The organism is Microbulbifer sp. ABM4_008 (assembly GCF_056311705.1).
In genome coordinates this window covers 3,040,487-3,098,157 of the sequence record NZ_CM149970.1, presented here as the reverse complement: position 1 = coordinate 3,098,157, position 57,671 = coordinate 3,040,487, and the positions used below count along the sequence as shown (strand labels likewise).

Here is a 57,671-nt window from a genome sequence, read left to right as displayed (position 1 = left end):
ATTACCCGCTTGTTCGTAGTGGATAGTGAGAGAGTTGTCGATCTTGATTCTCTCTGCTGCCACATAAGTAGAAAAAATAGACAGGATGCTAAATATAATTACCAGATGAAGAGTCTTCATGACGCAAATTAACCCAATAAAATTTCTATAACGTTTTCAGAGGAGGTTTGTAGGCGAAGGGGCTTCGGCTACCAATATTCGCTTATGCCCACATTGTACCGTGGAATTACTGCTATTAGTTGTTGCTGCAATATTGCCGGCCATATAAGCTGCACAAACGTCCGTTTTATAGGGTTGATTGCTTAAAGCCAAAGCAGGTGGGAGCTTACGGTAGTTGGTTATTATTTTTCCCGTTTGGATTGTTATAAAAATCTATATTGGGTGTGATTGCTCGGTATTTATCCAGAATTATCATAATGAAGAATAAAGGAATAAGTAACAGTACTGAGAAGTGTAGTGCAATGAATTTGGTCTCCTCTTGTATGGGCGTGGAGGAAAATATAATTACTTCGATAATAAGTAAGAAAATAAATAAAAAACATTTATTTAATTCTGATATTGAGTCAAATATTTTGGGACCCAATATCCAATACTTCCAGGATTTGTGCGCAATAGCATCTAGTAAGTAATAGAGACCGCAGGTAAAGCTAACCAATGTTGTAAGCAGTAGTTCAAATACCCAGGCGGGAGGCTTGCCTGGAGCGGGAGGCCAAGCATTCGTAACTCCAAATTCTGTAAAAGAGAGGATGGCAAAGAGACCGGTCGTCAGCAGTACAACTGGAAATCGAAACACTAAAATTACCATACAGATTGCAGCAAAGGTCTCGAATATTCTCTGGATTGGCATAAATATCTCGGCGTGATCTGCTACCCAGGCCAAGGCTCCCCGATACCAATACGGTGTATTCCCGTATTCGACATAGGAGTTAATGAGACCTCGGTACCCTTCTACAGTAAACCAATTTAATAGCCCATCCTCAAAAACCTGAAAGACTAACATTACCCCGATGGTGAGGGTAAAAAGATCAATCCATCGCCCTACTATCGGAGTCGAATCCTGTTTGGGGGGAGTATTTCGATACTTGTCTAAATACTTTGAAGCTATTGATAAAATGGCAATGGTAGTGCTGGATAGGGCGCTTACAGTGAATACGTAATCGCCACCATTGCGTGACATAACAAAGACCCCAAATAAGAGAGCTGATGCTATAACAATCGAACAGCTCCAGGTTAATAGGCTTACTCTCGGCGCTATCACCGCACCTAAAAGCCGAGAACGAAAATTGTATTGAGAGTCTTTGTGGAGCTTGTAAATACTAACTGCCAGGATTAAGGCAAATAACGCAGGTGACAAAAACTCGAAGTACCAGCTGTTTTCTCCCATGTAGGTCAACCCCCACAGCAAGATAAAGCCGAAAAACATCAGTGTCGCGCCCAAAACAATAAAAAGACGTAATATCAAGAGGGTTCCAGCAAGTAATAGTGCCAGGTGGAGCGTATAGGTCACAAAAACTGAGTGGGGGATAAGGTAGCTGGCCAGTGATTTGACAAGTGCAGGTGTGCCCTTAATCTGTACAAGCTGATGTAATGAACTTGCGAAGACATCCGGCGCCATTTGCCCATTAAAATAGCGCATAATAACTAACTGGATACAGGCTGCGCCCAAGAAGAGGCTGATAATGGCTAGCCAAGTAGTTTGATGTGTGGCGCTTCTTGCTTGCTCAGTACTTAAGTGTAGGCTGGATATAAGCATGTATCTTATCCGAGGCCCTTTAAGATTGATTGCCTTATTAGTGATTATGGCAAATTAGGTAAATAACTTACAAATTTTCGCCGTGTTGATGCTGTAGTAACTACAAGGCTGGCTACAGCCAACCTTGTAATCGATGAGTTGATAAGAAAGTTCTAAAGCGACATTTGGTGACAGCTTTAATTAGGGTTTCTCCACTCTGCAGCCAGGTCAATTGCTTGCTGCAAGATTGGCCATTCCAACAGACTTTGCTGGTATTTGGTAGCTCTCTCGCTTAATGAGATATTATAAACATATAGTCTATAAGCAAGTATTGCGTAAAATGCGTCTACAGCCCCAGCAGAGCCGAACATGAAGGGCAGTTTTGCTTTCGAGAAAATATCTTCAATCCTTTTTAACTCAGCCTGAATTCCAGGGTTCATATCCGGGGAGGAGTTGCTTTTATCTAAAGTGAAAGGGCAGTTGCTTCTTAAGGCGATGAAACCGGAGTGAAGTTCAGCACATAGGCTTCTTGATTGTGCTCGCTCAATATTTGATGAAGGGTACAAGATGCCTTTGGAGAGCTCATTAAAATACTCAGCGATTGCCAGTGAATCATGAATGTAAGTATCTTCAAGCAACAATACAGGTACAAGTCCAGCTTGGGAATATTTAAGTACCTCGTTTTTGTAGTTAGGGCTGGAGAGGTCTATGGCTTTGATCTCAATGTCAAGGCCTGCGATTTGGGCGCATATCCAGACTCTTAAGGACCAGGTGGAATCAGTGCCTGTGATTAATTTCAAAACATGTACTCCTTTTTGGTGTTGCTGAAGAAAGTGGCAGGGTATTCAAGAGTATCCGAGAAGCTATATGTTACCTCCCTTCGCGATATTTAGAATAGAGTATACAGAATCTAGTGTTTAAATATTATACCGAGACTTTCATGCTGACTGAAAATTTAAGGGTGAATTTAGAGGTAGCATTAATTAGTCAGATAGCTTTTTCAGTAGTTCAATAATATTAGGTTTTTCATCTGTTTTTCTCATAAAATACTGAAGGTATACCTTGTTTAAGTTTGGACCTCTCAGCAGAAAGATAAATTCTTCGCCTAATGATGACTCTTGAATATTGCCGAGTTGATAGTGCCACATTTCCCAAAGTTCTACGTAAAAATCCGGGGGGCATGATCAAGGTTGCTTTTAATTACACCATTTGGCATCAATTTAACATGGAGTCTAATCTTATTTCCTGCGAAAGGACTGGTTCTCTCATCTGGGTTGAAGGTGATTTCTCCGCTTGAGGTGGTCATGTCTACCTTTTGAACCAGAACCTGCAGAACGTGATCGGTGCTTTCTAGAAGCTGTTCTAGTGTTGCAGGCTCTATAGATGTTCCATTTGCATAGCTAGAAAATAGTAGAAAGAAAATCAGCTTTTTCATGAGTATTATCTATTTTTGTAGGTTATACCAGGCGCAATATTGATTGCCTAGGGTAGAGCTTTTTAATAGCTGTTTTCGTCAGTAATGTTAGTATTTTTGTCTGGTTTCGATGGTTTTTCTATTCTAGTCAGAATATAGAGAGTCAATTCACAGGCCGCTACTTACTTGTGCCTTATTACTCAGCGGTAGTTCAATAATGGCCAATCACACCATTGTTTACAAGGACGTATCTCTATATTTTGGTGTTAAATCCTTTTTGAATCGAATTTCGGTGTTTGCTAAATTTAAGCTGGTCCACTAGTTGTTAATAGGGTCTTACTATGTGTCCGTATGGGTTGATAATTATTCTGGCTTATTCTATTTAAGGATCTGAGGTGTGGTTTTTTTAAAATTAATTTTCAGAATTGTTTATTTTAATATATTTAAAGGTGGGCGACTTTCTTTAATGCGGCTGCTATTTTTCACAAAATATGGACGTCTATAGGAGGAGAGAGTGAGAAACTGCTGCGGACCTGAATAATCAAGCCCGCTTGCTCCAATGGATCACTCAAATGGTTTCAAACGTTTTGTAAGGTGCTTGCGGATATCTTTCATCGACTTTTCCGCAGTCTTGTGCCCTGCATTTATAGCAATTAGAAAAATTGTGTCACGCTTGGGCATGATGCGCACATCAGTAAACCAATATCCATTACTGCCAGTATGCGCAAGAAGTGATAACTCAGAGTCGTACACTGCGCCCCACCCGAGAGCGTAATTGCCTGTCACCGGTGAATGTAACTTACGATAGGTTTCAGTCTTTAGCAATTTACCGCGACCATGTACGCCATTGAGTTGATCTTCTAAAAAAAGAGTCCAATCCTGGAGTGATATATTGATAGTTCCTGCGGGACCCATTACTTGTGGGTTATCACTATTTTTGTCGGCAGGATCTAGCGGGGTGAGCTTGCCCAGCCAGGATTTTTTATGGCCACGTGGTTGATCTAATGTGGTCGAAGAGCCGGGAGCTGCAAAACCCGCATTCTTGATACCAAGTGGAGCAAAGATCTGCTCCTTGATGAGATCTTCCCAGGTCTTGTCTGTTCGAGCTTCGGCGATAGCCCCAGCGATGATAAAGCCGAGATTGGAATATTCAGCTGAGCCAGCCTCGGAGTTGGGAGGTATAGTGAGGTAATGGCGTGCTACTGCCATGCGTTGCGCTCGAATACTGTGTTCCGGCTCGATTACTTTCATTAATGTAGGAAGCTCATACCAGCTGGATAAAGGGGGTAGGCCGGCAGTGTGACTGAGCAATTGTGTGATCGTAATATTACGGTAAGCGGGGTCTATATCTTTTGCAAAAGAGGGAAATGAGTTAGCTAGTGTATCCTCAAATTGTAATATACCCTGCTCGACTAAGCGCGCTACCATTGTTGCTGTAATCGCTTTGGTGTTAGAACCTATGTGCCAGCGATCATTGATAGTTACTATTTCATTATGGCCCTGTGCGCGAACTCCGTCTACCGCCATAGCAGCGATTTCGCCATCGATTTGAACTAGTACACCGACTGCTGGAAGGTTGTTGCTATCTCGGGCATTAGTAAGTATTTGTTCGAGAAACTCTTGTAACGAATCGTCGGCATGTGCAATAAAGGGTGACATTAGAAGCGTGACTGCCAGGAGAATTCTTGGTAGAGTTTTATTATATCCTATATGCATTTTAATAAGCCCGAATGATTTTATAAAGCAAGTGCTGGATCTGTGTTTATACAGATATTTTATGTCGATTGGTATACTCTGAGGCTTCGATGCAATGAAGGGTTTCGGTACATTGTTGCCAAATGGTTGTTTTAAATATTGTTCGTAATGATTTTCAGGTAAGTGCTAGAGAAGGGTGTTTTGTGAGGTCTTTCTGCTCGAAGAATTATAGGCTATAACAGCCACCTGATAATCGTATTGATCTGGGCATCCTTTGTTCAATTTCAAGTCAACTTTGATATCCCTTAGTAATGATCTTTCCTTACTTTAGGGTGTTGACTGGAATATATGCTAACAGTATTTTCTCAATAATCTTTCTTTTGGAGTTTGATTCTTTAGTATATGCGACCTAGGAAGGCTATATTTATTATCTATTAGAAATGGCGCCATTATGAGAGAAGCCCGTCAGCAATTTGTGTAGGTGGTGATTGCTGACGGAAAATGAAAGTTTGGATTATGGCTGAGTTTATCATCTGGGATCAGATGCATGTTAAACATTACAAAAGCAAGAGCTTTTGGGATTTCTAGATAGCAAGATTTCGAGCTCGAAAAATTCTGTCGCGAGGAACAAACTGAATGTGTAGGTCTCGAGAAACATTCGGTGCACTGATATGGGAATAATCTCCGGTAGCTGTAAATTTATACATTTGTAAGTTCCGTCCGGCAATATACCTTCCCAATCCCCAGTACCCCTGATAGTTAATGGCTTGATCATCGGGGATTTGGTTTGAAAGAGCGCTTATAGTACGAGCAACACGTCGGCCTCCAATCATGTTTCTTCCCATTCTTAACCCTGTGACATGCGCAGAACCTATAGGGATTATTCCTCCTGGGCGTCCGCCTATGTTAAAGTGGTGAATAATTCTTCTTGCTATTCCCTTTTGACGTTTTTCTGAAGATTTCCACTCTCCATTTCCTCTCCATGAATCCACACAGGCTATATCCCAACTTTTCCGAGAAGCTATATTGATTAATAGCGCTGATGTTTCAGTGTCAGTTACGCCACCCGCGAAATAGTCTTTTATCCTATTGGGGTAAGCGGAGAGAGTTCCTGCAGCTTTTATTTCATGCGGTGCTTCGACGAACAATGAGTGAGGCTGATCGCTATTATCAGCTATCGCTTCAGCTGCAAAGGAGAAACCGTGAGGTACATCATTATGCGGCTCTTGGACAATCACTAGCCCTCCGGCTTGCAATGTGGCGCGAACACGAGCCTTTGCGTCTTGCAGGGTTATATTGTTTACTGGCATTTTATATCTCCATCTTACTATAGGACGACTGGTTTAGCGTCGAATGTGCTCGGTGTATTTCTCGTCGAGTAGAACCTTTTTATTTGGCTTGGACACAACTGCAAAAGCAGGAGTTATCATATTTCAGTTTTTGTAATGCATGTATTGCTAATCAAGTTACTCTTCATGAAAGTTGGGTTCAAGAAATAAATGCAACACCTTTCCAAATTTTGTCTTAGTTTGTGAGTTATTTCTTTCGGGGTGTTTATTGCTCTGGGGTTTGTATCCTTTGTGAGGTAGGTTCCCTTTTAATATCCTGTAGTGTGGTTTTTATTAATATTGGCAATTTTAGAGATGGTCGTATCGAGTATGATTTCTAGGGTAGATTTTTTGGTCTTTTAAATCGGTTCTTCTGTGATAGATATTTTTGGCTAATTGTGTTTTTTCTGGTTTTCTATTGGTTCTTTTTTATAGGGATAGCTTTTGTGGAAAAAAGTAATCTATAGTAGAAAATCTTCTACATGTGTAAAGAATGAAGGGGCAGTGTGACCACATTACCTAATACTGCATCCCCTTACGGCACTCCGAGCTAAAAAGTTTAATTTTTTTTGTGACTTATTTGTAACCACACTTTTGGTCAAAAGTCTTGAGATTCTTGGAATGGTTTTGTTGGATCCATAAATTGAGGAGGTGCTAATTCTCGGTGGGGTAGAAGAGAATAGATTTTAATCTGGGTTGATCTAGTGATGTAGAGAGCTACAAGATGAAATAGAGTTGCCAGTTTGGCCGATAAGTAACAAAAATAAGCTGCCCGGAGGCAGTACATTAATATATCTAGTTGCAAAGTCCTAATTCCCGCTCAATCTGAGCCTTTCTCCAAACTGAGTAACTGGCTGGTATCTTTGCCTCTTTGGTGCCATCGGCAAGGATGGCGCGGCCGAGGTTTGGCCAGCATAGTACGGCCAATACCCTGGGCGCGATTACTTGGAAGACTTTGGGTGGCCCCATTAGGGATTTGAGTCTCTGTATTAATGGTAGCCAGGATGCGGGGACTACCTGTTCTGCGATCATCCATGAGGCCTGAGGATCACTACCCAGTTGCTTTGCCAGGGATTCGTAGCGCAATGTAGCGGCTCTTAGTGAGGCTTGGGGTGGTGCGAGTATAACGGCACGGGCCCTTCTCTCTGCACAGAGTAGGCAAATCTCTTTGGGGAGACCGCTACTTTCTGCAAGCTCTTGGTTGAGTGCCCATCCACCGGCTTTGATATCGCATTGGCAGATAGAGCAGTTATATTTCGGGTTTTCAGGGGTGAATACAGAACTAACTTTTTGGGGGCGTTCGCCATTTTTCCAGATGAGAGAGTGTCTTTTAAAAATATTGCTGGCAAAGTATCGGGTATAGGTCAGCCAGTCGATATTGGTTACATTGCCGAAACGGTCTTTGTGTACAACATCGGGAATATTGTGGCTGTAAAGGTGACGTAAGCAGTGAGGGCATGGCTTTAGTTGATCCTGGGGAAATGCCTTTCGCGCTTCGCTATAGTCACTGCTTATCCAAATCGGACCCTTATAGTTATTCACTATTGGGCACTTGGGGTAAATATGAACTTGACCAAAAGAGTCCGGGTTTTGTTCCAGGCCAAATAAAAAAACCGGTATACCCCGGTAGCGCCAAGCCACAGGTACGCTGTCCAGATCGCTTGAATCGAGTTGCATTCCAGTACGGATGGCTTTGGCTAAGCTGTTTCGATCAGGCATTTCAGATAAGCGCTGTGCTAACGGACGTTTGCCGGCTGAGAATGAATCCCCATCGTTAATGACATAAGGTACTGATAGTGCTCGTGTGGCGCTTGGGAATGCTGTGATAGCCTGACGGTTTTGAATGGGTTGAAATTTTGTGAGGTTCACAGAGCTTCCTCAAGGATTTGCAGGATATGGCTCTCAGAGTCTCTAACTACCCTGAATGCTACCCGGCGGGAACGATCTGGATCTTCTACCCCATTCTTATCCAAGACTGGGCGAGCTGAGGAGTAACCGACAGCTGCTACCTTGGCCCGTACCAGGACGGCTTGCTGCGAAGGCAGTAATGAATGGGCATATTGCATTACGGCTCGGGAGCGCTGTTGGGAAAGTCGCAGGTTGTGGAAATAACCAGCTTCCGGTGCGGATTGATCTCCCCATTCAGAACTTGTGTGCCCTTCGATTTGGATTGCGGCAATGGAATCCATATAGGGCGTGAGCGCTTCGATGTAGCGAGGTACAAAGGAGGACATAATCTCGCGGGCATTGTCGCTCAGGGTAAAATCACCGGTTTTAAATAAGGCATCACTGTTATTAAAGGAGATGGCCAGGGTTTGCTTATCCAGAGACGCTCCCCAACGAGTTAAGTCGTGGGCAAATTCCTGTTGCAGAGTTTGATAGATGGCCAACTGGGTGTCCCGGTAAGACTCTGCGAGTTCGCGGATCTTGGCGCGTTCGTCGATAAGAGAGCGCATTACAAAGACGGCAATACAGAGAAATACCATCATCAGGCCAGCCATCATGTCCGATAGGCTAATCCATTGACTATCGCTGGACTCACTACTGGCTTGCGTGCTTTCAAACATGCGCCTCTCCAGTGACTCTCTGAGCTTGCGCATCGACTCTCTTCATTTGCTGGATGAGCTGACGGAAGTCTCTGGAGAATTCACCGCTTAAAGTGCCAAGGGCATCGCCCATCGCTGCCATAACACTCTCTACCTCATCGCGCAGACGTTCATCCAGAAGTTCATATTGACGCTTGATACTGACATCGGCATTACTAAGATCGCGAGTAATCACTTGTGACAATTCGGTAATCATCTGGTTGTGAGTTTTGGCGATCAGCTGAGCTAGCTCGGCCATGGATTCCCGGTGACTGGTAGCCTGCTCGTGAATTGCTTTAGAGAAGTGGTTGGGGTCCATACTGGTAACCACATCGGCCAGGGCTACGACCTTACTGGTTCTTTGGTCGAATACTTCCGCCTGGGTCCTACTCAGGGAGATCAGGTTGGAAACCTGGGCCCCCAGTTGCTGTTGAGCTTGGTCAATTCCTCGGGTGAGCGCTTCAAACTTGGGCGCAATATCGGGGATCGATTGCTGTAGAACTTCAATAGAAGCTTGTTGCTCATTCAGCATGATTGATATCTGCTCTGCGTGATTGCGCTGCTGCTCTACCAGGGTCGGAATCACGTTGAAAATTTCTGGCAGCTCAGTAATACGCTGGTGTAACAGCAGAAGGTTTTCCTGAGCACCATTAATTTCATTGAGAAGAGTTGCAGTTTGGTCGCGGTAAATAGTTGCGAGTTCTGCGTGCTGCTGATGCTGATCTATTAGGGCCTGCAGGGCAGGGGATACGGCCTCTAATTGCTGGGTAAACTGCTGTAGGTTCTCACCCATCTGGGCATTCAGGCCGCTATTAAACTTTTCTACAACCGCAGTGAGTGACTGTAGGACTTCATCACTAATCTGTCGCTGGAATTTTGCCAGATCTTCGCGCTGACCATTAATAGCCTGCAATATGTCATCTGCTGTCGCTTTAGGGGCTTGTTCTTTAGTGAATATTTGAAAAATAGTTCGCAATATCAGGGACAGGAAGAGCCCCAAGATACTGGTCATAAAGGCGGTTTCCAGACCTTGCATCAGTTCTGAAATTGAGGTGTCAATATCGTTTAGATCAAACCCATAGATACCGATAATGATACCGATAAAAGTACCTAAAATACCGAGGGCAGTCAGTAGTGACGGCGTTTCCTTTACAAAGCGGGGAAACTTGCCTAAAGGGTAGAGGATTATGGCTATAGCACCAATGGCAAGCATGACCATAAGAAAGGTGTCGGTAACCTGTTCCGCAGACAACTTGGTTAACCAGTGATAGAAAAACTGGGTCATTATTTATCCTTTACAACTTTTTGCATTGTTATTTCGTGATAAAAAGGTCCGTTGGGTATTCGCCCGGTTCCCTGGCTGAGTACTTTCATCTCTGGTAGAGATTTCACAACATCGGTGATAGTGCGGAGCTGGGGCTGCTTACTACCCGAAGCGTGAATATAGGTTCCAACCTGGCCCGACTTTTGAATTTCAAATACACCACAGTTGACGGGAAGCTTGTTTTGTTTGAATAGCAAAAAGTGCATCACGCCACCATCACTGAGATATTGATGCAGGGCTTTAGTGATCAATTGTATTTGCTCGGTGGAAAAGAAATTGAGAAGGTCCCAGAGGAGGATGCAATTGAGATCCTTTGGTAGGGTTGCCTGTCGCAACGCGGCCTGAACGGCTTCTTTAAATGGCACTTTTCTGCTGATTTGCCAAGCGAGCGATGAGTAAAAATCAGAAATAAACAGTTCGCCCACCTCCCTTTGGAGGTGTTCCATATTTCTCCCAGCCTTTTGCCCAATATCCAGAACTTTGCTGACCGGTGAGCGCTTGACGTGAGTCAGGGCGGTGTCGAGAGCGGTTAGCGAAATATTAGTAAGGCGGTTTTTTTGGAAAGCGGATACCGCTGCTGATGATCCACTGGCCATCACTGAAGTTGGCGATTTTACATTGCCATACTCAAACATTAATTCGATAAGGTCTTTACGCATCCCCTCTCTTTGTAGCAGGGAAGAGCGCAGGGAGAAGTTGCCCATAGTCTTCATTAAATTCAGGGATGAGTACCTATAGGTGGGCAGTGGTTCTTCCAGGTGGAGCGGTTCTGTATTGAAGGTAAAGCCAGAAAGGCGTTTAAAATCCGCGGGCCCCTTGGGCATAGTGCCGGTGTACAGTATTGTATGGAAAATGGTACGCGGCTTTAAGTGGGGTCGGATTTCCTCAATGAGCTTGGTAATAAGCTCAGGCTCCATAAAGTTGAATAGATCCCAGCAGAGCACCACATCAAGCTTGATTCGTTGGGGCTTTTTGGTGAGATATTCAGAAAGCTTAACGGCCCTGACTTCTTTATCGAGGGCAGAAGTATCCAATAGCAGACTGCGTAAATCTTCGATAAATGTCTGGCAGGAGCGCTCCAATAAAGGCTGTGTGGTGCCAAACGAAAGGCATCCCAAATCTAAAACTTTACTACCTGGTTGAATGACTTCATCCACCAAAGCAGCAATACCAAATGAATGATGCTGCAACATATTTCCCACACCAAAACTAAAGCCCCGGCATTAGCCGGGGCCCATATTGAGGATTAACTAAGAAGGTTTCCTAGCTTTCCTCAGCTTCTTCTTCGGTCTCTTTAGTGCCGAAGAGGTAGTCGCTGGTGTCGGACAGGCGAGAGGAATCGCTCGTGCTTGTGGTGCTGGAGGAGTAGGTAGAGCTGCCGCGAGTACGGGCTGCGGGCTTCTCTTCTGCTGCGGGCAGGTCTGGGTGTACCAGACGATCAGAGAACTCCTTGTGGCGCTCTTTCATTTCGGAATCGGTATCAACCATATCCATGGAGCCACGGAATTTACCGCCGTCGTCCAGCTTGATTCTCGGTGCAATCAGATTGCCATTAACTTGTGCGGTGTTGCGGATTTCGATCAACTCATCGGCAAGGGCATCGCCATCCAAGGTGCCTTCTACAACAATATTTTTTGCGTGGATATTGGCAGTAACTGCACCGCCAGTGCCAACAGAAAGATTGTGACCAACCATGATCACGGTACCATCAACAGTACCTTCCACGTGCAGATCTTCGGTGCCGATCAGCTCGCCACGAAAGTTAATACCTTCACCCAGCACTGACTTGGAGCCTGAGCCCGAAAGAGATGATTGCTGCTCAACAGCGCTCATGCCTGCTAAAAATGGTGTGGAGTCATTGCTTTTGTCAGTGCTCATAGAAATAAGTCTCTCTGTTTAGAAAAGTCAGCTGTTGCGTCGATTGCACCGATAACCGTGGTTACAGGGTTGTCGATACGTTGGGTTTTTGTCAAATCGGAAAATCAAAATTTTCAAAAGTGATAAGGCACTTCTAATGGCGGGTACGGATTATTTTGATACTGAATAAAACCTATCAAAACAAACGGCCCTACATTTATGTCAAATTTTTTTCTTTGCTGTGAGTGTTTTACTAAAAAAGAAAATTAGACTATCAGTGCTTTTGGTCACCTAAAATATCCCTGTCTCTGCCTTTTCCCTATTGTGCACATACCTTAAGAACGACTTCCTTTGTCCTTTTACAGTTTTCGTCTCTCTCGTAAAGTTGCAATGCCCGTTTTCTCGTGCTTGCATCAAGGTGAAGAAGAGGCTCTTCTGACCTTAAGCTACGATCGATTTTTGCGATTGCTGTTGATATCGCTATATTCTCGCTATTTACTTCAGGCTCGACCTGTAAGTAAATATTTACTTCCTTTTGTGGAGGGCATACTTCTAATTGTCTGCTGATGGGTATCGAGCCTATTGGCACAAAACAATATATGATTGGAATACTACCTACAGCGAGCTTACCAGCGTTTTCGGTCTGGCAATCAATCAAGCTGACCTCGACTTGAATGCGCTGAATTTAGCACGGATTGCATGCTAAAAGTGTGACTTGTAGCACCTTTTGGTCGTGATGATCGTCGTTTCCTGTTTTTTAATCCGCTAATGATTTGTGGATTAAAATATTGTTGCAATATGCGATGTATTCCTATGTAAAGAATTGTTTATGTTGGCATTTGGATTAATGTCTGAGCCTCGCATTCTTGCGCTTTCAAAATTCTATCCTAAATGTAAGTGTGCACTTATTTGCAATGACTATTGGGTGTCTTCAGGAAGGCTGTTTTCACAGGGTGGAGCTGCAGGCAGTTTTTGCTAGGATATATCACTCACTGCATACCTCTCAGTCCCACCCACAAAAAGGTAGGCCCAAGAGATATTTTTGGTGGCGTTGGCAGGGGTGCCAGCCTTGCTGGGCTGGCTAAATTTCAGGGGTAATTTGGATTTTAAACGGAGTTCCGTTTGAAGTTTTAAACTCTACCTCTGCAGCTTGGTTGAACCCTGTCACCAGAATGGGACGTGCTATCTGCTTATAACCACTAGAAGCCCCAAATTCATATATTTTTGTCTGCAATCGAATTTGGTTTTCAGAAACTTGTTCGGCAGATACCTCGAACCTAAGTGTGTTTTCGATTTGGATTTCGCTTTCATCTCCTTCGTTATTGAGGAGGCGGACGGAGGCCAGGTTCTCGTTTCTGGTGCTAGCATCTACCTTAAGCATTATTGGAGAAGCTGACGATAAGGAGGTATACAAGAGTAAAGTCGTACCCAGGGCCAATATTGCGGTGAGATATTTTCTGCCCTGCTTGGCCATTGATATTTTTGGGTTTTCCTGAAGGATTATATCTATGGGCTTCAGTGAAAATGCTGAAGATATTGCTTTTATTGAATCTTGAGAGGCATTTCCACTTTTTTCTATCCGTTGAATGGTTCTAAGGCTTAATGATGCAACATCGGCTAGTTGTTGTTGACTCCAAGCCCTAGTTGTTCTCAGTTTAATAATTTTCTTTGAGTTAACTTTCACTTCCATACTTCTGTCCTCTGAAACTTGAGCTCCATTTTCAGGGGGGCAGTCCTTATTGGTTACGATATTCTTGCGACACCTGTCTGACAGCTATATGACTTTGTCCAAACAATAGGCTATCTGTGCAAATTGCGGTCAATGGTGGGCGTGTTTGAAGGTTAGGTGATTCACTGATGTACTACAAGGGGCGCACAATCTTTAACTATTGCCCTGAATTCATATTCTGGGTCGGGAAGACATCTATAGGCTCTAAGTTCTCACTTTGAGATAAGTAAAAAGCTAGGGAGTTGAGTCAGGTTGTAACTGGAGATTCGGATAGTAGCTTTTTGGGGGGAAGGTTACCACTAAGCAAAGCCAAAGAGCTTTCAATGAGAATATGTAGCAAGATGACTTATGGAGCTTCTGAACAATTCCGTAATATCTCTGTGAGCCAGAAGCATCACGGATTTATTTAGAGGCTCCTTATATAAATTTAACTCTCCAAGCCATTAAATCTTAATACTACCGTGAAGATAATCTATAGCGCCTCCCTTGAGAGAGACTCTGTTACTATGCAGTTCGCAGTGAATTAGTCCAGTCCGCTTGGAGAGTTGCTTAGCTAAAAGTACATCCTTTTTAAATTGTTGGCTCCAATATGGTGCCAGTTGACAGTGCGCTGACCCTGTCACAGGATCTTCGTTTACCCTTAATTTTGGATAGAAGCATCGGCTAACGAAATCAACATCGTTACTTGCCCCAGGAGCGGTAATGACAACTCCTCGTTTATCCAGCTGGGAGAGTTTTATAAAATTTGGATTTACAGATTTTAGATCGGTTTCGCTACCCAACACAGCTATATAATCATATGCACACAGAACTTCTTGCGGAGTGATGCCGAGGCCATCAATAAGAGCATCAGGTGCTTCTGTGGATACCGGAATGCTAGCCGGAAAGTCCATGCTATAGACAACTCCCGATCTCTGGACTAACAGTGGGCCGCTTTTTGTATCAAACTGGATGGTTTGGCCTGAGTATCTTAAATGAGTAAATAGAACGTGGGCAGCTGCGAGTGTGGCGTGGCCACATAAATCTACTTCTGCCTCAGGAGTAAACCATCTCAGAGAAAAGGAATCTTCATTTTTAACAAAGAATGCGGTTTCAGAGAGATTGTTTTCCTCAGCTATCTTTTGCAGCGTATCATCCGCAAGCCAGTTATCAAGAGGGCATACAGCAGCGGGATTACCCTCAAATACCTCGGAGGCAAAGGCATCTACTTGATAAATTGCTAGTTCCATTAGTTTTTTCCTTGAGCAATAGATGCTATTTTCGGTCAGTATAAAATTATTGTGATAGTTGGTGTGTTTATGCCAGATTGCTTTGTGGTACCAATTTTCTAAGGCTAAGGGAAGCTAGGATACTTATACCTGGGTGTCCTTTAGGGCGGGTCTTCAAAGTCCACAGAGATATAGCTAATTATTTACAGGCTCTCTAACTGCGCAAAGCGACGTTCGTAATAAAGCAGGCCGTTGGATATACGCATAATCTCAAGAAGGTCTCCAGAAGAAAATCCAACAACAATTTTAATCGGTGCTTCTTCACTGTATTGGAGAAGTTGTTCGTTTTTGCAGAGTTCTCGTGCTAGGAGGGATGTATAGCATAAGCTGAAACCAATGTATCCGTCTCTATTTAGGTGTTTCGGCTTGTTAGCTCCTTTACACAAGGCTGCAATATTTCTCAAATATCTCGAGCCCAAATCAGAATTCGAATATATCCAATCCCGTCTGCTTTTAAATAGTTGAGGAAGTAGTGTTAAGCTGATATCCGGGAATTCCCGGCCGATACTATCTCTGAATTCACGCAGCTCGAAATATAGGACTGAAGGAGGAAGCGAGTCCCCAGCAGCTACCAGTTCTGTATCGAACCATGTTTGGGCTAGGTCAAGTTCATCAGTTCCTAGCATAGTGGGCAGCTTTAGCCATGCCAAATTGGGGGTTCGGCCATCAGCCCAAAAAGAAAGGTTTTCAAGGCCGTCTTGGATGGATTCGTTTTTTTCCAGCGTATCGAAAATCACTTCATAGTATTCAGCTATAGACAAACCCCGAACTCCTGTCATATCCCATTTTTGCTCAGTATATCGATCAAGCAAGCCAGTGGGGACGTTTTTGGCATCTCCTTCTGATTCAGCAGTATGTGCGCTGGGGCGCAATCTAAAACAACCATCCCGTTCGAAATGAAATTCCAACAAAAGCAAAGAGAACGGACAGTACTGTAACTGGGATAATATGGTATGCCAGTGCAGTGAGATTTTTTTCAGAAAGATTTGGAATGATTCGCAGCCTTGCGTCAATTGCCAGTAAGAAAGTGCATGCCAAAAGAATCAGTTTGAAGGATACCAGGCGAGAAATTGGATTGGAGAAGTTGAACCACTGGGATAAGTCAGGCAGTAGGGTATATGAGAGATACAACCCGGAGAGTATTTGAATGAGCAGGGCGGGGATGCCGATCTTTTCGTAGCTGTTTTCAAACCGGGAAAGAAAGGCTACATCCTTATCCCGTAAAACTTTGGGCAGTATTGTGCAGGCAAGTATCAGGTGCCCACCGGTCCAAATTGTTGCACCTAGAAGGTGAAGAAAAAGTACTACGTTGTACATCCTGTCCCCCAGACAAATCCTTGTTGGGGGACTATAGCGCTAAAATCTACGAGTGTCTGCTGCCAAATAGGGGTAGAAAGTAGCGTTGTCTACTCCCTGGGTTCCGGCCGGGACCAAATCCAGTAGGCGCCGCAGCTGATGCCGCCAACGGTAAAGCAAAGAAGGTAAATATTACTGATATGAAGAATGGCAAAAGCCAGGGATATAGCCATTGTCAGGCTGGCCAGTAACTTGGTTCTGCGGCTTACATAACCACTGCGCCAAGTCCGCAATAGATGCCCAAAGAGATGGTGTTCTTCGATCCATTGGTGCAGGCGCTGGGAGCTGCGTGATGCGGCCCAGGCACCGAGGACAATAAATACAGCCGACGGCAGGCCGGGAAGAATGGCTCCGATAATGCCAAGGGCGATAAAAAAGCAAGCAGCGGCGCCCCACAGCCAGCGCATCCAGCCCTTTGCCAGAGGCGGGGTGTAGGACATTACGCTGTCTTCAGTGGATTCTTTCATTCGGTACCTCTACCTTCTAGCTTATTGCAGTAGTCGTGCATCAAAAGTAACAATATTTGTCCGCTTGGTCTGCTTGCTCATAAGCAGTTTACCCAGCACCTAGTCAATAGAGTCAGCAGGCCGATAGGTCGCTAGTGCAGGGTAACGGATTATGTGGATCATTTCCTCTGTCCAGGGATGTGACTTTCTGGTTTATGTGATGCCAGGCCTCCCAGTTCTGAGAAAGCAATTTATTTTGGTTAACGAATAAAAAATTCGACCGGTACGGCCATTGTCAGAGGATCACCGGGTACCTCTTCTGGTGGTCTAGGCAGTGGTTCTGCCCTGCGCACCAAGGCCACGACTTCTCGGTCGAGAGACGATATGCCACTGGCTCGGTGCAGCTCAACCTTTAGTACTTTGCCTTTTCTGTCCATCGTGAATTGTACCCAGGGAATACCTTGTTGACGCCGTATTTGGGCGCTACGGGGGTAGCGTTTTCTTCGCTCAAGGTGAGCCTGTAATTGGTTCTGCCAGGTTAATCTGGCTTGTGATTCCCTCTGGTTCAAGGCGCCCACTTCCGGTGCTGCAGCTTGCTCTGCTTCTGCTACATCTGCCGCGAGAGGGGCTGATGTTTCTTCAACAACAGTTTCTCCAGTAGCCTCTCCACTGGAGTCTTGTTGCTGTGCGATTTCCTTCTCTTCCACTGGCTCAGGGGTCTCTTCCTTTTCCTCCGTGGGGGGCTCCTCTTCGGGCTTCTCAATGGCAATTTCCGAGGGGGCTTCTGGCAAAATAACAGGCTCTGACTGCGCAGAGGTTTTTTGTGGCTCGTTGCTCTGCTGGTTTGCGGGAGAGGATTCCTGTTGTTGAGGACCTACCGGTAGCGACGTGGGTGGTGCCACTGGAGCGGCTACCATACTGACTTCAAATACCTGTGGTGCTGCAGCAGGCGGCAGCGCCAGTTCGGATTTGGGCTGCCATAAAAAATAGACGGCAATAAGTCCGTGAAGGGCTAGGGCGCAGCAAAAGGCGCAGAGCGATAGAAAAAATCGCGGACGCCTTGCAGATTTTACCTTTGGTCCGGCCAAGAGGCTCATTGGTTTACGGTCGCCGGTTTATCCAGGCCTACCAGAGCGATTTTCTGGTATCCGGCACTGGCAAGGCGGTTCATCAGGTCCATCAAATCCCCATATTCCACTTTGCTGTCGGCACGCAGCAGGATTTGCTGTTCTGTGCCAATTTCATTTGCCTGGAGTTCAGCAGCCAAGTTCTCCCGCACAATAACTTTGTCCTCACCGAGAGTCAGGGTGAGGTCCTTTTGCAGGGTGAGATATTTCGAATCTTCTGCCTGGGGTTGTTGTGGAGCTGTCGCCGAGGGTAGATTGACGGGCACGCTTACAGTGGCCAACGGAGCCGCAACCATAAAAATAATTAGCAATACCAGCATCACATCGATAAAAGGTGTGACATTGATATCGTGCTGTTCTGGCAGTTCTTCGCTATTGCTGCTGTTGAGATTGAATGCCATTAGTTGACGCCCTGAACCTGCGGTACTGCGCGCTTTTTGTTCGCGCTAACCAGTTCGGCGAGCGGGCGCGCATTTGGATGATGGCGATCCAGGTCCCGACTAATCAGTACCATTAAGGCGGTGACATTATCGGCCAATACCGCACGATAGTTGCTGATAGCCCGGGAAAAGTAGTTGTAGATCACTACCGCCGGAATCGCAGCAACCAGGCCGATCGCAGTTGCCAGCAGGGCTTCCGCAATACCTGGAGCCACTACGGCCAGGTTTGTGGTTTGGGTTTTTGCGATACCGATGAAACTGTTCATGATGCCCCAAACAGTTCCAAATAGACCGACAAAGGGGGCGACGGAACCGATGGTTGCCAGAATTCCGGTACCACGGTTCATGTCGGTAGCGAGAGAAGCCTGGACTCTTTCCAGGCGAGCCAGAACACGTTCTTTTAAGCCGTCATCTGACACTGGGCCACCTGAAGATAAGTCGAGTTCGTGGCGACTCGCTTCTACCAATAACAGGGCACCGCCGGTTTGGCCTGAAAGCTTTGATTCGGCATTGGCGAACGTCTTGCTTTGGATCAGGGTTGCCAATAATTGTTTGGCCTTGCGACGTGTTATTACCAGCTGCACGGTTTTAAAAAGCCAAATCGCCCAGGTTAAAACAGAGGCCAAGAGTAGGCCGATCATTACGCTTTTAACGACGATATCCGCGGCGTGATACATTCCCATGGGAGATAAATCGTGTGCGCTGAAAGCGGTATCTCCAATGTTGGAGGTTGCAGTCGAGGTAGAGTTGTCTTGATTTTCTTGCAACCCCATGGAGGTTTCCACATCTCCCTCGAGAACTATTTCTGTATTGCTTTGTTCGCTTGAGTTGGAATTATTTTCCTGCGCTAAAGCCGGCAATGGGCCCAATGTGCTGCCTAGCAGGCACAATAAAATTACAGTCCAGATTTTCATTACCGACTCCTGGCTTCAGGTGAAAAATAAATTAGGGTGTAGCGGGCGCTAATAATTGTTCGACATTTTGTCGTGCAAAAGCAAAGGCTTGTTTGGCCCCATTGAGGGCTACTTCTTTTTGCTCTTGGTTGAGTTCAAGAGCATCTAACGCAGTTTTGAATTGGCGCCAGTGTAACCCGCGACCGTCTTCATGTCCTGCCAAGTGGCGTGCGCCGAACTCTTCTGATAAATCCAGATGTTTGCGCGCGTACTTGAGAAGGAATGCCGCTCCTAAGTTGGAGCCTTCAACTACGTAGAGCCAGCCCAGTGCAGAGTGGAAATCAGTAATTGTGACTTCTGCTGCGGCTTGTTGATCAGCTTTTAAATCGCTCTCGGGCATTTCGAAATCAGCACAGTCCTGGAGGACTGCTTCAGAGCGGTCTCTCTCTTTCAGGCCGGGCAAAAAATTATTTAATTCGTCACTTTGAAACCAATCAGACACCGCTTGATGCAGTCGCGACTGCGTGCGAACAAACAGTGCATATCGCTCGCGATTGGAAAATGGTGACAGGGACATAATGCGTTTATCTAGACTCTCGTGGGTCGTATTAGTGCCTTCTTTCAGCCAAGCGGAAAAGGTGGGCTCTGTTGGTTCAACGGATTGGCATTCTGCTGGGTTGCTCACGGGATTTTTCCAAAACAAATTAAACAATAACCGCCCGGTTATTCCGGTGGCTTTGTAATGGGTGACGGACCAAATTCAAATTAACCCATCCCGTTGATCAATATTTTTTGAAAAATTCACCGGGTTATTCCAAATTGATATAACATTCTCAGCTCAGCTACTTTAAATGAGAATAGATATCATTTACAGTCCCCGCCCTCAAAAGGTTACAGCGCAAGGTCTGAGTTTTGGCCCCGGAAACCCCTTCAACCCCAGGATTTGATGAGCTTTACCAAGAGCACCACGAGTGGCTTGTCCGTTGGATAGCGCGCCGAACTTCCGGTGTTGATAATGCCCAGGATTTAGCTCAGGACACTTTTATTCGTCTGCTGGATAGGCCGAGCCTGCCTGCGGGAATTCGAAGTCCGAGGGCCTGGTTAATCAAAGTGGCCGGGAACCTGCTGATCGACCAAGCCCGTCGCCAAGTGCTGGAGAAAAATTATTTGGCGCTGCTGGAAAATTTGCCGGAACCGGAATGTCCTTCCCCAGAAGATAAGTGGGAGCTATTGGGGCTTTTGGAGCAAATCGATCAATTGCTCAGTGGTCTGCGCCCGATAGAGAAAACGGTATTTCTAATGGCGAGACTAGACGGCTTAACATACCGCCAGGTGGCTGAGCAGCAGGGGCTGAGCCTTTCCTCAGTAGAGAAATATATCGCAAAAGCCATGCTCAAGTGCTATGCCGCCGCGTACGATAACGAATAATTTTCTATGGACTTGGAACTTGCTTGCTGATGTCAAACGCCCCAGAAAAAAATAGAGAAAAAATTCCTGAAGCAGTACTGTTGCAAGCCGTTAGCTGGCGCGTTCGCCTGGGTTCCGGTGAGGCGCTTGACTCAGAGCGCGATGCTTGCAGTCAATGGCGTTCGGCGGACCCTCTGCATGAACTGGCGTGGCAGCGTTTTGAGCGGATGGAGTCACCTCTAGATACGGTGGCTCGCCGAGCGCCGCGTTTGGCCCATTCCACCCTCAATCAAACCGATGCAGAAATTCGCCGTTTAAATCGCAGGGCTGCTCTTAAAACCATGGGCGGTGGTGTCCTTGGGGCTTTTGCCGTTGGCGTGGTGGGATATGACACCGGTTTGCTGAAGTATATGTCTGCCGATTATTCCTCTGGTTCTAAGCCGGCCCAATATACTCTGGATGATAAGAGCCAAGTCTGGCTAAACACCGGTAGTGCCATTGAATGGGAGTCGGGCACAGCAATCCGTTCCCTTGTTCTGACTAAAGGTGAAATGCACTTGACCAGTGCCGCTGACCCGAGGCCAATGCAGGTATCGGTGCCTCAGGGGCAGCTGATTTCCCGTGACTCGCGCTTTTTTGTCCGCAATGGCGATGACCACACGATTTTGCAGGTTGTGGAAGGTGGGGTGCAGGTTCAGCCGAGCGCGGATATAGAGCCCTTTGCAGTTAAAGCGGGTGAGGCTTATCGCCTTACTGGAGCCGGTTCGCTCGCTCTGGACAGCAAGATGTTTGATTACAGCGGATGGATTGACGGGGTGCTTTCAGCTCGGAGCATGCCATTAGGGGCACTGCTTGAAGAGTTGTCTCGCTATCGTGTTGGTTTTTTACGCTGTGATCCGGCATTAAGAGATCACCAGGTTTCCGGGGTTTTCCAGCTTCACGATATCGACACCATCCTAAAAATATTGGCGCGTTCGGCGGGAGCTGAACTGAGCTATACCACGCGCTGGTGGGCAACGATTCAATTGCCGGGCTGACGGTTTTTTCGGAACGGGCAACCTTTAATTCCTGCTCTTATTGCCAGATGACCACAATAAAGTTATCAGAAGGTGTCATTTTTTATTTTTGATGACGCTTTTGATTGCTAGTTTTCCCTCCGAAGCAAAAAAAACAAAATAATTCTCATTTAGATTACGGGTTTTTGATTTTCGTTCGGCTTCCTAGTTATACACCTGAGAATAGGAAGCCGCTTAAATGCAGTCCCGCGCCCCAAAACATATTTTGCCCACCTTGTTGGCACTGTTGTTGGCCGTAGTTCCCGTATCGAGTTTTGCGCAAGCCCAGCAGGGCAACACAGCGTTGATCGAATTCAGTTTGCCTGCGGGCAATCTGGGAGATGTGCTCAACCTCTACTCGCGTCAGGCTGGGGTAACGCTCTCTTTCGACGAGAACCTGGTGGAAACTATTTCTGTTCCAGCACTATTTGGCAGCTATCGTGCAGAAGAAGCTCTGTTGAGCTTGTTGCGCGGTACCAACCTGCAAGCGGTTCCCGTTGGTAGTGGTGCCTGGCTGATCCAGTCCGCTGGCGAGCAGGATCTGATGGTGCTGGACAGCATTCAGGTTGAGACTCGTGATGGCGGTGAGAAAGACCAAGCATTTCGCGAATCCGCCTCTGTAAATATCCTCACCCAGGAAAATATTGAGCGCTTTCGCGGTACCAGTGTTGGCGATATTTTCCAGGGCACTCCCGGTGTACTTATCAGTGAAAACCGCAATTCCGGTGGTCTGGATGTCAATATTCGCGGTATGCAAGGGCAGGGCAGGGTTCCTGTCTTAATCGATGGCAGTCGTCAGGAAACAACGATTTATCGCGGTTATGCCGGGGTTTCCAGTCGCAGTTATATTGACCCAGATCTGATTGGGTCCGTGCGTATTGATAAAGGCCCCGTAATGGGTGCCGAGGGCACTGGCGCTACCGGTGGCATTGTCAGTGTAAATACCCTGCGAGCAGAAGATGTCGTAAAACCCGGCGAATTGTCGGGTTTCCGTGTTCGTGTCAGTGGTATCGGAAACAATAGCGAGGCTCCAGAGGCTGGTACTTACGCTGGTTACCACTTGCCGCGCCCTGTTTATCGCTCCGATTGCCGTTTTGCAAGTGATTGCACCGCTGACTATACAATGCCGGACAGCTTTGCGCCGGACCATGGAATGGATAGGCCCAGCCTGTTGGATTTTGAGGGTTACGCGGCGAGCTTTGCGGGCGCCCAGCGTTTTGAGTGGGGTGATCTGGTATTGGCTCACGCCCAGCGCGAACAGGGAAATTACTATGCGGGTACTGATGGCCCCGCGCCGGAAGTGGTTATTGGTGAGCCTCAAGAAATGGCTTGGTATACCGAGACTAAGGTTGAACTGGAGAGTGAACTGGGAGAAAGCATCCCTTACCGCGCCGGGGAGCGGATTCCGAATACTAGTTTTTCTAGCGATTCCTGGTTGTTAAAAAGCAGTCTCCATTTGCCAAAAGACCAAAGTCTTGAGCTGGGCTATATCCGCTATAACAGTATCTTTGGTGAGATGATGCCCTCGCAAGTTCTTTCAAATTTCGGTCAGGCGCGCGAGTGGCTCGATAGTGAAGTGCTTAACCAAACCTACACTGCACGCTATCGTTGGCAGCCGGTGGAATATGATTGGGCCGACTTGCGTGTCAATTTTTGGCACACCGATGCGGTCACTGATCTGAACACACCGAATATATTCTCTATCGAGCTGGAGGATAATATTGCGCGAAACGACGACTATCAGCGCTTTGGCCTTGATATCACCAATAGTATGCGCTTCTACCCCATGGGTGAATTGCGCTGGGATTATGGTGTTTCTGCACAGTGGGAAGACTTGGATAGCGATACCCAGACCGCTGAAGGTATTTATGCGGGTTCCCGCAGTGGTGGGCGCGATGAGTACAGCTTGTTCACCGGTATTGAATGGCAACCGTGGCCGGAGTGGACGCTGGAGTCTGGAGTTCGTTATACCCATTTCTCTTCAAAAGACAATAATCCCCTCCCGTTGAGCATTGATTCCGATTTTTGTGTAGATAATGGGGAAGGGGGCTGTGAGGACGTTTACTACAGCAATAGTCGCTCCGGTACTGCACCTATTGTGGTTTTGACATGGGAGCCGATCAAGGGTTTGCAATTCTATGCCCGCCATGCGCAGGCTTTGCGTATGCCGAGCCTGTTTGAAGGTACCACTGGTTTCTCATCGAGCCCCGCACTGGATATCACCCTTAAGCCTGAGCATGCAAAAAATAATGAGGTTGGGATTAATTATCTTAACGGCCAGTTATTTGAAACTCATCATCAACTCCGAGCGAAAGTTGCTTACTTCGAAAACCATGTTGACGATTATTTGACTCGCACCGGGGTCAACGCCGATGAAGAAAAGCAAGGTAGCGGTATCTCCGATTTATTCCGTATGCGAAATATCGATAGCCTCGACCTTGAAGGTTTTGAGTTCAACCTTGGATACGATGCCCTCTGGTGGTTAGTTGAGCTGAGTGCTACCAAATACAGCCACATTGAAGTCTGTGATGTTGCCAGCTATGTGCGTACTTACTGCACGGATTGGGGTATAGAAAACAGTTATTTCAATAATATGGTCCCACCTAACTGGCATGCCAGTGCGCATATTGGCTTGCGTTTATTCCAGGAAAAATTGGAATTCGGGCTGCGCGGTACTTTTATGGGGGAGCGAAACCCTGTTCCTTATTACGGCGATCAAGCTGGATTTACTGAGCCGGTGCTGTGGCAGAGCTACGAACTGTTAGATTTTTATACCAGCTTCCAATTTAACGATAGTTTTTCGGTGGATTTCACCGTCGACAACGTAACCGATCAATATTACATCGATGCTTTGAGTCTTGGCTTGGTGCCTGCACCGGGACGTACGGCAAGACTCAGTCTCACTTATCAATATTAAACATTTGGAGTTCCACAGATGAAAAGAGCAGCAGCCCTTATCGGCATGCTATGTTTGTCTCTCGTGCTGGCCGCCTGTGGTGGCGGTGGTTCGGGCGACGGCTCAAATAATAAACCTACCGCCAGTATCAGTTTGTTGTCCCCTGTAGACACAACTTTCTCCTTGGCTGGCGGTGATGTCACTGTTCAATTGAGCGGTACTGACAGTAGCAGCTCGCGAGATGCAAGCCTGACTTATCGTTGGGAGCTGATTGAGTGGCCTGAGCTTAGCCTGGTAGAGTTGGCCAGTGCTGAGGATGCCTACACAGAGTTTACAGCTGATCTTCCAGGCGACTATGTTGTGAGCCTGATCGTGGATGACGGTACTGAAACCAGTGAAGCATCCCGTATAACGTTGACTGCAACCAGCCCGAATCCAGTGGCAATTACTGAGCCGGTGCACAGTGTTATCCTGGGTACTCAGACCCTGGGCCTTGATGGCAGCTTGAGTACTCCGCCAACGGGTGAGACTGGAGATCTGGAATATTTATGGGCCCTGGTTGAAAAGCCTCTCGACAGTGCTGCGTACCTGACTAACAGTGACTCTAGCCAAGCTACATTGCACTTGGATATCGAAGGTGACTACGAGCTTGAATTAGTTGTTACTTATAATGGAGTTGCCAGTGAACCTGCGGAAGTTCTGGTAACAGTTTCCGCCGGTGATGCTCCACCTGTTGCCGTAACAGAAGACCAGACGATTACTCTTGGAGAAGAAGTTGTACTGGATGCGAGCGAGAGTTATGACCCTGAAGGTAACTCTCTGCAATACCGCTGGAAGTGGGCTTATAGTCCAGTGGAAACTGATGGTGTTCCGGTTCCCGAGTTAGAGGGAGAGACAACCTCTACCGTTAAATTTACTCCCATTGCGGCAGATACTTACAATTTAATTTTGTTTGTTTTTGATGGCGCAAGAAAGAGTGAGGAGCGTGAAGTTACTATCGTAGTTGAAGCCGATTCCGAAGCGGAAGTCAATGATGCTCCAATTGGTGAAATCGAAGCGACTGGTTACTACCCGTCCTACAGTATTGGTGAGCAAGAGCTGGGGCTTCGCGCTGAATTTAATTTTGTTGGCTATGACCCTGAGGGTGATGCTCTGCAAATTATTGAAGCGGAGCTAATTGAAAAACCTGAAGGTAGTGTTGCCGAACTGGTTGATATTGGTTCTTGGAAACCGCTGGGTAAGAAAATCCAAGAGCTGGATGTGGTAGGTACCTATCGCGTAAGTATGACCGTATCTGACGGAACCAACCAGATAGACCTAGAAGCCACTATGGAAGCCAAGATTGGCAAGGTAAATGGTTATCCTTCTACCCGTAGTGTCGAAGCTCAGTCCAAGTCTGTGCTCGTTGGCGATGCTTTGGTGTTTGATGCCTCCAGTAGCGACCCTAATAATGATGAAATGACCTTCCACTGGGAGCTGGTTGACCGGCCCGATGGGAGTGATGCAGTGATTGAACCGGTTACCGAACCGGAGAGTGGGGAGCTTCGCCGTGCTCAGGTAGTTACCGATGTACCGGGTTCCTATACCGCTCGCCTGATCGTCAGTGATGATCGTGGTCTATATGCCAAAACCTACTCTGAAGACGATGGTCTTGCCAAAGTTTCCAACACGGCACCAGAAATCCGTTCTGTAGTTTGGGCGCGCAACTGGGGTAGCTTATCCACTGGTGAAGATTATTACCAAATCCTGCCCTGTATGTCCCTGCTGCATCGCCCTGTGGTGGTAGATGCCGACGGTGATGAAGTATTCACTTATGAAGAGCTGATCAGCGCGCCGGAAGGTGGTGAATTTACCAGCTATCCAGATAGTGAAGATTGTGAAAATACAACTGGTACCGTATTTTCGAAAGCGGGCACCTACGTATTCCGCTACTACGCTACAGATTTGATTGATGATGCGCCGGAATACGATTTTGTTGTAGAAGTTGAGCCCATGAGCGAAGCCAAGGGTGTGCGTCTGCGTAATATCAACTCCTGGGAAGAGAGCCTTTGGCTGCCCATGCCGTACGAAAATATTCCAAGCTACGGTACCCCGTCAGATTTACGGTGGGATACATCCCCTACCGAAGATGAATACCTACAATGGTCTCTGACTGCAGTTGATGCCGATTACACCATTGAGAATGTACAGGTGAAGCATATCAATGGCGATTTGGCTAGCCTTACACCATGGTTCGAGGGTGTTGCAGAGGGACAGGTTATTAGCGAGGGAGAGTCTCTGGACTTCAAGACATGGGTACCCTCTGTTCCCTGTATGCGCACAGATGAAAAAATAGAAGGCTTCCATTTCTCATTTAATATTAAAGAAATCCCGGAGTTGACCTTCACCTACGAAACCTGGGTAGCCATAGATGATGGTATCTTTAGCGAGGGCTGGAGACAGTGTGAAGCAGGGGAGTTAAATTAATCTTTCAGAGCTTACTTCTGCAATAACACATATTATTGCTGAGGTTCTATAACATTGTGACCTCTTTGAGAAAGGGCGCCTAATAGGGCGCCCTTTTTTAATCGTAATCAAACCTTAAAAGCTATTTTGTGCCCAATCATTGACTGCTTCTAAAACGAACTGTTGGCTTTTGTCATTCTTATCACACTTGTAAACCTGAAGACGCTCACCCTCTTCGGTTGAGCTACCCGGTGCGTCTATACAGTAGGTCCAGTTCTTATCGCGATTTTGGATGACCCCACTTTCCTGGATTTGCCATTTTTCCGAATTGCCGCCGTCACAATCCCACAGGTGCATTTTATCGCCGTTATCAGCAGAGCCAGTGTTGAAGTCAACACAGTATTTATTATTACCCTTGGGACGGAGTTGGCCTTCAGCAGTATAAACAAACTGCTGTTCATTGCTGGAGCCACAGTTATTCATATTTAGGTTTGAGCCATTGCTATAGCCCTGGGAGACGGTCATGCACAAGTCAGCATTTGAGGCAGAACGGATTCTCAAATAGCCAGGAAGACTTCTCCTTACTCCGACAAAAGGAATTGCCGTGCCAGTATAATTGGGGGTGGTTGCGACTGTATCAGGATCCATCCCGATTGCAGTGGCACCATGTGCGATTGCTGTAAATATGTAGCCATAGTCGGTATTGCTAAAATCGCCAGAACTATCCCATAGGTGCATCAGCTGTTTGGTTTCAGCGGCTGCGTTGGCTGTTATCTGGTAATGATCGCCAGCCTGGACATTGCCGCAAAATATTCTTTGCGAACTACTGCTGTCTATTGAATCAATGGAGCCGGTAAATTCTTCTGGATCTGCGGTATCTATATCAGGACATAAAAATGCGCTCATCTCGTAGGAGTCTAATGCGGATTCCATTCGATTATTGACGTTGCCTGATTGTCCTCCGGTAAAAATAACGATTACTTTTTTGCCGTTATTTAATAAGTTGCCAACGCTAGGCCATCCCGTACTTTTAAGCGTGGTACGGTAATTTTCTGAGGAAGAAATTTGTTGTAAATATGTAAGCATATCCTGGTAGCTGTACTGGAGGTTGCCCAGCTCTTGTTGGATATACTGGTCAAGCAAATAAATTTCATCTGCATACCAGGCGTTAAACCAATCTAAATTGGTTTTCATATCGATATACAGCATTATTGGCGCTTCAATAGTGTTAACGGAGAGCCAGGATTTGATATCGTCCAGACAGTGTTCCAGACGATCATCGTCTCCGTTGCTATTGCACATGTGATTACCGATGTCGTTTTGTCCATGGGCAACATAGGGCCCATGGCTGCTACCTTGCCAGGCACCGTGATCTACGACATCGATTTCCAGTGATCGAAAGCCTTTGTCGAGCCAGTCAGTCAGTGTTTCACCGTTTTCTAGCCGCTCATAGCTGTTATGGGGCTGTAAGTAATAAAGCTCATCAATACGATGCTCACTGGTGGCCGCTTCTGCTTGGTAATCGGGCCAGTGAAAAGTCTCAGCTTTACTGATGCTGGGTATAGATATCCAAAGTGATAGACATAGAGCGCCTGTAGAGACTTTGAGGAAGGACATTGGGGTTCCTGTTATCATTTTAATAATATATTTATTATTTGTTATATAAGAAGTGTGTTAATACTTTGTTACCAGAGCTCGATAATTTAAGCCTGTTAATTAACTGTTTTTTTGTCAAACGGCTTGGAGTATATAGATTTTTGTTTAGATTACAGGTAATTGTTCGTGTTCGTAAGTAGGGAAGTGTTTGGAGTTTTTGCGTTGACAGTGAGGGGCAAGGAGAAGAGTACTTTGGGAAAGTACTCTAACATCTAAAGCATATGCTTGTATTTGGCGATGGTCCATCGCACACGATTTATTGCTATTTACGCCCCATTCTCTTATCTATCTGCTTTCTCTCCCAATCTTCACCAAAGAAATTAAATAAATTGAAGGTGCTAATTGCATGGGAGGCGAGCCCTATACCCCAGCCAAATGCCGCCCAGAGTGACCATAAGTATCCGGGGGCGAGTATTAAGTTGGCAATTACTAGTCCCGAGATAACTAATAAATAGGTGATTAGGTGTTGGTAAAAGCTCTTCAGCTTCTTGACATGCTCAATGACTTCTTTTTCTTTGGGGGAGATCTGGTCTTGGGAGTTCATATTGATGACCTCGGCTGATTAGCTACAGCAGTGGGGAATATTATTATTCGAGTTATTTTCAAGTTTGAATAGAGATATTAACCACAGGCAATGAAATGTGGCAAGTAGTGAAATTTTCAAGTGTATGAAGGATGCCCGATGAGACCGGGCATCCATAAAAGGGTACTACACAATACAGTCTGGTTGCTCTGAAGGGTGGGCTTTAATAAAGGCCGGCAGTTCATTGCAAGCGTCTGTGATTTTCTGGATTTTGGGGTACTGGGTCATATCCAGGCCAAAGCGTTCCGCACTGTATACTTGCGGGAGTAAGCAACACTCGAACAACCCTGGATTGTCTCCAGCGGCGAAAGGCGAGGGTCTTAATTGCTTCTCCAGCGCGGAGAAGCCCAGGTGTATCCAGTGCTGAATCCATTGAATTTTTTGCTCATCACTGACTTTGAGTTCAGCCTGGAGGTACTGCAGAACCCTGAGGTTCTGTATAGGTTGAATATCGCTGGCAATACTTTGCGCGAGCGCGCGGATATGTGCGCGGGCTTCTGGGGCTTTTGGAAGTAGCGCTGGTTCTGGATGGGTTTCATCCAGCCATTCCAAAATGGCGAGGGATTGGGTGAGACTGGTTTCGCCATCATTCAGGGTTGGCAGTAGCCCGTGTGGATTCAGCGTGCGGTAGTCGTCTCCGTGCTGATCTCCCTTGAGCAAGTTTACCGGGTGATACTCGTATTCCAGGCCTTTCAAGTTGAGCCCGATACGCACTCGGTAGCTGGCGGATGAGCGAAAGTATCCGTAAAGGTCCATTCTCTTTCCTTTTCTTTGTTTTGGCGTTTGGCTGTTTGAATGTCAGCCTTTTTGGTGTTGTCTGGATGCGCTGTATTCACTTTGGCTTCCAGGAGTTTACATAATCTGTTAGCTCCACGGCATGGGCATCCGGGAGAATATCCCAGGAGGTGCGGCTGTCGATCATTACAGCAACTTCATCGGTTTCCTTGCGCGCATGCCGGGCCCCGGTAGCAAATGCCTTGGGGTGGGGGCCGTGGGTAAATCCCATGGGGTGGAGGGTAAGCATCCCCGGATGAATATTGTCGCGGCTAAAGAAGTCACCACGGTGATAGAAGATGAGTTCATCAAAGTCATCATTGTTGTGAAAGAAGGGGACTTTGAGTGCGCCAGGGTCACTCTCAATCGGGCGAGGTACAAAAGTCGCTACAACAAAACCTTGTGCGACAAAGGTGGTATGAGCCGAAGGGGGTAGGTGGTAGCGGTGGCTCATCAGCGGGCGTATATCGCGCCAGTTGATGCGAACGGCCAGGTTGTCCCCAGTCCAACCACAGGCGTCCAGTGGGTTGAAGGGATAGGTAATGGTCGACAGCTGTTGCCGGGCCTTAACCACAACCCGCCACTCATCATCGCCCTGTTGATCGAGAAAGGCTTTATTTATACGAGGCACATCCAGCATCGCCTGGTCAAAAATTGCATTGGGGCCAAGGATGCCTTTTTCGGGGAGCTGAAAATGGCTGCCTATCGCCTCCACCATCAATAGTTCCAGTGGCTCATCCTCTGTCGGCGTCAGGCGCCATAAGGTGCCGCGGGGCAGCAGGATATAGTCTCCATCGCGAATAGAGAGATGGCCGAAATCACAGAACAAGTCGCCGCTCCCATTGTGTATAAACAGGAGTTGGTCGCCGTCAGCGTTGCGCACCAGATGATCCATAGGCTTCCGGCAGGTCCAGAGGGCGACCTGGCTATCCTGGTTTCGCAGGATCGGCTTTTGATCCCAGGGGCTTGTTCCCTTGTGCTTCATTTGCGTGGCATCAAAAGCGTGGGGACGCAGTGGACCTTCGAACTGGCTCCAGCCGGTGGGGGGATGGCGGTGATAGAAGTGGGTGCAGGGCCCAAAAAAACCCTCTTTGCCCATTTCCCTTTCAAAGCTGTTAGGTGGGAAATCTGCATGGGCTTGGCGGCTTGTATTTCCTTCCGTTCGCGGAAAGCTGATCCACTGTTTCATGGCGTGGCCTCGCTTCTGTGCGGATGGTTCGAAGGTGTGGCGAAAAATTGAGCATCTCAGCGCCACTTACACGCAAATTTCTTGCGCCATAGACCCAATTAGTTCGCAAATATGGCGCAAAAAAACCTATACTGTCCGGCCATTTTTTCGTATGGCCCGGTAACTTTTCCAGAAAGTATTTGTGCCGATAGTGGTTACAATTGAAACCAATGTTAGTTAAATTGAGTATCAGGTACAACCGGGACACCCGAGCAGGCAGGTTTGAGGGCAGCTATGACAATCGAACAAAACACGCGACCCACCGTTGTTGAGAACGACGAGCTGCGCCTCGAAAAGTTCTTACCCTACCGCCTCTCGGTACTTTCCAACCGAGTGAGTAATGCTATTGCGCAAGCTTATGGTGCGCGCTTCCACCTCACCATTCCCGCTTGGCGGGTGATGGCAATTCTGGGCCGTTTTCCCGATTTATCTGCCGCCGAGCTGGTTGAGCAGACGGCGATGGACAAGGTGGCAATCAGTCGGGCCGTCTCTTCCCTGTTAAAGAATGACTACATTACACGCAGTGAAGATCCTGGTGACCGGCGCCGGCAAGTGCTGAACCTGTCGGAGCTGGGGCGTGATATTTATGCTCGCATAGTGCCGCTGGCCCATCAGTACGAGAATGACTTGATGGCATCCCTATCCACTGAGGAGCGGGAACAACTGGATAGCATTATTGATAAGTTAATGGTGCGCGCGAAGGAATGGTCTGAGCGCGGCCTCGTTGATGAATAAATGAGATAACTAAGAGGAGTTTTCAGATGTTTGAGCATTTAAACAGCCTTCCGCCAGATCCGATTTTGGGCCTTTTGGCCAGCTACCGCGCGGATGAAAACCCCAGCAAAATTGATCTCGGTGTGGGCGTCTACAAAGATGAGGCAGGCCATACCGCTGTCTTGCAAGCCGTTAAGGAAGCCGAAACCCGCTTATTACAGGGTGAGGAAACCAAGGCCTATATCGGCCCGGCCGGAACTCCAGGTTTCAACACCGCCATGCAGGAGCTGGTACTGGGTGCCGGGCACCCCGCGTTGGTGGGCGGTCGCGTTCGCTCAGCTCAAACTCCCGGTGGATGTGGTGCTTTAAGAGTTCTGGCGGAATTGATTAATCGCGCCAAAGCTGGGGCAACCGTGTGGGTGAGTGACCCCACTTGGGCTAACCATGTGCCGCTTCTGGGTAATGCGGGCTTGCAAATCAAGAGCTACCCCTACTATGACCGCGCTACCAGCAGTTTGCAGTTCGACAAAATGGTCGAGACTCTGAAGGATGTGGGTGAGGGCGATGTTGTTCTTTTCCACGCCTGCTGTCATAACCCCTGTGGCGCGGACCTGTCCCGTGAGCAGTGGAAAGTGTTGGCAGAAATGGCGCAAAAGCAGGGCTTCACGCCGTTTATCGATATGGCCTATCAGGGCTTTGGCGAGAGCCTGGAAGATGATGCCTACGGCCTGCGCTTGATGGCTGAATCTGTTCCAGAAATGCTGGTCGCGGCTTCCTGCTCGAAAAATTTTGGCCTCTATCGCGAACGTGTCGGCCTGGCTATGGTGATTTATGCGAATGGTGAAGCCGCCGATAAAGGCCATAGCCAGTTGCTGAGCGCTATTCGTGGCAACTATTCCATGCCACCTTCCCACGGTGCTGCCATTGTAGAATCTATTCTTACTGATGCGGGACTGAAAGCGAACTGGGAAGCTGAGCTGACCGAAATGCGCGAGCGTATTAACGGTTTGCGCGCTGGATTGGTAGAAGGGCTCGCCGCAGCGGGTGCTGCCGGTGAGTTTGGCTTTATCCGCCAGCAGAAAGGGATGTTCTCATTCCTGGGTATCAATCCCGAACAGGTACAACAGCTGCAAAAGGACTATTCCATTTATATGGTGGACTCGAGTCGCATCAGTATTGCCGGCCTGAGTTCCAATAATATGGAATACTTCTGTAAGGCTGTTGCCAGCGTGCTGTAAATTCGGCACATTTGGGGGTGAGCAATATGCTCACCCTTAAGATTTATCCTTTAGAAGTAAGAGTGAAAGATGGAAGTTGAGCTAGGAGTCCCAGTGCCCGAATCCCCCACCCAAATTTGGACCCCCCAGAGCTGGCGAAACTTCACCGCACATCAACAGCCCCAATACACGTCTGCCGAAGATGTTGCCCAGGTGGCTAAACAGCTCTCTGGTCATCCGCCCCTGGTTTTTGCGGCAGAGGCTCGCGAGCTGCGCCGTCAGCTGGCTCAGGTTGCCGAGGGGAAAGCCTTCCTTTTGCAGGGCGGCGATTGTGCTGAATCTTTTGCCGATTTTAATGCAAACCGCATTCGCGATACTTTCAAGGTATTGTTGCAGATGGCTGTCGTGCTCACCTTTGCCGGTAACCTGCCGGTGGTGAAAGTTGCGAGAATGGCCGGCCAATATGCCAAACCCCGTTCGGCGAATACCGAGACGGTGAACGGAGTAGAACTACCCAGCTACCGTGGCGATATTATCAACGGCATTGATTTTACCGCTGAAGCGCGCATACCTGACCCTCAGCGGATGGTAACTGCTTATAACCAGTCGGCAGCAACCCTGAATCTACTGCGAGCTTTCGCCCAGGGGGGATTGGCCGATCTGCATCAGGTGCACAAATGGAATCTCAGCTTCCTGAAAAATAACCCTCAGCGGGAAAAATATGCCCAGCTGGCGGAACGCCTTCAGGAAGCTTTAGAGTTTATGGCGGTATGTGGTGTTACCTCAGAGAACTCTCCCGCAATTCGTGAGACTTCACTCTACACCTCTCATGAGGCGCTATTGCTTGAATACGAGCAGGCACTGACACGAACCGATAGCCTTACTGGCAAATGGTATGACTGCTCCGCACATATGCTGTGGATTGGTGAACGCACTCGGCAATTGGATGGCGCCCATGTGGAGTTTCTCTCCGGTGTTTGCAACCCGATTGGGGTGAAAGTTGGTCCAAAGATGCAACCGGATGAGCTGCTGCGTTTGATCGATAAGCTCAATCCCGAGAACGATGCAGGTCGCCTTACACTGATTACCCGTATGGGCGCCGATACTTTGGGAGAAAAATTGCCTGCATTGGTGCGCGCCATTCAAGCGGAGGGGCGCTCGGTGGTATGGAGCACTGATCCCATGCATGGCAATACTGTTAAAGCGGGTAATGGCTATAAAACTCGCGATTTTGAAAAAATCCTGCGGGAAATTCGCGACTTTTTCTCGGTACACTGGGCCGAGGGAAGCCATCCCGGCGGTATCCATCTGGAAATGACCGGGCAGCATGTCACTGAGTGCACCGGTGGAGCTTGGAAAATTTCTGAAGCAGACCTCGCCAGTTGCTACCGCACCCAATGCGATCCGCGGCTGAATGCCGATCAGGTGTTAGAGCTGGCGTTTTGTGTTTCTGAATGGTTGCGCGCTGGTCGAATTGCTTAATTGGCTGTTCTCTTTAATTAAGAAATTCTGAATGTAAAATCTCTTATCTTGAGCCTTTGGCTCGGATAAGAGGTTTTCACTTCTCTCGACTGAAACCCCCTCTAAATCATTATTCTATATTTGTCAGCCTGTCTGTGAGGAGCTGCTCCTGTTGCAGTTAAGTCATTTAGGCTGAAAATTCTCCAGGTTTTACTTCGACTGAAAGTATTTAAGTATCAATTAAAGTCACCTTATTTATTGGATTAGGGGATGGATATCCCTTAACCGACATTGTTGATAATATTTGATAGTTTGTTCTGTCAATTTTTGTAAAAGTAAATTGTAGGGTGGGGCAATGGTGCGAACTATAGAGTTTTTGTTGGGTTTATGTCTTGTTGGCCTTGGTATTTACCGGGGGATCACTGTAGAAATCGATGTTTACGTGATAATGCTGGTCGTATTTGGTATAGGTTTGATGGCACGATGGTTCGGTTCCTCCAGTAGAGATGAGGATGATGGTTGGTTCGATAGCGATTCTGGCAGTAGTTCGAGCGGCAGTTCTTGCAGCAGCGATGACTAGTTTTTCCGTCTGACTAACTGTTATTGGAGATTGCTACATTGGCTGGTTTAATGGCTTTGATTCCTTATATTGGATTAATTGTTGCTATTTACCTGGGAATTAAGGGGCGCGAACTCGCCTGGAAAAATAAGCAATGGGAAAGCCTTGAGCATTTTAATTCTGTCCAGAAAAAGTGGTCTGTTTGGGGTGTTTGTTTGTTGATAATTCCTATTTTGGGTATTCTTGCTGCAGTCGCATTACCTGCATATATGGACTACCAGAGTGCGGTAGGGGCTCGGTAGATCGAGTTCTTTATTGACAAAGGGTTTGGCTTCCCGCCATTCCCTTTCTGGTGAATTCCCTGACTTTTCTCCTCACTAAAACTAGTATGACTATATTTTCAATATAATTGAGTCATGTTCAAATTCCGAGAAGGGCGCTACAAGCTTGTTGAAGAGTGTGGTGTTTAAGTTTTGATCGATTACGCCAGGATAGGTTTAGAAATAAGGTGTAATCGATTTCGGTCTTTAAATCTGTATCATGTACCATTTTGCGCTGGCTTGAGGCTTAAGTGACTTGTCAGCAGTGCTAGCTAACCAGCTTGACGCTGGTTGTATAGGGATAAAGCAAAATGACAGATATGGTAAAGGGACATTACTCAGTTAGTCGCAGGAAGTTTTTTGCTGCAAAAATATTGGGCGTATTGTCGGCATTAGTAGCAGTGTTATGGGCACTTACCCAGTATCTATTTCCTGAGCCCATGATTTACCTATACGGCATATGGCGCCCTGAGTATTTTGTAGCCTTTATGGCTATTGTGATTGTGTGCACTTCTCTATCTCTTTGTATTTGGAGCTACTTAAAAAATCGCTACCTATTTGGTGTGGTTGTGGTTTTGGCTTATTCGATCTCTTGTTTTTCATTTTTTATTCTGGGGAAGGAGTATCACAGTCCGGATTTTGTTGCGGGTCTTCCAAAAACGACTTCTGAAGGTGGCGCTGTTTACCTGCAAGGGGTCGAGATTCATCACAATAATTGTGTAAGGCAGGGCGGTACAGTGCAGTGCCGTATGACCGTGACTAATCGGAGAAGTCGGCAAAAAGTAAGGCTTTCCTCCTGGCGCCTGATTATGAAAGATGGCGCTGTCTTCAAGGAGTATGAGGCATTTAGGGGGGGGCAGGAAGTGAGGGGAATGGTATATCTGGAGCTTCCCCGCGGTTCTGAGGCCGAGCTGGAAATCGTGTTTTTTGAAGTCCCTGAGAACTATACTGAAATCTTGAATCTCGGCTTTAAGGCCGGGAGTAAAGAGTTTGGATTTAAAAACATAAATGTCAGATAATTTTTTCTAAAAATAGAAAGGTATTGGAATCGGTAGGCTTGAAGCCACAGAAATTTTCCACTTAGGTGTTGTTTGCAGTGTTATCAAGTGTGGATTTGAAACGATATATTCGTGAGTTCTGGTTGTTTGGCTTGAGGCAGGCTTATGCCTGTATTTTCGGTGGCTTCTTGCTGGGAATTATGATTGTCACCAACTATTGGTATCCACTGGAATCGGTTCACCGGTATGACTTTATCTTTCTGGCTGCTATAGTCTTTCAGGTCTTTCTTCTAGCTACAAAACTGGAAACATTCAGGGAGTCAATAGTTATTGTCGTATTTCATGTCGTTGCGACCGTCATGGAGATATTTAAGACATCTGACGCTATTGGCTCATGGAGTTACCCGGAAGAGTATTTCTTTGGGATTGGTAATGTGCCACTGTTTACAGGGTTCATGTATAGCGCAGTGGGCAGTTACATTGCTCGAGTGTGGCGAATTTTTGAATTTGAATATTCTCACTATCCATCGAAATTGCTGACAGTTGTTCTGGTTGTGTTTATCTATGTCAACTTCTTTACACATCACTATATCTGGGATTTCCGCTGGGCGTTACTAGCGGGAACAGTGTTATTGTTTTATCGAACCAATATTTACTTTAAGGTCGTTGAAAAGCATCGCTCTATGCCGCTTCTTTTGGGGTGGTTGCTGGTAGCACTGTTTATTTGGTTTGCTGAAAATATTGCTACTTTTGCAAATATATGGATTTACCCTAATCAATCCCATGAATGGCAAATGGTATCTCTGGCGAAGCTCAGTTCATGGTATCTACTGATGCTGCTGAGTTTTGTACTGGTCTCACTGATTAATAACGTGAAGATCCGCTCCGAGACTGCTGGTGCTCCGAGTACGGAAAGCAGGTCGCCCGCTTAAGGCGACCTAGCTGCTTGCTCCTTAAAGGTTAGGGCATTGTGGGGTAATCGGTATATCCGTTTGCGCCACCGGTATAGAAGGTGTTTGGGTCTGCTTCATTTAAGCTCGCATCGGCTTTAAAACGCTTTAGCAGGTCCGGGTTCGCCAGGAATGGAACGCCGAAGGCAACCGCATCTACTTGCTGCTGCCCAATGGCTGTATTGGCCTCATCTCGCCCGTACCCCATATTGCCAATCAGATTGCCCTGATACAGTTCCCTTGCTGGAGTCAATACATCTCCGAGTTGCTCGCCGAGGAAGTCGGCTCGCATCAAGTGCCAGTAGGCCAAATTATATTCATTCAATTTTGATGCAAACCAGCGAGTGTGTCCCTCAGGATCGCTATCGCGCATGCTGTTGAATCCGTTTAGGGGAGAAGTTCGCAATCCAACTTTGCCGGAGCCCCAAACTTCGATAACGGCTTCCAGAACTTCAAACAGCAAGCGTGCACGATTCTCTAAAGACCCACCGTACTCGTCTGTTCTAAGGTTTGAGCCATCCCGCAAAAAACTGTCCAAGAGATAGCCGTTTGCACCATGAACCTCAACTCCATCGAAGCCAGCATCTCTAGCATTGATTGCTCCCTGTTTAAAAGCCGCGATAATTCCTGGGATCTCCACAGTTTCAAGGGGTCTTGGGGTGGTGTAAGGTTTTTTTCCGTCCGGTGTGTGAACCGTATCGTCAATGGCGATTGGGCTGGCTGCAACCGGCGTTGTGCCATTATTCAAATCGGGGTGACTGGCTCGCCCACCGTGCCAAAGTTGCAGGAATATCTTGCCGCCTCTCTCGTGAACGGCGTCAGTCACTTGTCTCCAGCCTTCGATCTGTTCCTGGGAGTAGATACCTGGCTCAGAAATAAAGGCTGAAGTTCCCTCTGCCACCATAGTTGCCTCGGCAATAATCAGGCCGGCGCCAGCCCTCTGTGCATAGTACTCAGCCATCAAAGGGGTAGGTACGTGGTTTTCAGCTCTTGCGCGGGTCAGGGGGGCCATCACCGCACGGTTGGCAAGCTTCACATCACCTAATTGAATACCTGTAAACAGATCCTGTGTCGCAGTCATCTTGTGTGCCTCAATGTTGTCACGAAAAGCAGTTGTCTATCGATGGCGCACAGACTAAGCTCACAGCTTATTGGAAACAATAAGGTTTTTGGAAATTGATTGTTCGCGATTTGGAAACTATAGACTTTCGAACTTTATCGATCTTTGTGACCACTTGCAGACTGCTGAGTCTCACCCAGTGTGCCGAGGAGCTGGGGCTGCCCAAATCTACAGTGAGCAAAGCCATTTCGAAGCTGGAAGAGCAACTGCAAGCCAAGCTGCTGGAGCGCTCTACACGGAAAATTGAGATTACTGATGCGGGTAGGGTTACCCTTCGCCGGGCCTCTTTACTGGTGGAGGAGTTTAAATCCTTGCGCGAGGATGTGCGGGAGATAGAGCAGCAAGTACAGGGGTTGCTGCGTGTATCGGCCCCCCCGGCCATGGGTAGCTACCTGGCCCAGTATATTTTCCCTCCATTTCTCCAGCAGTGGCCGAAAGCCCAAATCTCGCTGGAGCTATCCAACACTTTTGATGACCTGTTTATTCAGGGTATAGACCTGGCAATTCGTGTCGGGCAGATCGCCGATGACCGTTTGGTGGCGAAAGAAATCGGGTATACGACTCAGGTTCTGGTAGCCAGTCCGGACTATTTAAGGGAGTACGGAATACCTGAGTCACCCCAGGAGCTCAGGCAGCACAATTGTATTACAGCCGGGACTGCCCCTGAGTCTGCTTTTTGGACTCTGGTATCCGAAAACAAAACGGAATCTATTGAAGTGCGAAGTAACTTCCATTGTGGCAATCCAGAAACGGCAATAAGGGCTGCTGCTGGCGGGGTGGGAATAGCTCAAATTCCGGTTAACAGCATGATCTGTGAGTTGGAGAAGCAGGAGTTAATACGAATATTTCCCGAATGGCACGCGATATTTATGCCAATTTATGTAGTCTATCGGCCCGGAGTCAATAAGCCCAAGAGAGTCTCGGCAATGTTGGAGTATTTAAATGAAATTAAAGGCCGATTTGAGTTCGGTCCTGATCACCAGCTATGCCAATATGAGACCTGCCCGTTGACTACTGGGAATTTGTAGAATTAAGGTATGGGCAATTATCTGGAGGTGCCGTTCTCACTAAATAGAGACCTGATCACGGATTGAAACCTTTGAAATACAGTAGTTGCTTTAGCGGTAAGACCATAAAATCTTAGGTTTTACTATTCCCAATAGGGTGCTTTACGACATGATTTCTCATATAACATTAGGTACAAATAACTTGCCTAGGGCGGGGCTGTTTTATTGCAAGATTTTAGCCCCTATTGCTGCGGAGGAAGTTTATCGCTCTGATACAGTTATTTTCTGGCAGTTTAAAGGCTCCTCCACAAAACTTGCTGTTACTGCTCCCTATGATAAAAAGCAGGCGAGTATTGGTAACGGTACAATGTTAGCCCTTAACGTTGGCAGTATTGATAAAGTCGACAAGATTTTTTCTCTAGCGCTTGGACTTGGAGAGACATCTGAAGGTGGTCCAGGCTATAGGAATTCGGAATCTTTTTATGGGGCCTATTTTAGGGATTTGGATGGAAATAAAATAGCCGTATTTACTCGTTAGAAGGAGTTAAAGTGAGAAAATTGATAAGCTCCGGTTCATACCTTGAGAATCCCATAGGGTTTTCAAGAGCCTGTAGGATCGGGGGGCAAATCGCTATATCGGGGACCGCTCCTATATCGGAGGGCAAAACTGCCTTTATCGGTGATGTTTATGGCCAGACCAAACTCTGCTTGGATATTGCTGCCGCTGCTCTTAAGGAGGCTGGTGGACATCTGCCTGACGTTATAAGAACCCGGATTATGTTAGTTGATATAAAGCGCTGGGAAGATGCGGCCAGGGCACATGGGGAACTATTTTCAGATATTCGCCCTGCCTGTACTTTTGTGGAGGTTAAGGGGTTTATTGACTCTAATTGGTTAGTGGAGATTGAGATGGATGCCGTTGTCTCTGAAAGTTAATTTGAAAAGGGGGTAATGCCGACCTGAAATAGTAGCATTGGCAGTAAGGGGGGGCGGGGTTATTGCCTTAGTTTAAAGGCTAATAACCCCGGCAGACGTAACTTAGGGTTTATTCAAGGCAGCTCGGCTCAGCTGATGAGAAGGTGTTGCCTGACCAAAGATTATTGTTAACGCTACAATCCTCACTCTCAAAAAGATCTTCAAGGTCGAATAAGCCGTTTCCTGTGGCAGTGTTAAAGACAATGTTATTGCCAATGGCGTTAACACCGGTAACTAATATACCGTAAGCTCCATTGTCACTACTGGTATTTTGACTGATGCCATTGTTGGATGCGGAAAATTCTAATGAAATTCCAGAAGATCCATTTTCTGTTGTTGTGTTATTTGAAACGGTGCATGAGCTTCCTTCAATTTCAATACCTGTATTGTCATTGTCTTGTACAATGTTTGAAACAAAGACAGAAAAATCTCCATCTAATTCGACCCCATCACTGTCGGACCCAGTAATAGTATTGCCGATTATTGTATTGGAAGTGCCGTCAACTTCCATACCCTCGTCACCGGATAACTCAATAATGTTTTGGGAAATAAAATTAAGGTTACCATTGATATCGATTCCATCATCTGAGTCATTCCCGTCACCAAGTGCATAATTGCCTGTGACGATATTGCTATCACTGCTTACAACAATGGCATCGTCCAGTGGAAGCAATGCATTTATGCCATATACAGTGTGCCCACCCGCCTCTAAGAGTAAAACTGCATCATTGCAACCATTTACTGTTCCGGTGGATAATTCAGCTGATGTGCCTATAAGCACGATTCCATTGCCTGCATCTGATCCTAAGCAAGTCAAGGAATGTCCATTCATATACAGACTTCCAGTTGGCCCCTGAATTGTTAAGGCAGGAGCATCCGTAAACTCACAAACTAGATCCTCGGTTAGGGTGGCGGGTTCGGTAATGACATCTCCGCAATCTACCGCATTGACCGTTAATGATAGGGAGACTCCTAAAGTAAATAGAGTCATGGAAAGGGTTTTAGGGTATTGGATAGGGTAGAACATAGGTAACTCCTTTTAACAGCTATAAGAAGTGTAGATATTAATACGGTGATATACTTTAATGAGGCAGTATTAGCTGTCTACATCTTTTATAGCGCTACGGAGTTTTTGGTGGTTTTTGGTGGTTTTTGGTGGTTTTTGGTGGTTTTTGCGTGCGCCTGGGGCCTGTGTGTAATTATCAGAAAATTATATAAAGCTCCTCATTTTTCTGGTTTACATAATCAAGACAGTAGGAGTTAGATATTGTGAATATATTGTTTTCTATGATTTGTTTGAAGTGAAAACTGGATTATCTACACTGAAATATAATCCGTTAATACTACCATTGGTTAGTTGAGCGCCCCTATTATCTCTATTTCTATACCGAGTTCGCTAGTGTTGTACATGGGGTTGTAGACATTAATATATAAATCTTATGCCAGAATAAGATCTGCGGACTCACTATGCTAGAACCTGATCGAAAGTGATAGGTAGGGTTATCCGTTGTTGCCTGTGTTAATTAACATGTAGAGGATTGCGGTATATTTTCCTAGTTGATATTGTCGTGTGTTTAAGGGTGACCCTCTTTTTGAAATTAAAAGAGGGTCGTTTGTACATTTAAATTCTCAATTAATGATTTTTTTCTGGCCATATGCTTATATGGTCTTAAATTATCAATTCAATCGAGGCAGCCCGGGTCAGAAGTTGTGAATGTATTGTTTATCCAGGTATTGCTGCTTATGCAAGCAAAGTTTTCTGGATCATATAAGTCGTAGGTATGGCCCTTGGAGAAGTTGCCAGAAATCGTATTGTCGGTGGGCATACTGTCCGCAATATATATCCCATAAGTGCCATTATCAACAACGTTATTATTGGCAATATTATTGAATTCGCCCTGTAGTATCTGGATTCCCGCAAAATCATTATCTGTAATCTTATTTTGCGCGATAGTGCCGTAGCTACCAGCAACTGAAATACCTTGGTAACCATTGAAGTTGGATGTGTTGTGGGTTACACGTGAAAAAATACCGCCAGCTACAATTCCATCGGTTGCACAAAAATAGACCTCGTTAAAATAAACATGATTGTAGGCTCCTGTAATTTCGATGCCAGGATTGTCAGTATTTCCAACAAAATTGTTGTTGACGAGATTGTTGTTACCCTGGATTAGGATACCTTCATCCACAACCCCACTACCTCCAGTGATTGTCATGCTGCTGACTACATTGAAATTGCTTTTGACATAAACAGCATTATTACCAGAATCAGTGATAGTGACACCTGTAACATAATGGCCACCATCACCTACAACAGTCACAGCGTCGCCGCAACCGATTACGCTACCCCCGCTAAGCCGGGCACCACTTTCCAGTAAAATAATACCTGTGCCAAATTTATTGGTGGAACAGGTCAAACTGTAATCTCCCATTGAAAGGCTGCCAGATGGCCCTTCAATTGCTATTGCGACAGAAAATTCATCAGCAATAGTGCACACTAAATCACTATCGAGGGTGGTCGGAGTGGTTATTACGTCACCGCAGCTAACCGCCTGAGCTTGTGAGCCTGTGGCGACACCCATTGATAAAACCGCAAGAGCTGCGCTAAGTGGTAAAATGTATTTCTTTTGCATGAGTCTATCTCTACCTTTAATCAGTTGGGCGAATATATGAATAAAAAGCCAGGTTTTCTGGGTTGATATTTGCGTCTGAAGAGGAGCGCCTGCTTTTTGTTTAAATATTGCCCGATTTATCTTGATTAGATAAATATTGTTTTGAGGTTTTGATAGTATTTTTTAATGGAAATAATTATAAAAAATCGGATAAGTTAAGCGCCGTTGCTTGGCGTCTATAGCTTTATTTCCGAAATGCATTGATACGTATGGCAAATATTCTGATGTTTTTATCGGTTGTCGCTAATTACATTTCTCTGCAGGGGAATATTTCCGGTAGTCAAGGGGTTTATATTGAGGTGACTGTTTTTAATGGGGGAAAGTTTATCTAATTATAAATGGGAACAGGTTTCCCTAAATATATTTAAAGGTGTTTGTTTGTGTTTGTGTTTGTGTTTGGTTTAGGGGCGGTTTTATTGGTCGCTAATTGTCTTAAATGAAACTTGGTTTCCTGCTGGGGGCTCCTCTGATTTAAAGCATCAGTTTTAGGTGCGAGGTAATACTCTTTAGTTTTTAAAAAGGCAAACAAGGATGTGGAGCTGCAATAGCTTGTTGCCGAAGGCTTTGTTTCTGTTGGGGTTAAGTGAGCTTCTGATGGTGATGGAAGTAAGCTGACTATGACCGGGTAGGCGATATGGGCCGAATTTTTTGATTTGGTTCCTTCAGAAGGGACCATTGAGTAGGAGAGGTGTGGGACGCCTAGACCATATGGTCAAAGCTGAAGGAAGTCGTCGTGTATTTCCTTCACTCTGTCGCAGCCTTGGCTGAGAATGGCGGTAGTATTGGCGGGCATAGGCCAACTGGGGTTAAACTCCCGCTCTTAAAACTATTACAAAGCTCTATCCTAGAGGAGATACCGATGCGTCAAACAATGATCGCACTATCCGTGGCCGCAGCTCTTGCGGTAGTGGGCGGTTGTGGTGAAAAGACACAACAGGCTGAGGTGGTCAAAGATACCGTGAATGCCGAGAAGTCCATGGCTGTAAGTCCTGAGCACGCCAGCAACATGCTATTGGCGGAGTGGACAGGTCCTTTTGGTGGTGTTCCTGCGTTTGACAAGATGAATCTTGAAGATCTCAAGCCCGCAATTGAGAAGGGTATTGAGATGAATCTGGCAGAGCTGGACGCCATAGCCGCCGATCCTGCCAAGCCTACTTTCGCCAACACTTTCGTTCCGATGGAGCGCAGTGGTGCAGAGTTGGGGCGTGCATCTTCTTATTATGGGATCTGGGCCGGCAATATGTCCTCCCCGGAATTCCGTGAGGTTCAGCGCGAACTGGCACCTCTGTGGGCTGACTACGAGTCCAAGATTTACCAGAACAAGGCCCTCTTTAAGCGTATCAAGTCTATCTATGATCAGCGTGAATCGATGGACCTGGACGCTGAGCAGAAGCGTGTAGTCGAGCTGGTATATACCCAGTTCGCAACCAATGGCGCCACCCTTGAAGGGGAAAAGAAAGAGCGCTATGCAGAAATCAATAAGCGCTTGGCGGAACTCTATACAAAGTTCTCCAATAATGTACTGGCTGATGAGGAAGGCTACGACATCTTCCTGACTAAAGATCAGCTGGGTGGCCTGCCGGATTCCTTTGTCGCTGCTGCGGCGGCCCTGGCGGAAGAGAAGGGCGAAAAAGGTAAGTACGCTATTACCAATACCCGCTCCTCCATGGATCCCTTCCTGACTTACTCTGACAATCGCGAGCTGCGTAAGCAGATTTGGACCAATTACTACAGCCGTGGCGACAATGGTGATGAGCACGATAACAACGCTATCATCGCTGAAATCCTGAAGCTGCGCGACGAACGTGTTGGCCTGCAAGGTTTCGACAACTACGCTCAGTGGCGCCTGCGCGATCGTATGGCGAAATCGCCTGAGCGCGCCATGGAGTTGATGGAAGCGGTATGGCCGGCGGCAGTTGGTCGCGTGAAGGAAGAAGTGGCTGATATGCAGGCTGTGGCTGATACCGAGAAAGCCAATATCACTATTGAGCCCTGGGACTACCGCTACTACGCAGAAAAAGTTCGCAAGGCCAAGTACGACCTGAACTCCGATGAAGTTAAACAGTACTTGCAGCTGGATAACCTGCGTGAAGCCATGTTCTATGTGGCTGGAGAGCTGTTCAATTTTGAGTTCACTCCAGTGAAGGAAGGCTCAGTACCGGTATTCCATGAAGATGTTAAGGTCTGGGAAGTTACCGATAAGACGAGTGGCGATCATATCGGCCTCTGGTACCTGGACCCATTTGCTCGTGCAGGTAAGCGTTCTGGAGCCTGGGCAACCATGTACCGCGATCACTCCACTTTCGATGGTAAGAAGAACGTTCTCTCTTCCAACAACTCTAACTTTATCAAGGGCGCTCCCGGTGAGCCTGTACTGGTAAGTTGGGATGATGCAGAGACTTTCTTCCACGAGTTTGGCCATGCGCTGCACTTCCTCGCGTCCAACGTTACTTATCCGACCTTAAATGGCGGTGTGCGTGACTACACCGAGTTCCAGTCTCAGCTGCTGGAGCGCTGGTTGTCTACCGATGCGGTTATCGACAATTATCTGGTGCACTACAAAACTGGTGAGCCGATTCCTGCGGATCTGGTGAAGAAGATCAAGAAGGCGGCTAAGTTCAATTCAGGTTTTGCCACTACTGAGTACCTGGCATCTGCACTGGTGGATATGAAATTCCACACTGCTGATCCTGAAGGTATCGATCCAGACAAGTTTGAACGTGAAACTTTGAAGAAGCTGGGTATGCCGGATGAACTGGTGATGCGCCACCGTTCTCCTCATTTTGGTCATATCTTCTCCGGTGAAGGCTATGCGGCCAGCTACTACGGCTACATGTGGGCCGATGTGCTGACCTCCGATGCCTCTGAGGCTTTCGCCGAGTCCAAAGGCGGCTTCTACGATAGGGAAGTAGCTGCGAGACTGGTGAAATACTTGTTCGCTCCTCGCAATGCGTTGGACCCGGCAGACGCATACCGCTCTTTCCGTGGTCGCGATGCCAATATCGAAGCATTAATGCGCGATCGTGGCTTCCCGATCCCTGAAAAGAAAGCGAGCACGGTAGCTGTTAAGGACTAATTTGCAATAGTCCCCGTGACAAAAAAGCCGCATCCTTTGATGCGGCTTTTTTTATTGATTTAACTTGGTCTGTGAGTATTTCAGCTGGTTTCTGATCTCACCCTCTGTGAAGTTCTTTTACTTGTTTAGCCGCAGGCGCTAATTAACTTAACTGGAAACATAAACACCTTGAATATAATCCCGGTGTATAACTTAATAAATGGCTTTCAGAATTGGAGGGTTTCTTGATAAGAGTTAGTGTATAGCTGGTACTAAAATAGGGTTTGGGATACTGGGGGGATCTGATGATAAAAGTTGGCTGTGGGGGTCAAAATAAGCCATTATTTAGCTAACCCGAAACCTTAATACGGTTTTCAATTTTTCCGGTGCAACTTTTCTTGTGTCTGAAAGATAAATTTCCTTGTGTACCTTGGATAGGCGATTTAAGCCCTGATCTTTAGCAAAGGCTTCCATTTTCTCAAAGCTGATAGGCTCATCCTCAAATCTCCCTAAGTGGAGCATTTGTACACACTTCCCCTCTAAAATAGTCTCAAAGTTAACTTGATTCAGTAGTGGATTTGGTTTTTTGTTCTTAACGTAGTTAAGTATTTCCTTGAAAAAGGGTAGCTCGACAAAATCAGGCTGACGTATCATCAGCTTATAGATTAAATCTTCTTTTTTGATCTTCCCAGAATAACTCTCTTTGGCTTTTTCATTGATGTCCCAGACTCCCTCTAATGGATAGACTGTAAAATCAAAGTACCCCCTCGGCTTCTCATCCGTTTTTTTGGGAAGCATCTTGATAGCATAAGCCAAGGAATATAGAGCGCCGATACAGTTTGTGAATGCCTCCTCGGCAGGGCTGCCCTCTCCATGAATAGTAATGTAATTGAGTTTGGGGATATCGATAACTTCAGGTAGAGTTTTAGGGAGATAGAGAGATTTTTCTTTTTTTCGCCATTCATGTTTTACTGGCATAGTATTCCCTTGGTGCTTTCTAGGTCGCTTTAAGTTTACTGTTTATAAATACAGTGTTCAAGATGGGTGGTTTAATGTTGATGTTTGGCAGGTCAAGTTAGATTAGGCGAAAGGAAATTTTCACTTATAACTGAATGGCTTTACGACGACTTTGATCCCGGCGCGTTGGGTGATGATTGAGCGATGATTAATAGGTATAAGCCTGCCATTTTGGGTAGGCACTATGCCGCAGACAGTTTTATTGTCGTCTAATTGTAAGATCTAGTGAAAGTCGCAACATATCTTTGTGTTGCACTCCGTCTTCAACAATGGGTTGATCATAGTTGTGTAAAAAATAATCTTTAACAACAGATTCAACCCTGAACCCATGGCGTTGATAAAAGGTTAGTTGGTAACCGAATGTGCCAGTGCCCAGCTCTATTCGGTGAATTCCTTTGGTGGTGAGCTCTGAAAGAGAGAACTTTAACAGCTTTGATCCAATCCCTTGCTGCCGCACCTCAGGAGAAACTGAGATATTGAAAATCTCAGCGATTGCGGTATCAATTTCTTTTACTACGCATATACCTTCCACAGCGCCGGCATCAATTGCTGCGAAACACCAGGATTCAGGTAAATAGCTGTCTATTTTCTTCTTTGAGGGATCTGCTTCGAGTAGAAGATACAAAGGTGCGTCGCTTACGGGTATTTGGATGTATTTCATAGCGCGGTCTATTTGGTTTCTATTTGAGGCATTAACCTATATGCGCTTTATCAATAAAGTTTTCTTGTAGCCACAAAAAGTAGTATAGCAATAGTGCAATACAAGGCTCTTGGTGAATTATGGGACGGTCGTTGTTTCTGCGAATACCGACTTTCGCCGGTATTCGCGGTTTGAAGTGCGGGAATAATGGAGGTTAGTGGTTGGTTACAGGGGTTTACGGTAGACCTGCTCTCCTTCAACCCAGGTCTCCAGAACCTGTACCTTCCAGATCTCCTGGGGAGCTATCGTAAAAATATCCTTATCCAGCAAAATAAAATCGGCGAACTTCCCGGCTTCAAGGTTGCCGATGACTTTCTCCTGATGGCTGGCATAGGCTGCATCCAGGGTAAAGGCGCGCAGGGCTTGCTCCAGAGTCATAGCTTCTTCTGTGCGCCAGCCTTTACTGGGGTCTCCCTGGCGGTCGCGGCGGGTAACTGCGGCGTGTAGACCGAAAAGCGGGTTTGCGGGTTCTACAGGGAAGTCGGAGCCTGCGGCGATGGAAGTGCCTTGTTCCAGCAGGGTCTGCCAAGCGTAGGCGCCGATCAGTCGTTCATTCCCCAGGCGGTCTCCGGCCATATTCTTATCGCTGGTAGCGTGAGTGGGCTGCATAGAGGCAATCAGGTTGAGCCGGGCGAAGCGCGGAATATCTTCCACCTCAATAACCTGGGCGTGCTCCACACGATGACGATAGCTAGCCTGGCTCTCTGCCTTGTTTAGGGTTTCCAAATGGTTCAATACGATATGGTTAGCCCTGTCGCCGATTGCATGTACGTTAACCTGGAAGTTATTGTCGGTAGCCAGCTTGAGCAAAGACAACATTTTGTCTTCCGGGTAGAGCAGCAGCCCCTTTTCCTGAGGGCGGTCGTGGTAGGGCTCCAGCAGGGCAGCGCCTCGGCTTCCCAAGGCGCCATCGGCGGAAAGTTTGATGCTGCGCATATACAGCCGGTCCGATGGCTCTCCAATATGCCCCGCCTGAAGTAACTGGGCATAGTTGTGGCTATCTACTGAAAGCATGGGGTAAATACGCAACGGGATGGCTTTCTTATTTGCCAGGTCTCGGTAGGCGTTCAGGGTCTGTTCGCTGATACCCGCATCATGCACACTGGTTAATCCCAGTGAGAGAGCGGTGGTAAATGCATTTTGTAGACTCTTTTTCTCCTGGGCTAAAGTAGGTGCGGGTATCGCCTTGTAGATCAGGCTCATGGCGTTATCGATCAGGATGCCTGTCGGGTTGCCGTTTTCATCCCGTAGAATCTCACCGCCATCTGGTGATTGGGTTTCCTTGTCGATCCCCGCTAATTGCAGGGCCCTGGAATTGGCCCAACCTGCGTGGCCATCGACCCGGCGCAACCAAATTGGCTGCTCTATTTCCAATTTATCCAGTTGTTTACGGGTTGGGAAAGCTTTGTTGGGCCAGGTAACCTGGTTCCAGCCACGGCCCGATAGCCATTCGTCGGGCCCCAGATCCCGGGCGTACTTCTTGATGGCTGAGAGTGCTTCTGCAAGGGAGTGATCGCGTAAGTCCAATTCCCCGGTAAGTTGGCCCAGGCCCAGCATATGGCCGTGGGCATCAATTAGGCCTGGAAGTAGGGTTTTACCCTGCGCATCAATTCTATCGGCTGTAGGAAATTGCTTTTCCAGCTGTTGATAGCTTCCAGTTGCCAGTACCTTGCCTTGATCAAAGGCTAAAGCATCGAACGTGAGTAGTTGATCATCAGTAGTTTGGTAGCCGGAAACATTGTGAATCAGAGTGGTGGACTGAACACACAGTGAGGTGGCCATAAGTAGAGTGGCGGTAAGGGGGCGGAAAAAACGCATAGATAGCTTGCCTTATAGGGCGACTTTTGAACCTCGCCCCAACTAGTCGAATATCTTGAAATTCGAGTTATTGTTTTGCTGGATCTATGCGCAGTAAACGGCCTTTGGGGCCATCGGTCAATATGTAAAGACTGCCATCCTGGCCAACTTCTGCGTCGCGTACGCGCTCCCCAATAGGTATCCTTAGCTCGCCAATGGCAGCGCCATCTTTTATCTGAATGATCCTTAAATCTTCGCTAACTAACCCGGCGGAAATAAGCCGTCCTTTCCATTCGGGGAAGGCATTGCCGGTGTAGAAGGCCAGTCCCCCAGGGGCATGGGTATCGAGCCAGGCCAGTGCGGGCAAGGTAAATTCTGGACCCTCGATTTTGAAGGCTATATTGGAGCCATCCCGGTAGTCCCGACCAAAAGTGACCCTTGGCCAGCCATAGTTACTGCCAGCTTTGAGGCGGTTCAATTCATCGCCTCCTGCGGGGCCGTGTTCGGAGGACCAGATCTCCCCACTTTGTTGATCGATCACCAATCCTTGGGGGTTGCGGTGGCCAAAGCTCCAGATTTGCGGCAGGGCATCTGCTTGGTTTTTGAATGGGTTGTCGTCGGGAGTTGAACCGTCCCCATTAATACGAATAATAGAGCCGAAGTGGGTTTGTAGGTTTTGGGCCTGTTCCCGGGCAAAAATATCGAGGAATTCTTGTGGGGGATTACCGCCATCGCCAATGGTAGCCAGCAACGTTTTATCGGGTAGGAAGGCGAGCCGGGAACCGAAGTGTGCGCCGTTATTTTTACCCTGCGCGGACTTGAATATCTCTTCAAAGTTTTCCAACTTGCCGTTATTCCATTTAGCCCGACCAATGGCAAGTCGGTTGTTGTCCATATTGCCAATGGCATAACTGAAGTAGAGCATCTGGTCTTGAGGGAAGGTGGGGCTCACAGCGATATCCAGTAGGCCCCCTTGGCCAAGAAACAAGATTTCTGCTGGAAACCCGATAGGGTCCGCCAATAATTTTCCATCTTTTACAATTCTGAGTTGTCCGCTGCGCTGGGTGATAAGAAAACTTCCATCGGGCAGGCTGGTTATACCCCAAGGGTATTCAAGTGGGCCGGCGACTGAAGTAAGGGTAACCTCTTCGGCGAGCGGGATAGTGCCTCGGGAAATCAAAGGATTATTCTGGCTATTGGCAGCAGTGCTAAAAAAGATGCAGATTGTGACAACTACACTAAGGAGGTATTTCACCACATGGCCTCTATCGATTTGTCTCGGGATTGAGCATAGATAGAGTAGTCACTGGGGAATGTCCAGGCAGTACGCCAGGGTAATTGTCAGGGCGTTAAATCACTCTGTAGGGAGGTGAATAGATGTCCCGCTGGTTGATTATCGCAGGAATAATTTTAGTGTTGGTTGGGGTGCTATTGCACTTTTCCCCAGGGTTATTCAGCTGGTTCGGGCGCTTGCCGGGAGATATTCGTGTGGAGTCGGGGCGCACCCGTTTTTACTTTCCAATTGTATCGATGATTATCGTTAGTTTGGTATTGAGTTTACTGGTAAATTTATTTCGACGTTAATAAAAAACCGCCAGGGCAACTATCTCCTGGCGGTGAGAGGGAGTTTATGGAGTGTAGCGGAAGCGCATCAGCTTGTAGGGTGGCTTGGCATTACCAAGGCCAGAACTGAAAGCAGGATGCTGGTGAAGCTGATCCTGGGTGATATATACCCAGCCATTGCTAATAGCGAGGCTGTCAGGCCAAGAGAGCTGTTTGTCCTGTAACAGGATTTGGTAATTGCCCTGGGTGGTCAGTCCAATGGCGTTATTCTGCAGGTCGGTAACCAGCACGCCACCTTCCGGTGCCATTGCAATGCCATCACTGGGGTTTTTGGGGCCAAATTCTTCAACTTGTGCGGTTAGTTTACTCTCGGAAATATCGGCGTCCGCCAACTGTGCCGCAGGAAGGCGGAAGATTTTATCGCCGCTGAGGCTGCCAAAGTAGAGCCATTCTGCCTTCTCGTCCAGGGCAATGGGATTGAGACCAAAGTGCAGGCTTTTATTCGTATCACCTGCAGTTTTAGCCGCTAGCAAAACTCCGCCGATGATGAGATCCTGCTTTGGCGGCATAAATTCATTAGCGCTTTCCAGTACGCGCCGGGAGTGACCGGTTTTCAGGTCGACGACAATAATTGCCGGTTTGGTCGCGCCGTTAAAATTACCGAAAGACATATCGGCGATGTAGATTTTTTGGCGCTTTTCATCCAGGGAAAAATCCTGCGGAAATGAATTTTCCACTAATGCGGACTTGGAGATTTCAATCTGTTGGTGCAGTTTATTATTGACGCTGTCCCAGGCGACAAGTTGGGCGGGTGTATTTTCACCGCCCATATCCAAGATCCAGACGATGCCTTTGCTATCAGAGTGAATGCCAATTACTGATCCAAAGCCCACTTCACCCTGTTCAGGCCCATCCGCCCAATCTCGATTGGGAAAGGGTTGCTTGGAGCCGTTGGCCATTACCTCGAGTACTTTTAGTTTTGGCGCATCCAGTGGGTGCATGCTGACCAGTACCCGACCATTGGGGGTGACAGTGACACCAGCAGCGCGGGATTCGCTGAATTCAGTGACTGTTTGCAGGGACTCCGCTTTAGCTGCGTGAGTGACGCTGGTGGCTAAGCTGCCAACACCTGCAAGAGCCAGTGCGGCAAATAGTATTTTCGGGGGCTTCATTGCGACTTCCTTAAATTTTACGGTGTTTTAGTTTTTGGCTTGTTTGCGCAGCGCATCTTCCAAGGCGCTGAGCTTTTTGTTGCCGATATAAAGCTGGGACAGCGCAGCCAGGGCGGCGCTGCCAATTTTCTGTTTGGCATCTTTGCGGACGATGAGCGTTGCTTTATCTTGAGTGCCGAGAAGGCCTTTGGGCTCTTTTAGTGCGCGGATGGTGTAGCGGTTGTGAAGAAATTGTGGGTGCCACAAGGGGATCACTACCCAGCGCTCCTGCGCTACGGCGTCTTCAAAACGGTTGAAGCAGTCCGCTTCTATTCCCGGTCGGAATTCGTAACCTGCCTTATCGAGGCCATAGGCCTGGATCATTTCAGCGGAAAAGCGGCTAATACCCGCACCGGGGTTGATTCCCTGGATCAGGCGATCCATACGGGTGAGGGCTGGTTCGCTGAGTAGGTCATCAACGCTGGCAATTGCTTTTTCGGGCACATAATCCGGCACACCCCAGATACAGTGGGGCTCATACAGCACGGTCACTTTTTCGACCTGGTCCAGTATGGGGTTCAGATAGACCTCGTGGCTGGAAGGCAGCCAGGCCGAAGTTAGAAGGTCGATTTCCCCGTTTTTTAGCAACTCGAAGGCCGCCTCATGGGGGGCGGACTTGAAGCTGGTTTGGTGGCCGTGAGCCTCGAGAACCTTGGCGACTTCCCGAGCGCTGGCCTCGTGGAAAGAGAGCGCAATGTGTCCGATGCGAATACTGTTATCCATACCGAAACTCCCTAGTGTAAGTTTGTGACTGTGCAGTATTTACTGCGATAGGGGTATTGTGGTTGCTTTGATTTACCGGATAAACTGCTATTAATAGAAATCAATATTCGATATTTCCGATCAATGCTGATAGATAATCTCAAGTTGTTCCTGCAAATTGTTGATAAAGGTAGTCTGGTCGCTGCAGCGCGGGACTCGGGCCTATCTTCCAGCAGGGTTTCCGAGCGCCTTGCGGCATTGGAGTCGCACTTCGGTGTGGTGTTACTGAATCGAACAACCCGGGCAATTAGCCTGACAGAGGAAGGGCGCACCCTGATTGAGGGTGCTAAACAGATTCTGGGTGAAGTGGATGACCTTGAAAGCCGTATTCGATCAGGAGCGCAGACCCTGTCAGGTGGCATTCGCGTAAGTGCCCCCTGTGACTTGGGGCGGGCGATTGTGGCCCCGGAAATTGACCGCTTCTTACTGGATCACCCGGCTATTTCTATTGAATTGCTGTTGTCGGATGGTTATGTGGACATTGTCGGTCAGGGTATTGATATTGCCTTGCGTTTCGGTGCAATCACCGACAGTTCACTTCGGGTCAGGACCCTGAGCCAAAAGCAGCGCATCCTCTGCGCTTCTCCCAGCTATTTACAAGAGCGTGGCACTCCACAAAGGCCCGAGGACCTGAAGGGTCACAACTGTCTGGTAATGCGTTTCGGTGAAAACCTGGATAGCCACTGGCGCTTTCTCGACAGCCGCGATGGATCGGGGAGTGAGCAAACTGTGGTGGTACGCGGCGACCGGGTGACCAATGACGGGGAACTGGCTCGCCAGTGGTGCCTGAAGGGAAGTGGCATTATTTTAAAATCGGAATTGGATGTAGGGTCGGATATCCAGGCGGGCAGGCTGGTTCGCCTGCTAGAAGAGTACACTCCACCGCCGGTACCGCTTCAAATGTTGTTCCCTCCAAGCCGGGCCCAGCCGCGCCGGGTGGCGGTATTTGCAGACCGTTTGGCCATGAAATTTATATCCACTTCTGCGAGGATTTAATCGCCCCTCTCAAATTGATTGTTATCTTTATTTATTTTGAATTCAGGCCGTAAAGCTCTGGCATTTTTTTATTCTTCTATAATTAGACTTGTGACTTTCTAGTTCATTTATATCAGTGCCGGTATTAAGTTTTTTAGTGGTGGAGGCAGTTGATGATACTAGACATCATATATGCGGTAATTATTCTGTATGTGTTGATTTGCCTGGTGCTGTATTTTAAAGACAAGTCCTACTTCTACAAAAATGCGGCCATTATACAAGCTCCACCCGAAGCCTTGTTTGATTATGTGGTAGACCTGCGAAATTGGGAAAGCAAATATCCGAACACTTTATTTGCGGAATACAATCTGGGGGGCGATAAGTCTACTGTAGGTAGCGTGGCGATCGAAAAATATTGGGGGATTACTGGCTACCACGTAATGAAGCATCAATTAATAAATTATGAGCGGCCCAACAAAATTTCCTGGGAGGGGAAGACGATTTACGGTGGTGCGCTGGTTCTATTATTTTTACCAATTACTAAACACATCACCGGCCATTTCAGTTACACCATTACCGAAATGAAGGGTGGGGCAAGTCACTGGGAGAGACAGTGTTATTTCAAAATGCACTCTGCGAACCCAATTTATCAGCTAGTGTACTTGCTTTATATGCCGCTGTTCAGACTTGAGCTGTTAAAAGCGTTGCGGCTATACCAGGCGGAAGTGAAAGAAATGATGGAGAAGATTTACACGGATTAATTGTATTTTTTGACGCCGCAAAATAAAAAAAGGCCGCATGGGAGTACGGCCATCAAGGGACTTATTTGCGAGATAGGAGAGTGTAAAACTCGTTAATTAAAAATCGTATCTGATTGACGCAGAGAAAGTACGTCCCGGCGCCGCATTGACAGAAAGATCGCTACCTTCATCCCAGCCTGCAACATTCAGGTAGGGAACGTAGTATTTATCCATCAGGTTGTTAACCGCCAAGTTCACAGACATGGAGTCCATTACCTGATAACCCAGGGTCCAGTCTACAGTGCCATAACCGGCAGTTTCAGTAGCGCCGTCGTTCACTTTTTCCATACGGTCTGCCCAGCGCACCAGTATCTGGCTGGAGAGTTTGGCTCCGCTGTAGCTTGCACCGACCACGCCAGAAAGTGGGCTGATGCTGGTTAGGTATTCACCGGTGGTGTCGTTTTCGCCGCGCTGGTAGCTGGCATTTGCAAACAACTCGATTGTTGGAGACAGGTACCAGCTGGCGCTCGCCTCTATACCTTTGATGGTGACAGATTCGATGTTCTGGTACTGGTACTGTTCAAATACATGGGAGAAACTGCCGTCATCACCATTTACAGATTCTTGGTGAATTAAAGTGGTTTCCAGGAAATCATCGTATTCGGTATAAAACGCTGCAGTACTGAAAGCTACAGGGCCCAGGTGCCCGCGCAGGCCGAGCTCGAAGGTGTCACTGGTTTCTGGTGACAAATCGTCGGCGGGCAGAACCTCGTAGATGTATTCGGAGGTAGGTTGCAGGTAATGCTCGATATAGGCTAAATCGTAGGCCGGCACTTTAAAGCCCTGTCCGTATTGGGCAAAGGCGGACAGTTTCGGATTGATTCGGTACAGCGTGCCCAGGTTGAAGGAAACATTGCTTTCTTCAATGGTGGCAAATGGAGTGTCATCAGACTTCAATGCACCGTTGGGGTCCATTTCGTACCAGTCGTAGCGCAGGCCCGGGGTAACGGTCAGCTGGCCATTGGCGAATGACATTTCGTCATTGATAAACAGGCCGGCGCGCGCCACTTCGTTTTCTGGGAATTTCTCGGTGGTGGAGTCCAGGGTGGAGCTACCCGCAACTTCACGGTATTGGTGAACGGTACGCTCGCTCTCCGTTTGCTCCAGGTCCAGACCGTAACCCAGGGTGTGGGTCTCATTCAGGGTTTTGCTGGCGTTGGACAGCAGGCCGATAGTGTCCTGGCGGTAGAGGCCGGTTTCCCACATGTCGCGGATTTCAATCACACCGAACATGGGGGCGTTGATGTCCAGTTGCCCGTACTGCTCGTCTTCCTGTTCAGACTTGTTGTTGTACAAGCTGATATTTACCTGATCGTAAATCGCAGTTGGAGTCTCGCTGTGGTAGCGGAGCTGGTATGCAGTGGTCTCTTTGTCGGAAACAGATTGTTCAGCGACGATGTTGTAGCCGTAGTCGGCCAGTCCGCGGAAGTAATACAGCAGGCCATCGGCACTGTCACCGACAGTTTCCTGGTTCCAGTGGTCGATGCTGAAACTGATAAAGTCTTCGCCACCCAGGTTGTACTTACCTTTGTACAGGATGCTCTTCGATTCAATCTCGAAGGGGTCCTGGGTTTCGTCGTAGTTCTGTTGTTCTTCACCATCGCGGAAGGTGGTGTGCAGCAGTTGCTCAAAATTGCCGGTGCGCAGGGCAAGGGTAGGGGAAACATTGTGCTGGCTGGTGATGCCGTTGTAGCCGGTCTTGATAGATCCGCCAAACTGCTCGCCATCTTCCAGGTAGTCGGAAGCATCTTTGGTGGTGAACACTACGATACCGGCAAGGGCGTCTGAACCGTACAGGGAGGAGGCTGCGCCTTTGGCAACTTCAACCTGCTTTAGGGTGTCCACTTCAATAAAGCCGCGACCAATAATGTCGTTTTGGCCATTGGCGCCATAACCCTCGTTCACCCGCATACCGTCTTTGATAATCAGTACACGGTCACCGCCCATGCCGCGCACCAGAATATTCTGCGCGCCGCCAGCCTCACCGGTTACTTCAACACCGGGCTCGTATTGGAACAGCTGGTTCATGTCATTGAGCTGAAGCTGCTCAATTTCTTCATTGGTCACCACGGAAACGCTGCCCGCAACGTCTTTCAGGGGTTTTTCTGCGCGCCCGCTGACGACGATCAGCTCGAGTTCATTGCTGGACGGAGAGGTCGGGGTCTCTGCGCACAGGTTTGAGGCGGAGGCTAAGCCCAAAATGGCTGCTGCTAGTGGGCGACGTTTCATGGTGAATTCCTTGATGTCGTTGATTCGGTCTGCTCGTTAAGGGTCTCTGGTTGCCCTTTCGCTTGGTCTTGTCGACCAGTTCGGAGCGAGATTATATGGATACTTATCAAAATGTAAAGGTAAATGCGAATCAATATCAATTAGATTAAATTTGACCTTAAAAGTTTCTTTGGGTACTTTCCGCTCAAATTTGTGAACGGCATCAATAGTGGGGCTTGGGAGGCTTGCAGTGAATATTCAATCAATTGAGACCTTAATGGCGGATGTGGCCGACCTGTTTATGGCCCCAGTATTACTGGCGATCCTGGTACTTTTTATCTACTCGCTTTAT

Annotated in this window: 53 protein-coding genes (2 of these 53 running past the window's edge); 19 read left to right on the top strand and 34 right to left on the bottom strand. The window is 47.2% G+C overall.

All coding sequences use genetic code 11. From position 1 onward, the window contains the following. The 20 genes from ACYX4J_RS13235 to ACYX4J_RS13140 form a co-directional block, all read right to left on the bottom strand. Positions 1-120 carry the beginning of an alpha/beta fold hydrolase gene (locus ACYX4J_RS13235; RefSeq protein ID WP_476176796.1) on the bottom strand. Its footprint begins 765 nt before the window's first position, so only the first 120 of its 885 coding nucleotides appear in the window; its start codon is at positions 118-120; the stop codon falls past the left edge of the window. A 205-nt stretch (positions 121-325) separates the two neighbouring features. Continuing rightward, on the bottom strand, positions 326-1,753 hold the full coding sequence (locus ACYX4J_RS13230; RefSeq protein ID WP_445358647.1) for a hypothetical protein: 1,428 nt from the start codon (positions 1,751-1,753) through the stop codon (positions 326-328). Positions 1,754-1,929: 176 nt separating this feature from the next. Further along, positions 1,930-2,532, bottom strand: coding sequence for a glutathione S-transferase N-terminal domain-containing protein (locus ACYX4J_RS13225; RefSeq protein ID WP_444932778.1), 603 nt, complete (start codon positions 2,530-2,532; stop codon positions 1,930-1,932). 359 nt (positions 2,533-2,891) lie between these two features. Then, positions 2,892-3,167, bottom strand: a complete 276-nt coding sequence (locus tag ACYX4J_RS13220; RefSeq protein ID WP_445358646.1) for a hypothetical protein — start codon at positions 3,165-3,167, stop codon at positions 2,892-2,894. A gap of 543 nt (positions 3,168-3,710) precedes the next feature. After that, a complete protein-coding gene (locus ACYX4J_RS13215) occupies positions 3,711-4,805 on the bottom strand; it encodes a serine hydrolase domain-containing protein (protein WP_476176795.1) in 1,095 nt (364 codons plus the stop codon). A gap of 620 nt (positions 4,806-5,425) precedes the next feature. After that, the gene (locus ACYX4J_RS13210) at positions 5,426-6,151 is read right to left on the bottom strand and encodes a hypothetical protein (RefSeq protein ID WP_445358644.1); all 726 of its coding nucleotides are present in this window, start codon (positions 6,149-6,151) and stop codon (positions 5,426-5,428) included. 813 nt (positions 6,152-6,964) lie between these two features. Then, positions 6,965-8,038 carry a hypothetical protein gene (locus ACYX4J_RS13205; RefSeq protein WP_476176794.1) on the bottom strand — a complete coding sequence of 358 codons (1,074 nt, stop codon included), beginning with the start codon at positions 8,036-8,038 and terminating at the stop codon, positions 6,965-6,967. Continuing rightward, positions 8,035-8,736 carry an OmpA/MotB family protein gene (locus ACYX4J_RS13200; protein WP_413665220.1) on the bottom strand — a complete coding sequence of 234 codons (702 nt, stop codon included), beginning with the start codon at positions 8,734-8,736 and terminating at the stop codon, positions 8,035-8,037. Before ACYX4J_RS13200 ends, ACYX4J_RS13205 begins: the two co-directional genes overlap by 4 nt. Beyond that, a complete protein-coding gene (locus ACYX4J_RS13195; RefSeq protein WP_444905720.1) occupies positions 8,729-10,039 on the bottom strand; it encodes a MotA/TolQ/ExbB proton channel family protein in 1,311 nt (436 codons plus the stop codon). Before ACYX4J_RS13195 ends, ACYX4J_RS13200 begins: the two co-directional genes overlap by 8 nt. Then, the gene (locus tag ACYX4J_RS13190) at positions 10,039-11,271 is read right to left on the bottom strand and encodes a hypothetical protein (RefSeq protein WP_476176793.1); all 1,233 of its coding nucleotides are present in this window, start codon (positions 11,269-11,271) and stop codon (positions 10,039-10,041) included. The genes ACYX4J_RS13195 and ACYX4J_RS13190 overlap by 1 nt, the downstream gene beginning before the upstream one ends. Positions 11,272-11,341: 70 nt before the next feature. Next, positions 11,342-11,956, bottom strand: coding sequence for a bactofilin family protein (locus tag ACYX4J_RS13185; RefSeq protein WP_413665223.1), 615 nt, complete (start codon positions 11,954-11,956; stop codon positions 11,342-11,344). 1,060 nt (positions 11,957-13,016) lie between these two features. Beyond that, positions 13,017-13,625, bottom strand: a complete 609-nt coding sequence (locus ACYX4J_RS13180) for a helix-turn-helix transcriptional regulator (RefSeq protein ID WP_444916134.1) — start codon at positions 13,623-13,625, stop codon at positions 13,017-13,019. 482 nt (positions 13,626-14,107) lie between these two features. Continuing rightward, complete coding sequence (locus tag ACYX4J_RS13175; protein WP_413665226.1) at positions 14,108-14,893, bottom strand: PhzF family phenazine biosynthesis protein; 786 nt, start codon at positions 14,891-14,893, stop codon at positions 14,108-14,110. A 182-nt stretch (positions 14,894-15,075) separates the two neighbouring features. Then, on the bottom strand, positions 15,076-15,693 hold the full coding sequence (locus ACYX4J_RS13170) for a hypothetical protein (RefSeq protein WP_445358643.1): 618 nt from the start codon (positions 15,691-15,693) through the stop codon (positions 15,076-15,078). A 112-nt stretch (positions 15,694-15,805) separates the two neighbouring features. Further along, positions 15,806-16,249, bottom strand: coding sequence for a copper resistance protein CopD (locus ACYX4J_RS13165; protein WP_445358642.1), 444 nt, complete (start codon positions 16,247-16,249; stop codon positions 15,806-15,808). Between the two features lie 89 nt (positions 16,250-16,338). Beyond that, the gene (locus ACYX4J_RS13160; RefSeq protein ID WP_445364691.1) at positions 16,339-16,755 is read right to left on the bottom strand and encodes a YbaN family protein; all 417 of its coding nucleotides are present in this window, start codon (positions 16,753-16,755) and stop codon (positions 16,339-16,341) included. A gap of 239 nt (positions 16,756-16,994) precedes the next feature. Beyond that, complete coding sequence (locus ACYX4J_RS13155) at positions 16,995-17,831, bottom strand: energy transducer TonB (RefSeq protein ID WP_445358640.1); 837 nt, start codon at positions 17,829-17,831, stop codon at positions 16,995-16,997. After that, positions 17,828-18,262: a biopolymer transporter ExbD gene (locus tag ACYX4J_RS13150; RefSeq protein ID WP_476176792.1), complete on the bottom strand. Its 435-nt coding sequence runs from the start codon at positions 18,260-18,262 to the stop codon at positions 17,828-17,830. The genes ACYX4J_RS13155 and ACYX4J_RS13150 overlap by 4 nt, the downstream gene beginning before the upstream one ends. After that, the gene (exbB, locus tag ACYX4J_RS13145) at positions 18,262-19,215 is read right to left on the bottom strand and encodes a tonB-system energizer ExbB (RefSeq protein WP_476176791.1); all 954 of its coding nucleotides are present in this window, start codon (positions 19,213-19,215) and stop codon (positions 18,262-18,264) included. Before exbB ends, ACYX4J_RS13150 begins: the two co-directional genes overlap by 1 nt. A gap of 31 nt (positions 19,216-19,246) precedes the next feature. Then, the gene (locus tag ACYX4J_RS13140; protein WP_413665231.1) at positions 19,247-19,879 is read right to left on the bottom strand and encodes a biliverdin-producing heme oxygenase; all 633 of its coding nucleotides are present in this window, start codon (positions 19,877-19,879) and stop codon (positions 19,247-19,249) included. Between the two features lie 227 nt (positions 19,880-20,106). Here ACYX4J_RS13140 and ACYX4J_RS13135 point away from each other — a divergent pair, with 227 nt between their 5' ends. The 4 genes from ACYX4J_RS13135 (at position 20,107) to ACYX4J_RS13120 (ending at position 27,018) form a co-directional block, all read left to right on the top strand. After that, the gene (locus tag ACYX4J_RS13135; protein ID WP_476176790.1) at positions 20,107-20,622 is read left to right on the top strand and encodes a sigma-70 family RNA polymerase sigma factor; all 516 of its coding nucleotides are present in this window, start codon (positions 20,107-20,109) and stop codon (positions 20,620-20,622) included. Between the two features lie 29 nt (positions 20,623-20,651). Next, positions 20,652-21,638 carry a FecR domain-containing protein gene (locus tag ACYX4J_RS13130; protein ID WP_476176789.1) on the top strand — a complete coding sequence of 329 codons (987 nt, stop codon included), beginning with the start codon at positions 20,652-20,654 and terminating at the stop codon, positions 21,636-21,638. Positions 21,639-21,855: 217 nt separating this feature from the next. Then, positions 21,856-24,573, top strand: a complete 2,718-nt coding sequence (locus ACYX4J_RS13125; RefSeq protein ID WP_444916139.1) for a TonB-dependent receptor — start codon at positions 21,856-21,858, stop codon at positions 24,571-24,573. An 18-nt stretch (positions 24,574-24,591) separates the two neighbouring features. After that, complete coding sequence (locus ACYX4J_RS13120) at positions 24,592-27,018, top strand: PKD domain-containing protein (protein WP_476176788.1); 2,427 nt, start codon at positions 24,592-24,594, stop codon at positions 27,016-27,018. A gap of 114 nt (positions 27,019-27,132) precedes the next feature. Here the strand turns inward: ACYX4J_RS13120 and ACYX4J_RS13115 are convergent, their stop codons facing one another. The 4 genes from ACYX4J_RS13115 to ACYX4J_RS13100 all read right to left on the bottom strand — a co-directional run bounded on the left by ACYX4J_RS13115 (position 27,133) and on the right by ACYX4J_RS13100 (position 31,199). Next, the gene (locus tag ACYX4J_RS13115) at positions 27,133-28,614 is read right to left on the bottom strand and encodes a ricin-type beta-trefoil lectin domain protein (protein WP_476176787.1); all 1,482 of its coding nucleotides are present in this window, start codon (positions 28,612-28,614) and stop codon (positions 27,133-27,135) included. Positions 28,615-28,915: 301 nt separating this feature from the next. Then, positions 28,916-29,197, bottom strand: a complete 282-nt coding sequence (locus tag ACYX4J_RS13110) for a 2TM domain-containing protein (protein WP_444912688.1) — start codon at positions 29,195-29,197, stop codon at positions 28,916-28,918. A 165-nt stretch (positions 29,198-29,362) separates the two neighbouring features. Then, on the bottom strand, positions 29,363-29,992 hold the full coding sequence (gene maiA, locus ACYX4J_RS13105; RefSeq protein ID WP_444927426.1) for a maleylacetoacetate isomerase: 630 nt from the start codon (positions 29,990-29,992) through the stop codon (positions 29,363-29,365). Positions 29,993-30,068: 76 nt separating this feature from the next. Further along, positions 30,069-31,199, bottom strand: a complete 1,131-nt coding sequence (locus tag ACYX4J_RS13100) for a homogentisate 1,2-dioxygenase (RefSeq protein WP_476176786.1) — start codon at positions 31,197-31,199, stop codon at positions 30,069-30,071. Between the two features lie 273 nt (positions 31,200-31,472). Between ACYX4J_RS13100 and ACYX4J_RS13095 the strand changes: the two genes are divergently transcribed. The 7 genes from ACYX4J_RS13095 to ACYX4J_RS13065 all read left to right on the top strand — a co-directional run bounded on the left by ACYX4J_RS13095 (position 31,473) and on the right by ACYX4J_RS13065 (position 37,439). Then, positions 31,473-31,973 carry a MarR family winged helix-turn-helix transcriptional regulator gene (locus ACYX4J_RS13095; RefSeq protein ID WP_282933355.1) on the top strand — a complete coding sequence of 167 codons (501 nt, stop codon included), beginning with the start codon at positions 31,473-31,475 and terminating at the stop codon, positions 31,971-31,973. A 26-nt stretch (positions 31,974-31,999) separates the two neighbouring features. Next, positions 32,000-33,190 carry an amino acid aminotransferase gene (locus tag ACYX4J_RS13090; protein WP_413665239.1) on the top strand — a complete coding sequence of 397 codons (1,191 nt, stop codon included), beginning with the start codon at positions 32,000-32,002 and terminating at the stop codon, positions 33,188-33,190. 69 nt (positions 33,191-33,259) lie between these two features. Then, positions 33,260-34,651, top strand: a complete 1,392-nt coding sequence (locus ACYX4J_RS13085; protein ID WP_444896762.1) for a class II 3-deoxy-7-phosphoheptulonate synthase — start codon at positions 33,260-33,262, stop codon at positions 34,649-34,651. Between the two features lie 334 nt (positions 34,652-34,985). After that, complete coding sequence (locus tag ACYX4J_RS13080) at positions 34,986-35,210, top strand: hypothetical protein (RefSeq protein WP_476176785.1); 225 nt, start codon at positions 34,986-34,988, stop codon at positions 35,208-35,210. Positions 35,211-35,248: 38 nt separating this feature from the next. Continuing rightward, positions 35,249-35,491, top strand: coding sequence for a hypothetical protein (locus tag ACYX4J_RS13075; protein WP_476176784.1), 243 nt, complete (start codon positions 35,249-35,251; stop codon positions 35,489-35,491). Positions 35,492-35,820: 329 nt separating this feature from the next. Beyond that, a complete protein-coding gene (locus ACYX4J_RS13070; protein WP_445364683.1) occupies positions 35,821-36,528 on the top strand; it encodes a hypothetical protein in 708 nt (235 codons plus the stop codon). 95 nt (positions 36,529-36,623) lie between these two features. Then, the gene (locus ACYX4J_RS13065) at positions 36,624-37,439 is read left to right on the top strand and encodes a DUF817 domain-containing protein (RefSeq protein ID WP_476176783.1); all 816 of its coding nucleotides are present in this window, start codon (positions 36,624-36,626) and stop codon (positions 37,437-37,439) included. Positions 37,440-37,467: 28 nt separating this feature from the next. Here ACYX4J_RS13065 and ACYX4J_RS13060 read toward each other — a convergent pair whose 3' ends face one another. Further along, entirely contained in the window at positions 37,468-38,538 is a 1,071-nt protein-coding gene (locus tag ACYX4J_RS13060) for an alkene reductase (RefSeq protein WP_413665246.1), read from the bottom strand. Between the two features lie 95 nt (positions 38,539-38,633). Between ACYX4J_RS13060 and ACYX4J_RS13055 the strand changes: the two genes are divergently transcribed. The 3 genes from ACYX4J_RS13055 to ACYX4J_RS13045 all read left to right on the top strand — a co-directional run bounded on the left by ACYX4J_RS13055 (position 38,634) and on the right by ACYX4J_RS13045 (position 40,520). Continuing rightward, complete coding sequence (locus ACYX4J_RS13055) at positions 38,634-39,605, top strand: LysR family transcriptional regulator (RefSeq protein WP_445359922.1); 972 nt, start codon at positions 38,634-38,636, stop codon at positions 39,603-39,605. 148 nt (positions 39,606-39,753) lie between these two features. Then, a complete protein-coding gene (locus ACYX4J_RS13050) occupies positions 39,754-40,122 on the top strand; it encodes a VOC family protein (protein ID WP_444905699.1) in 369 nt (122 codons plus the stop codon). Positions 40,123-40,133: 11 nt separating this feature from the next. Further along, positions 40,134-40,520: a RidA family protein gene (locus ACYX4J_RS13045; protein WP_476176782.1), complete on the top strand. Its 387-nt coding sequence runs from the start codon at positions 40,134-40,136 to the stop codon at positions 40,518-40,520. A gap of 109 nt (positions 40,521-40,629) precedes the next feature. On the opposite strand, the gene ACYX4J_RS13040 is transcribed toward ACYX4J_RS13045, so the two are convergent. Both ACYX4J_RS13040 and ACYX4J_RS13035 read right to left on the bottom strand, forming a co-directional pair. Then, positions 40,630-41,586 (bottom strand): right-handed parallel beta-helix repeat-containing protein, encoded by a 957-nt coding sequence (locus ACYX4J_RS13040; protein WP_444905697.1) that lies wholly within the window; start codon positions 41,584-41,586, stop codon positions 40,630-40,632. Positions 41,587-42,241: 655 nt separating this feature from the next. Further along, a complete protein-coding gene (locus ACYX4J_RS13035) occupies positions 42,242-43,192 on the bottom strand; it encodes a right-handed parallel beta-helix repeat-containing protein (protein ID WP_444896770.1) in 951 nt (316 codons plus the stop codon). An 898-nt stretch (positions 43,193-44,090) separates the two neighbouring features. Here ACYX4J_RS13035 and ACYX4J_RS13030 point away from each other — a divergent pair. Then, a complete protein-coding gene (locus ACYX4J_RS13030) occupies positions 44,091-46,307 on the top strand; it encodes a M3 family metallopeptidase (protein WP_476176781.1) in 2,217 nt (738 codons plus the stop codon). 324 nt (positions 46,308-46,631) lie between these two features. Here the strand turns inward: ACYX4J_RS13030 and ACYX4J_RS13025 are convergent, their stop codons facing one another. The 4 genes from ACYX4J_RS13025 to ACYX4J_RS13010 all read right to left on the bottom strand — a co-directional run bounded on the left by ACYX4J_RS13025 (position 46,632) and on the right by ACYX4J_RS13010 (position 51,055). Then, positions 46,632-47,264, bottom strand: coding sequence for a GyrI-like domain-containing protein (locus ACYX4J_RS13025; RefSeq protein ID WP_444916156.1), 633 nt, complete (start codon positions 47,262-47,264; stop codon positions 46,632-46,634). A 238-nt stretch (positions 47,265-47,502) separates the two neighbouring features. After that, positions 47,503-47,964 carry a GNAT family N-acetyltransferase gene (locus ACYX4J_RS13020; protein ID WP_444916901.1) on the bottom strand — a complete coding sequence of 154 codons (462 nt, stop codon included), beginning with the start codon at positions 47,962-47,964 and terminating at the stop codon, positions 47,503-47,505. A gap of 204 nt (positions 47,965-48,168) precedes the next feature. Then, positions 48,169-49,821, bottom strand: a complete 1,653-nt coding sequence (locus tag ACYX4J_RS13015; protein ID WP_476176780.1) for an amidohydrolase — start codon at positions 49,819-49,821, stop codon at positions 48,169-48,171. 67 nt (positions 49,822-49,888) lie between these two features. Continuing rightward, complete coding sequence (locus tag ACYX4J_RS13010; RefSeq protein WP_476176779.1) at positions 49,889-51,055, bottom strand: PQQ-dependent sugar dehydrogenase; 1,167 nt, start codon at positions 51,053-51,055, stop codon at positions 49,889-49,891. A 122-nt stretch (positions 51,056-51,177) separates the two neighbouring features. Here ACYX4J_RS13010 and ACYX4J_RS13005 point away from each other — a divergent pair, with 122 nt between their 5' ends. Further along, entirely contained in the window at positions 51,178-51,384 is a 207-nt protein-coding gene (locus tag ACYX4J_RS13005) for a DUF2905 domain-containing protein (RefSeq protein ID WP_282933328.1), read from the top strand. Between the two features lie 44 nt (positions 51,385-51,428). On the opposite strand, the gene ACYX4J_RS13000 is transcribed toward ACYX4J_RS13005, so the two are convergent. Both ACYX4J_RS13000 and ACYX4J_RS12995 read right to left on the bottom strand, forming a co-directional pair. Next, complete coding sequence (locus ACYX4J_RS13000; protein ID WP_413665258.1) at positions 51,429-52,535, bottom strand: L-dopachrome tautomerase-related protein; 1,107 nt, start codon at positions 52,533-52,535, stop codon at positions 51,429-51,431. Positions 52,536-52,562: 27 nt separating this feature from the next. Next, positions 52,563-53,297: a glycine betaine ABC transporter substrate-binding protein gene (locus ACYX4J_RS12995; protein WP_476176778.1), complete on the bottom strand. Its 735-nt coding sequence runs from the start codon at positions 53,295-53,297 to the stop codon at positions 52,563-52,565. A gap of 123 nt (positions 53,298-53,420) precedes the next feature. On the opposite strand from ACYX4J_RS12995, the gene ACYX4J_RS12990 reads away from it, so the two are divergent. Both ACYX4J_RS12990 and ACYX4J_RS12985 read left to right on the top strand, forming a co-directional pair. After that, complete coding sequence (locus ACYX4J_RS12990; RefSeq protein WP_413665260.1) at positions 53,421-54,332, top strand: LysR family transcriptional regulator; 912 nt, start codon at positions 53,421-53,423, stop codon at positions 54,330-54,332. A 152-nt stretch (positions 54,333-54,484) separates the two neighbouring features. Next, positions 54,485-55,072, top strand: coding sequence for an SRPBCC family protein (locus ACYX4J_RS12985; RefSeq protein WP_444896778.1), 588 nt, complete (start codon positions 54,485-54,487; stop codon positions 55,070-55,072). A gap of 96 nt (positions 55,073-55,168) precedes the next feature. On the opposite strand, the gene ACYX4J_RS12980 is transcribed toward ACYX4J_RS12985, so the two are convergent. Beyond that, positions 55,169-57,340, bottom strand: coding sequence for a TonB-dependent hemoglobin/transferrin/lactoferrin family receptor (locus ACYX4J_RS12980; protein WP_444905686.1), 2,172 nt, complete (start codon positions 57,338-57,340; stop codon positions 55,169-55,171). A 229-nt stretch (positions 57,341-57,569) separates the two neighbouring features. Between ACYX4J_RS12980 and ACYX4J_RS12975 the strand changes: the two genes are divergently transcribed. Beyond that, a protein-coding gene (locus tag ACYX4J_RS12975) for a MotA/TolQ/ExbB proton channel family protein (protein WP_413665263.1) crosses the window boundary here: on the top strand, positions 57,570-57,671 show its start. 429 nt of this gene lie beyond the right edge of the window; 102 of the gene's 531 nt are visible here — the first part of the coding sequence; the start codon lies at positions 57,570-57,572; its stop codon lies off the right edge, out of view.

What these genes read in the sequence shown, in the direction of transcription:
- ACYX4J_RS13230 (WP_445358647.1), bottom strand. Translation starts at nt 1,753, where the DNA reads ATGCTTATATCCAGCCTACACTTAAGTACTGAGCAAGCAAGAAGCGCC.
- ACYX4J_RS13220 (WP_445358646.1), bottom strand. Translation starts at nt 3,167, where the DNA reads ATGAAAAAGCTGATTTTCTTTCTACTATTTTCTAGCTATGCAAATGGA.
- ACYX4J_RS13215 (WP_476176795.1), bottom strand. Translation starts at nt 4,805, where the DNA reads ATGTCACCCTTTATTGCACATGCCGACGATTCGTTACAAGAGTTTCTC.
- ACYX4J_RS13210 (WP_445358644.1), bottom strand. Translation starts at nt 6,151, where the DNA reads ATGCCAGTAAACAATATAACCCTGCAAGACGCAAAGGCTCGTGTTCGC.
- ACYX4J_RS13200 (WP_413665220.1), bottom strand. Translation starts at nt 8,736, where the DNA reads ATGTTTGAAAGCACGCAAGCCAGTAGTGAGTCCAGCGATAGTCAATGG.
- ACYX4J_RS13195 (WP_444905720.1), bottom strand. Translation starts at nt 10,039, where the DNA reads ATGACCCAGTTTTTCTATCACTGGTTAACCAAGTTGTCTGCGGAACAG.
- ACYX4J_RS13190 (WP_476176793.1), bottom strand. Translation starts at nt 11,271, where the DNA reads ATGTTGCAGCATCATTCATTTGGTATTGCTGCTTTGGTGGATGAAGTC.
- ACYX4J_RS13185 (WP_413665223.1), bottom strand. Translation starts at nt 11,956, where the DNA reads ATGAGCACTGACAAAAGCAATGACTCCACACCATTTTTAGCAGGCATG.
- ACYX4J_RS13180 (WP_444916134.1), bottom strand. Translation starts at nt 13,625, where the DNA reads ATGGAAGTGAAAGTTAACTCAAAGAAAATTATTAAACTGAGAACAACT.
- ACYX4J_RS13175 (WP_413665226.1), bottom strand. Translation starts at nt 14,893, where the DNA reads ATGGAACTAGCAATTTATCAAGTAGATGCCTTTGCCTCCGAGGTATTT.
- ACYX4J_RS13165 (WP_445358642.1), bottom strand. Translation starts at nt 16,249, where the DNA reads ATGTACAACGTAGTACTTTTTCTTCACCTTCTAGGTGCAACAATTTGG.
- ACYX4J_RS13160 (WP_445364691.1), bottom strand. Translation starts at nt 16,755, where the DNA reads ATGAAAGAATCCACTGAAGACAGCGTAATGTCCTACACCCCGCCTCTG.
- ACYX4J_RS13155 (WP_445358640.1), bottom strand. Translation starts at nt 17,831, where the DNA reads ATGAGCCTCTTGGCCGGACCAAAGGTAAAATCTGCAAGGCGTCCGCGA.
- ACYX4J_RS13150 (WP_476176792.1), bottom strand. Translation starts at nt 18,262, where the DNA reads ATGGCATTCAATCTCAACAGCAGCAATAGCGAAGAACTGCCAGAACAG.
- exbB (WP_476176791.1), bottom strand. Translation starts at nt 19,215, where the DNA reads ATGAAAATCTGGACTGTAATTTTATTGTGCCTGCTAGGCAGCACATTG.
- ACYX4J_RS13130 (WP_476176789.1), top strand. Translation starts at nt 20,652, where the DNA reads ATGTCAAACGCCCCAGAAAAAAATAGAGAAAAAATTCCTGAAGCAGTA.
- ACYX4J_RS13125 (WP_444916139.1), top strand. Translation starts at nt 21,856, where the DNA reads ATGCAGTCCCGCGCCCCAAAACATATTTTGCCCACCTTGTTGGCACTG.
- ACYX4J_RS13120 (WP_476176788.1), top strand. Translation starts at nt 24,592, where the DNA reads ATGAAAAGAGCAGCAGCCCTTATCGGCATGCTATGTTTGTCTCTCGTG.
- ACYX4J_RS13115 (WP_476176787.1), bottom strand. Translation starts at nt 28,614, where the DNA reads ATGTCCTTCCTCAAAGTCTCTACAGGCGCTCTATGTCTATCACTTTGG.
- ACYX4J_RS13110 (WP_444912688.1), bottom strand. Translation starts at nt 29,197, where the DNA reads ATGAACTCCCAAGACCAGATCTCCCCCAAAGAAAAAGAAGTCATTGAG.
- maiA (WP_444927426.1), bottom strand. Translation starts at nt 29,992, where the DNA reads ATGGACCTTTACGGATACTTTCGCTCATCCGCCAGCTACCGAGTGCGT.
- ACYX4J_RS13100 (WP_476176786.1), bottom strand. Translation starts at nt 31,199, where the DNA reads ATGAAACAGTGGATCAGCTTTCCGCGAACGGAAGGAAATACAAGCCGC.
- ACYX4J_RS13095 (WP_282933355.1), top strand. Translation starts at nt 31,473, where the DNA reads ATGACAATCGAACAAAACACGCGACCCACCGTTGTTGAGAACGACGAG.
- ACYX4J_RS13090 (WP_413665239.1), top strand. Translation starts at nt 32,000, where the DNA reads ATGTTTGAGCATTTAAACAGCCTTCCGCCAGATCCGATTTTGGGCCTT.
- ACYX4J_RS13085 (WP_444896762.1), top strand. Translation starts at nt 33,260, where the DNA reads ATGGAAGTTGAGCTAGGAGTCCCAGTGCCCGAATCCCCCACCCAAATT.
- ACYX4J_RS13080 (WP_476176785.1), top strand. Translation starts at nt 34,986, where the DNA reads ATGGTGCGAACTATAGAGTTTTTGTTGGGTTTATGTCTTGTTGGCCTT.
- ACYX4J_RS13070 (WP_445364683.1), top strand. Translation starts at nt 35,821, where the DNA reads ATGACAGATATGGTAAAGGGACATTACTCAGTTAGTCGCAGGAAGTTT.
- ACYX4J_RS13060 (WP_413665246.1), bottom strand. Translation starts at nt 38,538, where the DNA reads ATGACTGCGACACAGGATCTGTTTACAGGTATTCAATTAGGTGATGTG.
- ACYX4J_RS13050 (WP_444905699.1), top strand. Translation starts at nt 39,754, where the DNA reads ATGATTTCTCATATAACATTAGGTACAAATAACTTGCCTAGGGCGGGG.
- ACYX4J_RS13040 (WP_444905697.1), bottom strand. Translation starts at nt 41,586, where the DNA reads ATGTTCTACCCTATCCAATACCCTAAAACCCTTTCCATGACTCTATTT.
- ACYX4J_RS13035 (WP_444896770.1), bottom strand. Translation starts at nt 43,192, where the DNA reads ATGCAAAAGAAATACATTTTACCACTTAGCGCAGCTCTTGCGGTTTTA.
- ACYX4J_RS13030 (WP_476176781.1), top strand. Translation starts at nt 44,091, where the DNA reads ATGCGTCAAACAATGATCGCACTATCCGTGGCCGCAGCTCTTGCGGTA.
- ACYX4J_RS13025 (WP_444916156.1), bottom strand. Translation starts at nt 47,264, where the DNA reads ATGCCAGTAAAACATGAATGGCGAAAAAAAGAAAAATCTCTCTATCTC.
- ACYX4J_RS13020 (WP_444916901.1), bottom strand. Translation starts at nt 47,964, where the DNA reads ATGAAATACATCCAAATACCCGTAAGCGACGCACCTTTGTATCTTCTA.
- ACYX4J_RS13015 (WP_476176780.1), bottom strand. Translation starts at nt 49,821, where the DNA reads ATGCGTTTTTTCCGCCCCCTTACCGCCACTCTACTTATGGCCACCTCA.
- ACYX4J_RS13005 (WP_282933328.1), top strand. Translation starts at nt 51,178, where the DNA reads ATGTCCCGCTGGTTGATTATCGCAGGAATAATTTTAGTGTTGGTTGGG.
- ACYX4J_RS13000 (WP_413665258.1), bottom strand. Translation starts at nt 52,535, where the DNA reads ATGAAGCCCCCGAAAATACTATTTGCCGCACTGGCTCTTGCAGGTGTT.
- ACYX4J_RS12995 (WP_476176778.1), bottom strand. Translation starts at nt 53,297, where the DNA reads ATGGATAACAGTATTCGCATCGGACACATTGCGCTCTCTTTCCACGAG.
- ACYX4J_RS12990 (WP_413665260.1), top strand. Translation starts at nt 53,421, where the DNA reads ATGCTGATAGATAATCTCAAGTTGTTCCTGCAAATTGTTGATAAAGGT.
- ACYX4J_RS12985 (WP_444896778.1), top strand. Translation starts at nt 54,485, where the DNA reads ATGATACTAGACATCATATATGCGGTAATTATTCTGTATGTGTTGATT.
- ACYX4J_RS12980 (WP_444905686.1), bottom strand. Translation starts at nt 57,340, where the DNA reads ATGAAACGTCGCCCACTAGCAGCAGCCATTTTGGGCTTAGCCTCCGCC.